Source organism: Marisediminitalea oceani (assembly GCF_003731635.1).
Lineage (GTDB): Bacteria > Pseudomonadota > Gammaproteobacteria > Enterobacterales > Alteromonadaceae > Alteromonas > Alteromonas oceani.
Genome location: NZ_RCUA01000057.1, coordinates 1 through 54,930, shown reverse-complemented (window position 1 = coordinate 54,930; position 54,930 = coordinate 1). Strand labels below are relative to the sequence as shown.

Here is a 54,930-nt window from a genome sequence, read left to right as displayed (position 1 = left end):
CAAATTAATGTTCAACATGACTTTATTGATGTGATATTTCTGACTGTGAGTGCAGTCCTTTCTGGAGCAGAGGGTTGGAGCGATATAGAAGTGTTTGGTCGAGATAAACTTGATTGGTTGCGCCAATACCGTCCCTTTGAAAACGGCATTCCTGTTGACGATACCATTGCCCGAATTGTTCGAGTAATATGCCCTGAACAATTAAATAAAGCCTTTATGAATTGGGTGAATGAAGTGCGTGTTGAAACGGGTAAGCCTCAAATTGCCATCGACGGTAAGACACTTCGTCATTCCTACGATGGCGATAAGCAAACGGCATTACATAGCATTACCGCCTGGAGCAAAGATGCAGGTTTAGTGCTTGCGCAACTGAAGTCATCGGGCAAGAAAAATGAGAATGCTTCGGTATTGGACCTACTCGACACGCTTAATATTAAAGGCGCTCTTATCAGTGCAGATGCCATGAACTCTCAGAAAAAGATAGTCGAGAAAATCAGCTCGGAGAACGCAGATTATGTGCTCTGCATCAAAAACAACCACAAACAACTACGCGATGAAATTGCCGCCTATTTCCATAAGGTAGAGAGGGATAATCCCGCTTGGATTGCCTGTAATGAACAGACTGATTCTGGCCATGGACGAATTGAAGTACGCCGGTGCCAGCAACTAAGAGTCAGTGAGTGGATAAGTGAAGCACAGCACTGGAAAGGTATACGCAGTGTTATCAAAATAGAGCGAGAGCGCCACCTTAAAGACAAAGAGGTGAGCACTGAAACGCAATATTACATCAGTTCACTGGATATTGACCCCGTTGCGGTCAACCAGGCTATCCGAGCACACTGGGAAGTCGAAAATAAAGTCCACTGGGTGTTAGACGTGACGTTCAAAGAAGATGATAGCCGAATACGCAAAGAGGACGGAGCGGAAAATGTCGGAGTGATTAGGCGGTTTTGTTTGAATATGGCTCGTTTACACCCCAAGAAAGCCAGCATGAGAAGCAAACTCAAAATGGCTGGCTGGGCCGATGAATTCAGAGCAGAGCTTATTTTTGGGTAAAAGTATGCGGTTGCCCTGCTTACTCAGGCATAATATGCCCATTATTCAACAGCAGATTGTGAGCATGCAGGTTTATCTGGTTGGTGGCGCAGTACGCGACAAATTACTTCATCGCAAAGTCACCGAGCGTGACTGGGTAGTAGTGGGCGCAACGCCAGCGCAGTTACTGGCCGAAGGTTATACGCAGGTGGGCAAAGACTTCCCGGTGTTTCTGCACCCGCAAACTCAGGAAGAGTATGCCCTCGCCCGCACCGAAAGAAAAACCGGCGGTGGCTATACCGGTTTCAGTTGCCATGCCACGCCCGATGTGACCCTCGAAGAAGACCTGCTGCGTCGGGATCTCACCATCAATGCCATGGCAGAATCCGCCAGCGGCGAACTCATTGACCCATACAATGGTCAGGCGGATTTGCAGCAGCGGCTACTGCGCCATGTATCTTCGGCATTCAGCGAGGATCCACTGCGGATATTCCGGGTTGCCCGGTTTGCAGCCCGCTACGCTTACCTCGGATTTTCCGTAGCAGAAGAAACCATGATGCTTATGCAAACCATGGCCGCATCCGACGATATCCGCCATTTAAGTGCTGAGCGCGTATGGCAGGAGACACGACGGGCACTAATGGAAGACAACCCCGAAGTGTACCTTAGAGTATTACAGCAATGCGGCGCACTTAAAGCCTGGATGCCGGAACTTGAGTCTGTAATATCTGATGAGTCAATAACAACTTCACTACAGCAGGCAGCAGCATCTGAACAGCCCTTAACTGTTCGCTGGGCGACAGTCTGCTGGCCCCTTGAGCACCAGGCACTAGGCACGCTGCAAAAAAGACTCAAGGTGCCAAATCAGCAAGCCGACTGTGCGCAACTGGCGGCAACAATACTGCCTTCACTGGCCAAACACATTCACCAGAGCGAATGGCTACTGGACGCGCTCAATACCTGCGACGCCTGGCGCCGCCCCGAACGACTGGAGCGCCTGATACCGCTGTTTACTGTTGTCTATCCTGAGCAAGGGCTGCATTTTAAAGCGGTATTCACCGAAGCGCTTGCAGCGGCTAATCAGGTAGACGTGAAAGCCATTATTGCTGCCGGACATAAAGGCCCCGACATCAAACAGCAACTTAGCCAGCAACGGCTAAAACAGATTGAACAGAGCATCACAAATCACGGCGTTTAGCAGATTTAATGCTACAATAGCGCCATTCATGCGACAGACGTATTTTTATGACATTCGAACAACTAGAATTAGACGATGACCTGTGCCGGGCACTCGCGGATATGGGCTTGAGCCGCCCTACTACCATCCAGTCCATGGTGGTACCCCAAGCCATGGAAGGTAAAGATATTCTGGCTTCTGCCCCAACCGGGACAGGTAAAACCCTGGGCTTCTTATTACCGGCCTGCCAGTTTCTGCTGGATTTTCCGCGCAAACAGCCGGGCGCTACCCGTATTCTGGTTCTGACACCGACCCGTGAACTGGCATTACAGGTTTACGAACAAGCGGTTGCCGTTACCCGCTACACCGATCTGATTTGCGGTGTGATCACTGGCGGTATTAACTACGGCACCGACCGGGAAACCCTGTCACAAAATCTTGATATTCTGGTTGCAACGCCAGGTCGCCTGTTTGAACACATCGAACAGGAATCGGCAGATTGCCGTGACATTGAATGTTTAATTCTTGATGAAGCTGACCGCATGCTGGATATGGGCTTTTCTGGCATCGTCAATCAAATTGCTTCTGAAGCCCGCTGGCGTAAACAGAATATGTTGTTCTCGGCCACGCTGGAAGGCGCTGGTGTACGTCATTTTGCCAATGATCTGCTCAATGAACCGGCAATCATCGAAGCCGATCCACCACGTCGTGAGAAAGCCAAAATTCACCAGTGGTATCACCTGGCCGATAACCTTGAGCATAAGCTTGCCTTACTGGAAAAAATCCTCAAGGAACAGATCACCAGCGCCGTGGTGTTTGTGAAAACCCGTGAACGTCTGCAATGGCTGCGTGAAAACCTCCAGCGACTGGGCGTCAACGTCTGTTACCTGCAGGGGGAAATGCCCCAGGACAAACGTAATGCTGCCCTGGCCAGTTTTAAATCAGGAAAACTAAACATTCTGCTGGCCACCGATGTGGCCGCCCGCGGCATCGATGTACCCAACGTCAGCCATGTGATTAACTTTGATATGCCTCGCAAAGCCGATGTTTACGTACACCGGATAGGGCGTACCGGACGAGCAGGCGCTAAAGGCACTGCCATTTCGTTAATCGAAGCCCATGATTTTGAGATGGTCGGCAAAGTCTCTCGCTATATGGATGAGCCGTTTAAAGCCCGTTTTGTTGAAGGCCTGCGCCCTAAACACAAAGCGCCGGAAAATAAGGCTAAGAAAAAGAAAGCTAAAACGTCCAAAACTGCCAAAAAGAAAAAGAGATAAGTATTATGTCACTGCCTGCTAAAGTGGTTCTGGCTACCGGTAACGCCGGGAAAGTCAAAGAATTTGCCAGCCTGTTTACTCCACTCAATATTGAAGTGCTGCCGCAAAGTGAATTTAACGTCAGCAGTGTGCCCGAGACCGGTACCACCTTTGTGGAAAATGCCATTATTAAAGCCCGCCATGCGGCGCAGGAAACCGGTTTACCCGCTATCGCCGATGACTCAGGCCTGGTGGTTGATGCCCTGCAGGGTGCACCGGGTATTTACTCGGCGCGCTACGCCGGTGAGGATGCCTCAGACAGCGACAACATTGCCCGATTACTTAGCGCTTTAGGCGAAGACAACGCAAACCGTGCCGCGCACTTTCAGTGTGTACTGGTCTTGATGCGCCACGCTGGCGACCCCATCCCGTTCATCAGTGAAGGGCAGTGGCATGGCAGCATTACCCGCCATCCTCATGGTGAAGGCGGTTTTGGCTACGATCCGGTGTTTTACGTGGATGAGTTTAAGTGTACTGCTGCAGAACTTGAAAAAGCCCAGAAGAACGCAGTGAGTCATCGTGGCCAGGCCATGCAGCAATTACTGGCACGTATCAAAGGTCTGTAATGCGCTTACCCCCTCTGGGCCTGTACATTCACATTCCCTGGTGTGTGCAAAAATGCCCCTACTGTGACTTTAATTCCCACGCGCTGAAAAGCGGGCTGCCAGAACAGGAATATATCGCCCATTTACTGGCCGATTTAGAGCAGGACGCCCGTATGACCGGTGAGCGGCCGGTAGAGACCATTTTCATCGGCGGCGGTACGCCAAGTTTATTTAGTCCCGAGAGCATAGGACACTTGCTTACTGAAGCGCAAAAACGCGTGCCTTTTGCGCAGGACATAGAAATTACTCTGGAGGCCAATCCCGGCACCATAGAGGCGGCCCGGTTTGAAGGATACGTAGCGGCAGGGGTAAACCGATTTTCTATTGGTATTCAAAGCTTTCAGGCCCGGCATTTAACCGCGCTGGGGCGTATTCACGACCCGGCCCAGGCCTTATTCGCTATTACCCAGGCCGAGCAAAGTGGTGTTAAAAGCTTTAACGTGGATCTGATGCACGGCTTGCCGGATCAAACCCTGCAGAACGCACTCGATGACTTAAAACAGGCAATAAACCAACAGCCAAAGCATTTATCCTGGTATCAGCTCACTATTGAACCTAATACGCCGTTTTACTCCAGGCCGCCGGAATTACCTGACGATGATATTCTGTGGGATATCCAGGCTGAAGGTCACAAATTACTGGCTGCGGCTGGCTATGAGCAATACGAAATATCCGGTTACAGTAAACCCGGTTATCAATGCAGGCATAACCTCAACTACTGGCGATTTGGCGACTACATTGGCATTGGCTGCGGCGCCCATGGCAAATTAACCAACATCGAGAATCGCTCTATTATCCGCACGGTAAAAGTAAAGCATCCTCGTGGTTACATGACACTTAACCGGCCTTACCTTGATCATCAGAACCAGGTTGAGGAAGACGATCTGGCCTTTGAGTTTTTTATGAATCGTTTTCGACTGGTGGAGCCCTGCCCACAGGCCGATTTTGCGGCACTCACTGGTACATCTCTCACTACACCACAGCAAGACGCTATAGAGCAGGCCATCAGTAATGGATTGCTGGCTGAAACAGCACACAACTGGCAGGTCACCCCAATGGGCCGTCGATACCTTAATACCTTACTTAGCGCTTTTGTTTAAAAACAACGACAGCATTTAGATTCATTGCAAAAAATTAGCTGAATCGAAAATTTACTCTACTATTAACTAGTAATAACAAAGCAGCCTATTTAGTTGCTGTATTTTTTGCTGTACAGGGACGCCAGCAAAACCCGTTAGTTGCCGGAGTAAGTATGTCCATTCAGCGTAAATTTCTTATTGCTATCACTGTGGTCATTGCCGCTTTTGCGGTAGTGATTGCGATTATTACTTCTATTTCAGCCTCCTCAGAGGCTGAAGATAAAATCAGCCAACAAAAAGAGCAGTTGTCTGCCAGACTGACAAACATTCTCACCGTTACAGACTCGTTGATGCACGAACGCGTAGTTAGCAGCATGAAGCTGCTAAAAGAACGAGGGGATGCAATGGGTATTCCCTCTCAGGGCGGCGAGGTAATGGTGAAACAAACCCCGGCCACCCAACTGCTTATTGGCGGCGAAGCACAAGCCAATAACTTCGCATTGGTTGATGGCCTCACCGCCGTAATGGGCGGCACCGCCACACTGTTTAGCAAAACCGGCGATGATTTTATCCGGGTCAGCACCAATGTTATCAAAGACGGTGAACGGGCCATTGGTACCAAGCTGGCACCGCAGGGTAAGGCCATGGCGCAGATCAAGCAGCGTAAAGCCTATTATGGCGCCGTGGATATTCTCGGCAGCCCTTACCTCACTGCTTACGAGCCCATGTTTAACGCGACTCAACAAGTCATAGGTATCTGGTACGTGGGCTATTCTGCTGACCTCAATGTTCTCGAAGAAGCCATTACCAAAAGCAAATTGCTTGAAGAGGGGTTTGTGGCGCTGAAAGACAGCAAGGGTAACCTGCGCATGTTCTCTTCCCACGTTAATGAAGCGACGGTGAATAACGCACTGGCTAACGGCGATGACAACTGGGATATCAGCATTATTCCCTTTGAAAAATGGGGCTATGAACTCATCCTGGCCGCGTCCAGTGACGAAAAGTCATCATTGGTAGCTGGTGCAGTATTCTCAGTGCTACTGAAAATCATTGTTGCCAGTGTGGCGATTCTGGCCACCATATTCTTCTTAATCAATTATTTGGTGGGTAAGCCTCTGGATGAGTTTATCGGTGTTGTGAACGATCTGGCCTCTGGTGAAGGCGACCTCACATTCCGTTTTAATGCCAATTCCAGCGACGAATTCGGCCAGATGGCCCAAGGGTTTAATAAACTGCTTTCGCAACTACAGACCACTCTGAGGAGCGTAAATCAGGCCACAGACACCATGCTTTCCCAGTCCCGGCAACTTAATGACACTGCGGTGAAGTCCAGCTCGACGGTAACGGAACTAACCAGTGAAACCAGTGCCATCGGCGACGCATTATCAACACTGCAGGAAAATGCGGTCGCGGTCTCCACTAACATTAACCATTCTAATGAAGCCGCAGGCGCTGCCGACAGTGACACCCGAAACAGTGTCAGCGTGTTGTCAGCAACCATTAAAGACATTGAGGCCCAGGCACAGAATATCGATACGTCGGTTCAGGTTATCAATGAACTGGCTGCCGCCAGTGAACAAATCAGTGGCGTGATGGATGTTATCCGTAATATCGCTGAGCAAACAAATTTACTGGCACTCAACGCAGCGATTGAGGCCGCGCGGGCCGGAGAGCAAGGCCGCGGGTTCGCCGTGGTCGCAGACGAAGTCCGCTCACTGGCCAGTCGCACCCAGTCATCCACTGAAGAGATCCGCGTGATGATTGAGCGCTTACAGCAGGGCAGTCGTGAGGCGGCAGATAAAATGCAGCAAAACAAAGACAATGCATTCGCTACCGTACAGGTGACACAAAATGCCGGCGAGTCTCTGGAGAAATCTTTGCATGCCGTTGCCACCATTACTGAGTTAAATCAGGAAGCGGCGACCATGGCCTCACGGCAGGCCAGCATCACCGAAGATGTGGCTAAGCGCCTGAGCAGTATTCAGAATGTGGGCAATCAGAACAGCGATTACGCCCGCCAGGTTGCGCAAAACTGTGCGCAGCTGGTAGACGAAATCAGCAGCATGCAGCAACAGCTCAAACGCTACCGGTTTTAACCTATCGTTTCACTTGTCGTGCCATCAAAGCATCAATGATTTCCCGGTTAGCTGCCGGGAAGTCATCATAATTCAGATTATCCAGTGCCAGCCATTTTCCTGGTTGGCCTTCGGCACCGGTGGGTTCGCCGTCAAAGCCTGTTACTGTATACACATGCAAACGCACGCACTTATCACCGTAATCGTGCTCAATCATTATCAGTGGCTCACAGAAGGTGGTAACAATAGCCACTTCTTCCTGTAACTCTCTGCCCAGCGCAGCTTCATGCGCCTCACCCTCTTCCACTTTGCCACCGGGAAATTCCCACTTACCACCCTGATGTTTATCGCTGGCGCGCAAACAAACGTAGGTTTGGTTATCGCGTAGAATGACCCCTACCGCCACATCGATGTATTTCATCATTCGTTTCCTGTTCTCTATCCGCATAAAAAAAGCCGGTAACCTGCACACCACAGATAACCAGCTTTTGTTGTTCAGCGCTTTTGGCTTATTTTAATTTACCGTGGCACTGCTTGTATTTTTTGCCTGAGCCACAAGGGCATGGATCGTTACGGCCGACTTTGGGCCCCTGACGCATGGCTGCCTGAGGGCCGCTTACATCTTCAGAAGGCTCACCATCGGCTTCGGCGTGCTGGAAGTTCTTAGGAACATCGTCGGCCTGACGACGCTGTTCTTCCACTTTCTCAACATCCGATTCAGCGCGCACCTGTACCCGGCTTAAAATCGTAATGACTTCAAGTTTGAGGCCTTCCAGCATATTCGAGAATAACTCAAAGGCTTCACGCTTATATTCCTGCTTAGGGTTCTTCTGTGCATAGCCGCGCAGATGGATACCCTGACGCAGATGATCCATGGCGGCCAGGTGTTCTTTCCAGTTACTGTCGAGGTTCTGCAGCATCACCGCTTTTTCAAACTGACGCAGTACCTGCTCACCGACCATTTCTTCTTTGGCTTTGTAAGCTGCGTTTAACTCATCCAGGATCTTCTCACGCAGTTTTTCTTCATACAGTTTGTCGTCCGCATCCAGCCATTGCTGAATTGGCGCGTCCAGCGCAAAGTCTGCCTTAAGACGCTGCTCCAGTCCGGACACATCCCACATTTCTTCCAGCGACTGCGGTGGAATGTACTCATCTACCACACCACTGATAACGTCTTCACGGATTGCCTGCACAGTTTCGCTGATGTCCGACTCATCAAGCAGTTCATTACGCTGCTCGTAAATTACCTTACGCTGATCGTTGGCAACATCATCGTATTCCAGCAATTGCTTACGAATATCAAAGTTGCGCCCTTCTACCTTACGCTGGGCGTTTTCAATCGCACGAGTTACCCACGGGTGCTCGATAGCTTCGCCTTTCTCCATGCCCAGACGTTTCATCATGCTGGCCATTTTTTCTGAGGCGAAAATACGCATCAGGGCATCATCCAGTGACAGATAAAAACGTGATGAACCCGGGTCACCCTGACGACCAGCACGACCACGTAACTGGTTATCGATACGACGTGACTCATGGCGCTCAGTACCAATAATATGCAGGCCGCCGGCAGCCAGTACGGTTTCGTGGTCTTTTTCCCACTGCTCTTTAATCTTTTGAATCTGCGCTTCAGTGGGGTTTTCCAGCTTATCGACTTCCGCCTGCCAGTTACCACCCAGTACAATGTCAGTACCACGGCCCGCCATGTTGGTAGCAATCGTTACCGCTCCGGGACGACCGGCCTGCGCAACAATATCGGCTTCCTGAGCATGGAACTTGGCGTTCAGTACTTTATGAGGGATCTTTTCTTTTTTCAGAATACGTGACAACAACTCTGAGTTTTCGATAGACACCGTACCTACCAGCGTAGGCTGACCGCGCTTCACGCAGCGGCGAATATCTTCGACGATGGCGTCGTACTTTTCCTGAGCCGTCAGGTAGATTAAATCTGCCTTATCATCACGCACCATGGCGCGGTTGGTAGGAATAACTACCGTTTCGAGGCTGTAGATATGATTAAACTCGAAGGCTTCGGTATCTGCCGTCCCTGTCATACCCGACAGTTTTTCGTATAAACGGAAATAGTTCTGGAAAGTAATGGAAGCCAGAGTCTGGTTTTCGTTTTGAATTTTCACACCTTCTTTGGCTTCAACAGCCTGGTGCAGGCCTTCCGACCAACGACGGCCTTCCATTGTACGGCCGGTATGCTCATCAACAATAACGATGTTATCGTCTTTAACAATGTAGTCGACGTCTTTGGTAAACAGCTTGTGGGCGCGCAAGGCCGCATTTACGTGGTGCAGTAAAGAAATATTACCGGCATCAAATAACGATTCTTCTTCCTTAAGCAGACCTTCACGTTTCATGATTTCTTCAACGTGAATCTGACCGTGCTCTGTCAGGTGGATTTGCTTGGCCTTTTCATCAATGGTGAAGTCACCATCGCCATGCTTACCTTCTTCGTCTTCTTTATCCTGCCTGGTCAGTTCAGGAATAATCTGGTTGATCCGTAAGTACAGCTCTGAGCTGTCTTCGGCGGCACCAGAGATAATCAACGGTGTACGGGCTTCATCAATCAGGATGGAGTCCACTTCATCGATTACCGCATAATAGAGTTCTCGCTGCACCCGATCCTGAGGGCTGAACGCCATGTTATCGCGCAGGTAATCAAAACCAAATTCGTTGTTGGTACCGTAAGTAATATCTGCCTGATAAGCCTCGCGCTTCTGCTCCGGCGCTAGTCCTGGCACATTACATCCCACGGTTAAGCCCAGATATTCAAATAAACTGCGGCTCCAGTTTGCATCCCGTTTGGCCAGGTAATCGTTCACGGTAATCACGTGAACACCACGGCCGGTGAGTGCATTTAAGTAAGTGGGTAAGGTAGAGGTCAGCGTTTTACCTTCACCGGTACGCATCTCGGCAATTTTACCGGAGTGCAATACCTGGCCACCAAGCATCTGTACATCGAAGTGGCGCATGCCATACACACGTTTACTAGCCTCGCGAACGGTTGCAAATGCTTCGATTAGAATGTCATCGAGGCTCGCGCCGTCTTTCAGGCGTTGCTGAAACTCCACCGTCTTCTGCTTTAGCGCAGCATCATCAAGGGCTTCGTATTCTGCTTCCAGCGCATTAATGGCATTGACGTGCTTTTGTAATTTTTTTAATAGTCGATCGTTACGACTGCCAAATACTTTCCTGAGCATGCTTGCAAACATTGTGTTGGTATTTCCACTTCTGTGATTTATCAAAAACAAAAAAATCTGACCGGCAGATTAATCTGTCGCGTTACAATAAATTGATTGGCGTGTAATAGAGGCTTACGCTACTTTTTGTAAACGTAAGGGAGTGGATCGACTTTTTGACCTGCTTTAATGACTTCGTAATGGACATGAGCGCCGGTAGAACGTCCGGTACTCCCCATTAGCGCGATAACCTGGCCTTTCGTAACCAAATCACCCTTATTAACCAGCAGAGTCTGATTGTGACCATAGCGCGTTACTAACCCATCGCCGTGTTCTATTTCCACGAGATGTCCGTAACCGTACCGATCGCCTGACCAGGTCACTATGCCTGCCGCGGTGGCGACAACACCGTCACCTACTTCACCGGCAAAGTCTAATCCGTTGTGCATGGCCGGTTGTCCGGTAAAGGGATCCGTGCGCATGCCATAGTAGGATGATAACCATCCTGTCTCTATCGGGCGTCCCGACAAACTAATCTGTTCATCTATATGGTGCCCGGTAACCAATCTTTCAAGTGCGGCCAGTTGCTGCTGCTTGTGCTTTAACTGACTGCTTAATTCTTTTATCGGCGATAACAACCGCCGTTCTTCGTCTTCCAGCTGATTATTTATGGTGGCTGATGCCAGTCCGAAATCGCCTACCGACTGCTCGTCCACACCCATTGCTTTAGCCAGCACCTGGGTTTTCGCGTCTATTTTATCCAGCGAGTTTTGCATTGCCATCAGTTGCGCCGCCAATGCCTTAACCTGTTCGTCGGTCGCGGCAGCAAGGGAATCTACCTGCTGCTGTTCGGCTTCAAGAATATTCTGGGCAACTTTTACGCGGGCAAGGTTTTCAAAGGAAGAGTCGGTAGAACGGCTGGATACAAGAACAAACAGTGACGATAACACGGTAAGGCTCACGATCGAGCGCACACTGATGCTGCGCCTGATGCGTTTATGCTTACCAATAAATGTCACTGTTAGTTTCATTTTGAAGTCTTTTTTATCGTTCTGCTCTGAGCCAGCGATGCAATAACAGCCAGCTTAATAATCATGGTTCGCTATTCTAGCGACATTCGCCCCTATTAAACAACAAAAAAGCCGCCACGAGGGCGGCTTTTTCAGCATAAAGTATTAGGCCAGAGCGGGTTGCGCGTAGCGAATTGGCGCTTCGTCCTGCGACTCATAGGTGATGTATTCCCAACAATCACGCTGCGCGAGTACCGCATTCAGCAACTTGTTGTTAAGACCATGGCCGGTTTTATACGCCGCCAGTTCACCAATGATACTGTGACCACCTAAATACAGGTCACCGATGGCGTCGAGAATTTTATGCTTCAGGAATTCATCATCATAACGCAGACCTTCCGGGTTCAGTACCCGGTAGTCATCCAGCGCGACGGCATTTTCCATGCTGCCACCGAGGGCCAGATTGTTAGCGTTCATGTATTCCAGATCACGCATAAAACCAAAGGTACGGGCACGGCTTACTTCGCTCACATAAGAGCAGGAATCGAAATCCATAACCATGTGCTGGCGAGTCTGGCTGATAACCGGATGCTCAAAGTCAATCTGGAAATCAACCCGGAAGCCATCGTACGGGCGTAATTCTGCCCACTTGTCGCCGTCTTCCACACGAACTGGCTTAGTGATACGAATAAAGCGCTTAGGCGCGTTTAATTCTTCAATGCCAGCCGATTGGAGCAGGAACACAAATGGACTCGCACTGCCATCCATAATCGGCAGTTCATTGCTGTTAACTTCAACAATGATGTTATCAATACCCAGTCCGGCTAATGCTGACGCTAAATGTTCCACGGTATGAATACTCACGCCGTCGTCATTATTCAGACAGGTACACAACATGGTATTCCCTACCGCGTTGGCGCGGGAGTGAATGTCCACATGCGGCTCAAGGTCAATACGCCGAAACACGATTCCCGTGTTCGCAGGCGCAGGCCGGAGAGTCATCGTGACCTTGTCCCCTTTGTGCAAACCTATGCCAGTTTCCTGGACTGCATGTTTAATTGTACGTTGTCTAATCATGGCTTTAAAAAACACCTAACCTAAAGCGGCCGAACATTATAGTTAGCCATCACTTACTTGTCAAAAGTATCGGTCACTTTATGAACAATTTTAACCCTTTGACCAAGTACCCTGTAAATTTTTGTTTACCGTTCTAGTCCGCTTGCTTACGCAGGAAAGCCGGAATATCCAGGTATTCAAGGTCATTGCCAGGCTGCGCATTTTCATCCGCTTTTAGCGCCTGGTTGCCTTCAGTGCCACCTACCGCACGGGATTCACCGCTGGACTGGAACTCACGGGCTGAAGCACTCAGGCGTGAACCCTCAGAGCTCACCAGCGAGATGTCGGGCTTGCGCTCGGCACCAATCCCGGTTGCTACTACAGTTACCCGCAGTTCTTCGGTCATTTCCATGTCGATAACGGTACCCACTACTACCGTAGCGTTTTCGGAGGCAAATGCTTTAACCGCATTACCTACCGTTTCGAACTCGTCGATGGCGAAATCAGGACCCGCGGTGATATTCACCAGGATACCGCGCGCACCAGACAGATCGATGTCTTCCAGAAGCGGGCTGGCAATCGCTGCTTCTGCTGCTTCTTCAGCACGGTCCGGACCTGAGGCTGAACCGCTGCCCATCATGGCTTTACCCATTTCAGACATTACAGTACGTACGTCAGCGAAATCCACGTTGATCAAACCAGGGCGGGTAATCAGTTCAGCAATCCCCTGCACTGCACCACGTAATACGTCATTAGCAGCACTAAACGCTTGTAACAGCGGCGTACCCGGGCCCATCACTTTCAGCAACTTCTCATTGGGAATAGTAATCAGCGAGTCAACGTTGCGAGCCAGTTCATCAGTGCCCTGGTTAGCAAAATCAGTCCGCTTTTTACCTTCAAATGGAAACGGCTTGGTAACCACAGCAACCGTCAGGATGCCCATTTCACGGGCAATCTTGGCCACTTCCGGCGCGGCACCAGTACCAGTACCACCACCCATACCTGCGGTGATAAATACCATATCAGCACCATCCAGCGCCTGGCGGATAGTTTCGCGATCTTCCTGTGCGGCTTCACGACCCTTGTTAGCATCAGCACCTGCACCCAGACCTTTAGTCACATTTGAGCCAATCTGCAGAGTGACATCTGCAGAAGAGCTACGTAACACCTGTGCATCAGTGTTTACTGCAATAAATTCTACGCCTTCAATGCTCTGAGACACCATGTGCTCAACCGCATTGCCACCGCCGCCACCGACACCGATGACTTTGATTACGGCTTCTTCGCCGTGGCTATCCATTAATTCAAACATACTTACTCTCCGGTTCTGTACGTCTTTCTAACACTTGAGTTCATCTGCATATTGAGCATTCCATGACTCTCGCTGATAAACCTAAGCGCCCCCTAAAATTTAAAATTCACCTTTAAACCAACTTTGCACGCGCTTGAATAAACCATCCGCTACGCGTTGCTTGCTCGTTTTTTTATTATCTGCTTGCATCTTTCCATAGTGGAGTAACCCCACTGCCGTTGCGAAACTGGCATCGTCAGTATATTCCGACAAGCCAACCATATTCAGCGGACTACCCACCCGCACCGGCATTTGGAAAATTTCTTCAGCGATTTCAACAGCCCCTTCCATCTTTGCGGTACCACCGGTTAACACCAGGCCCGCAGCGATCTGCTCTTCAAAACCACTGTTTTTAATTTCTTTATGTATCAGTTCAAACAATTCCTGATACCGAGGTTCTATGACCTCTGCAAGAGTATGACGAGACATTACCCGCGCCGGACGACCGCCAACACTGGGTACCTCAATACTCTCTTCCATGCTAACCATGTCTTTTAGCGCGCAGGCATAGTTAACTTTAATTTCTTCAGCGTTGCTAATTGGCGTTCTGAAGATTTTTGCAATATCACTGGTAATCTGATTACCGGCTAACGGCACCACCGCGGTATAACGAATTGCACCATCAGTGTAGATCACAATATCCATCGTGCCGGCACCGATATCCACTACACAGACACCAAGCTCACGCTCATCATCTGTCAGCACGGCATAACTGGATGCCAGCGCCGAGAAAATGATTTGATCGGCCTGTAACTCGCAGCGCTCAATACATTTCACCAGGTTTTTCGCCATATCGTCCGCACAGGTAATGATATGGGCCTCGGCTTCCATTCTTACCCCTGACATGCCAATCGGGTTCTTAATGCCCTCCTGCACATCAATGGTAAACTCCTGTGGCAATACATGCAGTAACCGACGTTCTGCCGCAATGGGTACCGAGCGTGCCGCATGGACCACGTTATCCACGTCTTCCTGGGTCACTTCCTGATTGTTAATCGGTACCATGCCACTTTCGTTCTGGCATTTCACGTGCCGTCCGGAAATCGACATAAACACAGAAGAGACCTGACAATCGGCCATCAGTTCCATTTCGTTTACTGCACTTTGAACAGACTTCACCACCAGGTTCAAATCGTTCACACCACCCTTATCCATACCACGGGCAGGATGGGTACCGACACCTACGATACTGATTTGCTCATCGTCGAGTAACTCGCCGAGGACCGCCTTCACACGGCTGGTGCCGATATCCAGTCCTACAATCAAATTACGTTCTGCCGGTTTAGACATATGCCGCTTATCTCTTATTAACTTTTAGTCTGATTAGTATCAGTTTCATTTTGCCAGCCTACGGCCAGCCCTGTGTCGTAACGTAAATCCACGTAACTGACACCCTTAGGTTGCTCACTCAGTAACGGGTAAACATCCACAAATCGTTGTAAACGGTCAATAAACTCCTGTCGACCAAGGTTTATCTCTATCCCGTTTACCAGTTGTACCTGCCAGGCAAAGCGCTCTGATAACGACAACTCTTCAATATCCAGTTGCCGGCTACGCAGTAACCGCTGCATGGCGTTAAATCCTTCTAATGCCGTTTTCTCGCTGCCGCCCGGGCCAAACAGGCGCGGTAAGCCTAAATTTTTACCCTCAGCGTTAAAGCTTTCGCCATAAGGGTTGAGCATTAAATCTTCATTCCATCTGGCTACCGGTGTTTGCTCCACCAGGTAAACCTTTAGCCGGTTAGGCCACTGTTTGCGTACCGACGCCCGGTACACCCAGGCCTGTTCTTCCAGCAGCCGGTGAATGTCGTTCACATCCAGCGCAAAAAAGCTGCCAGGCTGAGACTGCCGGATAAGCCGCTCCAGTTTCAGTACGTCCAGTTGTTCAAACTGCCCGGAGAAGTCAATGACCTGCACCGGTGCCTGTTGCTCGTCCTGCATCCAGTTATAGGTATGAATGCCACCGCTTATCAGCAACACCACCAACACGGCTAAAAAAGCAATGCCGCCCCAAGGCGCCTGGCGTTGTTCTGCTGACATTCTCGGGTTACTCCATACTGGTTGCCAGGATAGCTAAAACTAAGTCTGTAAAACTAATCCCGGCTGCAGCCGCGGCCTTGGGAACCAGACTTTTCTCAGTCATACCCGGCACCGTATTGGCCTCAAGCAAATAAAACTCACCAGATTGTTTGTCCTGCATCACATCTACCCGCCCCCAGCCAGTGGCCGATAGCGCTTCAAATGCAGATGCACACAGCGTTGCCAGATATTGTTCGTCTTCATCAGACAAACCACTCGGGCAAAAATATTCGGTCGTATTATCCTGATACTTAGCCGAATAATCGTAAAATATATGCGGGGTTGACATGCGGATCGAAGGTAAAGCCTGACCTTGCACAACGGCAACGGTATATTCAGGTCCTTCAATATACTGCTCCAACAAGACTGTATTATCGTATTTGAATGCGTCTTGTATGGCAGTCGCGAGTTGTTTAGCGCTAGTCACTTTGGCCATCCCGATGCTCGAACCTTCCCGAGCCGGTTTAACCATGACTTTTCCCCCTAATTTATTCATTATAGCGCCGCATGATCCAGCTTCAAAGCGACTTTTTACAGCAATTTCATATTTCGCGGTGGGAATATTCAGGCATTGCCAGATTTGCTTGCTATGGATCTTATCCATCGCCAGTGCTGAACCCAGCACAGAGCTACCTGTATAAGGTATTTTGAGCTGTTGTAAAGCCCCTTGCATGCTGCCATCTTCACCGCCTCGACCATGTAACATTATCAGTACACGATCCACTTTTTCATCTATTAATTCAACCAGTTGACGCTCAGCCGTATCGAAAGCAATAGCCTCTACGCCAGCCCCTGTAAGGGCTTTTAAAACAGCCTCGCCGGAGCGCAAAGACACTTCCCGCTCAGCCGAGTCTCCGCCATACATAACAGCAACACGCCCGAAGGCTTGCGGGGCATAAGTTTTAAAGGCCATTACTGCTCCTCCTGCTGCATGACTTGCGGGTTTAACTGCATTGCCGCCAGCTTCCTGGCCAGTTGGCCTACGTTACCGGCGCCCTGCGTCATCACAATATCACCATCCAGCAACTGATTAGCAAGAATCGCAGGCAATTCACTGTGCTCGCTGACATAAACCGGCTCTAACTGGCCGCGGGCACGAATAGAGCGCGCCAGTGAGCGGCTGTCTGCGCCATCAATAGGCTGTTCGCTGGCCGCATAAACATCCAGCAGTAATAAACAATCCACCTGCGACAGTACTTCCACGAAGTCTTCGTACAAATCACGGGTTCGGGTGTAACGGTGTGGTTGATAAATCATTACCAGCCGTTGATCCGGCCAGTTATTGCGGGCCGCTTCAATGGTCGCTGCCACTTCCGTTGGGTGGTGGCCGTAATCATCTACCAGGGTTACTTCTCCCACGCTGGTATCAAACTGTCCGAGCACCTCAAAACGACGACCGATGCCACCAAAACCTGTCAGCGCGGCCTGTACAGACTCGTCGTCTATCCCTTCTTCCGTAGCCACGGTAATAGCAGCCAGGGCGTTTAAAACATTGTGCTTACCGGTCTGATTCAACTTTACCGGCAGCGGCTCGCGGTCCGGGCGATGAACGGTAAAATGCGCCGAGCCGAAACTGTAGTGAATATCGGTGGCGTATACATCGTTGTCTTCATCCAGACCGTAGGTGATCACGCTGCGACCGATTTGTGGCAACAGCGAACGGATAACCTGGTCATCGCCACACACTACGGCCTGCCCGTAAAACGGCAGGTTATGTAAAAACTCAATGTAGGTGTCGGTCATTTTACTGAAATCACCGCCATAGGTTTCCATATGGTCTGCTTCGATATTGGTCACCACACTCATCATCGGCTGGAGGTGCAGGAACGAAGCATCACTCTCATCCGCTTCGGCGATTAAATAACGACTGCTGCCGAGTCGTGCATTAGTGCCGGCGCTGTTAAGCAAACCGCCAATCACAAAAGTAGGATCGCGCCCGGCTTCGGCAAAAATGGTCGCAATAAGACTGGTAGTGGTGGTTTTACCATGGGTACCAGCCACCGCGATGCCATGACGGAAACGCATTAACTCAGCCAGCATTTCCGCGCGGCGGATAATCGGGATACGTTTTTCCCGGGCATACTGAATCTCGGGATTAGCCTCGTTGATTGCACTGGATACCACCACCACGTTGGCATCCACCACATTTTCAGCGCGATGGCCAATGGCAATATCCGCGCCCAGCGCGGTCAGGCGCTCGGTCATTGCACCGGTCTGGATGTCAGAACCGGCAATATCGTAGCCTTCATTCAACAGCACTTCGGCGATCCCGCCCATGCCGGCACCGCCAATCCCGACAAAAAATATGCGCGTGATCTTTCGCATCTGGGGACTTTGAAAAGGCGTTTCCAATACCATCTACCGCTATCTCTCTCTGGTTAAAGCTTCACAGGCATCAGCCACATGCTGAGCTGCATTGTAAGGTGCAAACTGTTTTGCGTTGGCCGCCATCCTGACACAGTCATCAGGATTTTCCAGCCAGTCACGCAGAATCACCGGTAATTCCTGGCTAAGTGCCGATTGTGCCACCACTTTGGCGGCATTCTGGTCGGCCAGATAGCGCGCATTCAGGGTTTGATGGTCGTCTACGGCATGAGGCAGCGGCACAAAAATGGCCGGTTTACCGGCTCCAGCAACCTCTGCCACGGTTAATGCCCCGGCCCGACAGACAACAAAATCAGCCCACTGATAAGCCTCGGCCATATCAGTAATAAATTCATTCACGGTCACCGGCTTGTCGCCATATGCACTGCGTACGGTTTGTTCGTTGCCTTTACCACACTGATGGCGGATCTCCAGTTCAGGAAAAGACTGGCAGATCACCGGCAGCTGTTCGTTCAGTGGCCGCGCTCCTAAACTGCCGCCCACCACCAGCATACGCATGGGGTGTGAGGTTTGACGTTTAGGCTCAATGGCGAGAATTTCATCCCGCACCGGGTTGCCCACGGCCTGGCATTTTGTTTTAGCTCCGGCGAAGTACGGAGCCGCCGAAGCAAACCCAAGCATGACTTTTTTAGCAATGCGGGCAAGTAACTTGTTAGTCATGCCAGGCACCGCATTTTGTTCGTGGATGACAATCGGGATGCCGAGGCTTTTCGCCGCAACGCCGCCTGGCCCGCTGGCATAACCGCCCATCCCGATAACCACATCCGGTTTCAGTTTTTGCAGCATTTTGCGGGCGTTAAACAAGGATTTAATCAGCGCCAGTAAGCCCGATACCCGGGCAGCAAGACCTTTACCACGCAAGCCTTTAACCGGGATAAAATGAATCGGGAAGCCATGATCCGGTACCACCTGGGCTTCCATACGTTCTGCCGTACCCAGCCAGTCGATGTGCCAGCCGCGGCGCTGTAATTCATTGGCCACCGCAATGCCGGGAAATACATGCCCGCCAGTACCACCAGCCATCACCAGACAACGTTTACTCATCATCCGGCTCCTGTGATAAATCCTGGTCGTTAGCCTGAAGCGGTTTCATAGTCGCCTTCACTTTAGCTTTACCTTCCCGCTTGCGGCCTTTATCCAGCGCCTGAACGCCTGCTACCCGTAATTCAAAATCAATCCGTAACAACACAGCCACGGTAACCGACATGATAATTAAACTTGAACCGCCATAACTCACCAGTGGCAGCGTTAACCCTTTAGTGGGCAAAATGCCGGCACTGGCACCAATGTTTACCGCGGTCTGGAAGCTGAACCAAATGCCAATGGCATAGGCCAGAAAGCCTTCAAATGCCCGTTCACTGGCCAGCGCCTGATTACCAATTTGCAGCGCCCGGATAACCAACCACAGCATCAGTAACAGCACTACCATCACCCCGGTGAATCCAAGCTCTTCGGCTAGAATGGCCATAACAAAGTCAGTATGCGCCTCGGGCAGGAACTCGAGCTTTTGTAAACTATTGCCCAGTCCCTGACCGAACCAGTTCCCCCGACCGTAAGCCATTAAAGACTGGGTCAGCTGATAACCGCTGCCGAATGGATCGGCCCAGGGATCCCAGAACGAGGTAACCCTTGCCAACCGGTACTCAGAATCAACAATCAGGGCAACCACGGCTAACACCCCGGCAAACAGCAAAGCAAAAAACTGCCACAGCTTGGCACCGGCTAAAAATAACAGCCCCATGGTGGTGGCCAGCATTACCACTACTGTACCCAGATCGGGCTGCGCCAGTAGTAACAACGCCAGAATAAAGAACACGACCAGCGGTTTAATAAAGCCTTTCAGGTTCTCGGTGACTTCATCGTAACGCCGGACCATATAGCCCGCCAGGTAGCAGAAGAAAAACAGCTTTGCCGGCTCTGCCGCCTGCACCGTTATGGGCCCGAGAACCAGCCAGCGGGTAGAACCATTAACGTTTCGACCGATCAGTAGCACGGCAATTAGAAGGCCAATCGCCGCCAGCAGCATATACGGGTTGGTCACCCGCCAGAAATGCATGGGTAACTGCACGGTGACCATCGCGGCAATGATGGCCCCTATCAGGTAGATACCGTGACGAATTGAGAAATAAAACGGATTGTCATGGAGCCGATCTGCAACCGGCATGGAAGCGGAAGTCACGATAATCAGACCAATCGCCATCAGCGCAAACGCCACTAACACAATGCCACCGTCAAACGCCGGAGCACTGGTGTTTGGCTTATCGTGGCGTGCAGCGAAAAGACCGGCCAGCTGGGAAGTTACGGCATTCATACAGATAACTCCTCTACCGCTTGCTGGAAGACCTCAGCCCGGTGCTGGTAATTATCAAACATATCCAGGCTGGCACAGGCCGGCGACAATAGTACTGTATCGCCTGGCTCCGCCAGTGAAAACGCTTGCTGAACAGCCTGCTCAAGACTTTCAACATAAAAGCCATGCGAAGCTATATCACTGAGCACCTGTCCATCTTTGCCAAGGGCAATAACTACATCTACATGAGCTGAAAATACTGGTGCCAGCTCACTTAAATCTGCGCCTTTCGCATCGCCGCCGGCAATGAGAATCAATTTACCTTTTAGGCTGCCGGCCAGCCCTTGCAGGGCGGCTTCGGTGGCGCCAATGTTGGTTGCTTTTGAATCGTCGATAAAACTCACGCCCGCGACTTCGGCAATTTTAGTGCAGCGGTGCGGCGCACTCTTAAAAGACTTCACGGCCTCGGCGGCAGCTGTCATATCCTCGGTAAAAACACTGACCAGCGCCAGTGCCGATTGAATATTAAGTGCATTGTGCAAACCTACCAGCGCGGTATCAGCCAGCGCCAGTAAGGACTTGCCGTTATAAGTAATGGTTTGCCTGGGTGCATCCCAGCCAAAGTCTTCGCTGGCCGGGTTGAGGCCGGTGGCTATTTTGGTTTCGACGGTGGTCATCGGCATGGTATTGCTGTCATTGCGGTTGACCACGGCTACCCGGCAATGGTCAAAAATACGTTGCTTCGCTTCACTGTAGGCCGCCAGTGTATGATGGCGGTCGAGATGGTCAGCCGAAACATTAAGTATCACTCCTGCTGCGAGCGCTAAACTGCGGGTGGTTTCCAACTGGAAACTGGATAATTCAAGCACTGTGATATCGGCTTTTTGCTGCAATGTGTCCAGTGCAGGCAACCCCACATTGCCAGCAGCAATAGGGTTAAAGCCAAGTTCTTTAAGAATGTGCGTGGTTAACAGGGTAACGGTGGTCTTGCCGTTGGAGCCGGTAATTCCGATCACCGGCTGATTCACTGCATGGGCAAATAATTCGATATCGCCAATCACGCTCACACCGGCTTGTCTGGCTCGTGTAACTTCCGGTAAATCGGTGGCGATGCCTGGGCTAAGTACCAGATGGGTTACGCCTTGCCAGTAATTTTGCGGTAATTCGCCACAGGTGATATCAGCGTTTACCTGTGCAGCGAGTTCCTCGCTCACATTGAAGCCAGCGCGGGTGTCCCACACTTTAAACGCTACCGATTGTTGTTGCAGATGGCGCACACAGGAGAGGCCGGTCTGTCCCAGACCGGCGATAACATACTGTGGTAAACGCGCTGTTTCAGTCATAACCTAGCGTAATTTCAACGTTGCCAAACCAATCAACACCAGAATCAATGAGATGATCCAGAATCGCACAATCACCCGGGGTTCCGGCCAGCCTTTTAATTCGTAATGATGATGAATAGGTGCCATGCGGAAAATGCGTTGTCCGCGCAGCTTGTAGGAGCCTACCTGCATAATCACCGAGACGGTTTCCATTACGAACACTCCGCCCATAATAATCAGCACGATTTCCTGACGCACCAGCACCGCCAGTACACCCAGCGTACCGCCAAGTGCCAGTGAGCCCACATCGCCCATAAAGACCATTGCCGGATAGGTGTTAAACCATAAGAAGCCCAGCCCGGCGCCCACAATGGCAGTACACACAATAACCAGTTCACTGGTGAGCGGAATATGCGGGATATTCAGATAACCGGAAAAGTTGGCGTTACCGGTGACGTAAGCAAAAATAGCAAAGGCCCCGGCAACCAGAATTGTCGGCACAATGGCCAGGCCATCTAGCCCGTCGGTCAGGTTAACCGCGTTACTTGTGCCTACCAGTGCAAAGTACACAATGGCTATATACAAAATGCCCAGTTGCGGCAGCACCTCTTTAAAAAACGGTACCAGCAAGGCCGTTTCTTCCATAGTTTGCGCAGAGGAATAAAGATAAAACGCAACACAAAGAGCGATTACCGATTGCCAGAAGTACTTCCAGCGGGCAATCAAGCCTTTTGAGTCCTTACGCACCACTTTCCGGTAATCATCGACAAACCCGATAATGCCAAAGGTAACCACCACGAATAAGGTTACCAACACATAGGTATTGGTTAAATCTGCCCATAGCAGCACACTGATGACAATGGCCGCCAGAATGAGTAAACCGCCCATGGTAGGCGTACCAGATTTGGATAAGTGCGACTCAGGGCCATCGGTGCGCACAGTCTGGCCAATCTGCATCCGTTGTAACCAGCGGATCATCTTCGGCCCAATAATAATGGCAATCAACAGCGCCGTCAGCGTACTCAGGATCGCTCTTAGCGTGAGGTACGAGAAGACGTTAAAGCCAGATTCAAATTGTGTCAGCCAGTCGGCGAGCCATATTAACATGCTATTTTCTCCCGCCGACGACTAAGCTTTCCCAGCGGCGATTTCTCCAACGCCGCTATGACATTTTCCATCCTCGCGCTGCGCGAGCCCTTCACCAGAATCGTTAAGTCTCTTTGCTCATGACCTAAATCCTGTTCCAGTGCCTCAATCAGAGCGCTTTGCTCGCTGAAATGGTAGCCATTATCGCCAAAGGCTGTTGAGGCACTCTGACTCAACACCCCGGAGGTATATAAACAGTCGATAAATTTCTCTTTGGCATATTCACCAACCTGTTCATGGTAGTAACGGGCCTTTTCGCCCAGTTCCGCCATATCACCCAGGACCAGTACCCGCCGGCCAGAGAAGCTGGCCAGGGTGTCGATAGCCGCTTTAACAGATCCCACGTTGGCGTTATAGGTGTCGTCAAGAATTCGTACCTGCTCAGTGAGCGGCACTACTTTTAACCGTCCACCAACTGCCTGCATATCCTGCAAGCCATACTTAACGTCTTCCAGCGTAGCCCCAACGGCCATGGTCAGTGCCGCAGCAACCAGTGCATTGCCTACGTTGTGCATGCCTGGCACAGCCAGGCGAATATCAGTATTGCCCTGCACCGAGTGCATCTCAAATGCTGCGCAGCCATTTAAATCAATGGTGATGTCGGTAGCGTAAAAGTCGGCCTGCGCATTATGATTATCCGGCGAAAAGGTTTGCACAGGCTGATATTTCAGTTTACCCAGCCAGAATTCAGCAAACTGACTGTCCTGGTTAACAATAGCCAGGCCTTTTTCGCCCAGCCCCTTAAAGATTTCGCTTTTGGCCCGGGCCACACCGAGTAAGCTGCCAAAGCCTTCGAGATGGGCTGCGGCTGCATTGACAATGGTTGCTACATCCGGTTTTACCAGATCAGTGGTATAGGCAATCTCACCGAGATGGTTAGCGCCCATTTCCACTACCGCGTACTCATGTTCCGGAGTCAGGCGCAGTAAGGTGAGTGGCACCCCGATTTCGTTGTTAAAGTTACCAGCGGTAGCCAGCACGTTGCCGCGCCGCGATAAGATAGCCGCGCACATTTCCTTAACAGTGGTTTTGCCACTGCTGCCGGTAATTCCAATGGTTTTAGGGTTTACTTCTGCTTTAACTGCTGCGCCAAGCTGGCCAAGTGCCAGTTTGCTATCTTCAACATAAATCACCGGCAGTTCGGTAGTCACCGGCTGACTGGCAATAACGGCCACTGCGCCGGCGTTTTCTGCGGCCTCAACAAATTGGTGACCGTCGAAGTTTTCGCCTTTTAGCGCAAGATATACGGCCCCCTGCGAGAGGGTTCGGGTATCAGTGCTCACGGCAGATACAGTGCAGTCTTCGCCACTCAGACGACCTTTTATTTGCTCTGCTATCCACATCAAAGACCTGGTAATCATTTGCTGCACTCCTGCTGCAAACGGGTAATGGCTTCCCGTTCGTTATAGTTTATTTTTTGTTCGCCAATAATTTGATAACTCTCGTGCCCTTTGCCCGCCGCCAGAATAAGATCATCGCTGTCCGCTTTGGCCAGGCAATAACGAATGGCCTGCTCACGGTCGGGAATATCCTGCGCTTTTTCAGGGTGATTAAGACCCGCGCGAATATCCTCAGCAATGGCCGAAGGTGATTCTGAGCGACTGTTATCAGTGGTGATCACCAGCGCATCGGCACCTTGTTCTGCGGCTTGCGCCATCAATGGCCGTTTGCCTTTATCACGGTCACCACCACAGCCAAACACACACCAGAGCTTGCCTTTGGTATGCAGGCGCAGGGCTTTAAGTGCCTGACTCAATGCATCCGGAGTGTGGGCATAATCCACTACCACATTGGCATGGTCAGGAAATTCGAATACTTCCAGGCGACCGGCGACTGCCTGCACCTGCTCAATGGTTTTCACCACATTGTCAAAACGCTCGCCCTGACAAAGCAGAGCTGCAGTGGCGCTCATCAGGTTGGCAATATTAAAGTGCCCCAGTAAATCGGTTTGTACCACGGTCGTCCCCCAGGATGTTGCGAGCCTGAACTGGCATCCATCGGGATGGTATTGCACATTTGTGGCAAAACAATAGCGACCTTCTGGCATATCCCGGGCAGGTTCTGGCAACACGGCGGTCCAGACCTTCTGAATCGACTTTTTGGCCTTCTTCGCCCAGGCAAGACTTGCCTCGTCATTATAATTAAGCACCACCGAATGCAGGCCGGGTAAATCCAGCAGGCCTAGCTTTGCCTGTGCATAAGCCTCCATGGTGCCGTGATAATCAAGGTGATCCCGGGTCAGATTGGTAAACACCGCAATGTCGGTTTTCACCTGCTTGAGGCGATTTTGCACCAGCGCATGAGATGATGCTTCATAAGCCACCTGATGGACTTCCTGCTGCACAAATTCGGCCAGTAAATACTGCATAGAAATGGCATCAGGTGTGGTATTACCGTTGGCTGGTGGCTTAAAGTCGGCATCGTCCCGGTAAATACCACTGCCCAGCGTACCAATTGACGCGGCGCGGTGACCCAGCAGATGTTTCATCTGGGTAATTAGCTGCACCACAGAAGTTTTGCCGTTGGTGCCAGTTACTGCGATGGTGGCCAGTTTATTAGCCGGATAGTCATAAAAAGCGGCTGCCAGTGAGGAAAGCAAGTCAGCCAGCCCCCACACCTTCACAATAACCGTATGTTCACGCATCATGACCTGACCGTGTTCACCGGCTTCTTCTGCTTCAGCGAGAATAGCCCGGGCACCAAGACTGATGGCTTGTGGAATAAAGTCACGTCCATCACGGCTGTGCCCTTTAACTGCAACAAATGCCAGCTTCGGGGTCACCTCACGGCTATCCAGCGTGAGTCCGTGAACACGGATATCCGGTGCATTAATACCAAATTTAATCAACAGTGCATGCAGACTTTGCATAAACGCGTTAACCACCATTGGTCGACCTCTCTACCACTTGTGTGGCACTTACCTGACGATCATCCGGTGCAATATTCAGCAGCTGTAACGCACCACCCATAATTTCAGAGAACACCGGCGCAGCGGTATCGCCGGCATGATAGAGGTCACCACCAGGTTCGTTGATCAGCACAACGGTGACCAGTTGCGGGTCGTTAAGCGGGGCTATACCGGCAAAGATATTAACGTACTCTTCACCGTAACCACCGGCCACAGCTTTGCGGCTGGTGCCGGTTTTACCCGCTACCCGGTAACCCGGGATCCGGGCTTTAACCCCGGAACCATCTTCCTGCGTAACAGTTTCCATCATGGCCATAATGGCTTTGGCATTTTGCTCGCTGATCACCCGTTCGGCACCGGGCTTGTAAGCCTGATTATCGGTGTTCTTAACAATGTTAAGCGGCCGCTTAATACCACCCGACGCTATGGTTGAGTACATTCTGGCTAACTGGGCGGTAGTAACGGAAATGCCGTAGCCAAAAGATAAGGTAGCCAATTCAAACTCAGACCAACGACTACGTTCGTGAAAGATCCCGCTGCTTTCGCCAGGCATATTGATGCCGGTGTCCGACATCAGGCCCATGTTGTAATAAGTGTCCAGCAGGAATGGTTTGGGTACCGACAAAGCCAGTTTCGAGGTACCCATATTACTGGAATGCTGAATGATTTCTGCCAGGCTAAGTTTGCCGTAATTGCGAAAATCCTTTACCAGACTGCCACCAAGGCGCATCCAGCCTGGTGAAGTATCCACGATATCGCCCACTTTTACCGCGCCAAACTCCAGCGCGCTGAGTACCGCCAGTGGCTTTAATGAACTACCGGGTTCAAAGGCATCCGTGATCACCCGGTTGCGCATCCGCCGCGGCGAGATATCACTGCGGTCATTAGGATTAAAAGATGGTGCGTTAACCATCGCCAGAATGTCACCGGTATGCACATCAATCACGATGGCTGAGGCTGAGCTGGCCTGGTAATAGAGCATCGCTTCTTTGATTTCACGATAGGCCAGCGCCTGAATGCGCTGATCAATAGTCAGTGTCAGATTGCCTGCGGCTTCGCCATCTTTGCTCTCCAACACTTCCACCTGACGCCCCTTGGCATCGCGGCGAATTTTTCGGGTGCCCGGCGAACCGGTAAGCCAGTCGTCGTATAACCGCTCGAGCCCTTCGATGCCTTTGTCGTCCACGTTAGTAATACCGATTAACTGCGCGGCGACTTCGCCGGTTGGGTAATAACGGCGTGATTCCTTACGCAAATAAACGCCCGGGATTTCCAGTTTTTCGACATAATCAGCCATCGCCGGCGACACCTGACGCTGCAAATACACAAAGCGGCGTTTCGGGTTGCCGACCTTGCCCACCAGCTCATCAACGTCCTGCCCCAGCACTTCGGCCAGCGCCAGCCAGCGGCGGGTTTGATTGAGTCCATTTTGCTCATTAATAATTTTTGGATCGGCCCAGATAGCTCTCACCGGCACACTTACGGCCAGTTCTACGCCGTTACGATCGGTGATGAGTCCGCGGTATGTCGGGGTATTACGGGTTCGCAGGGTGCGACTGTCCCCCTGTTCAATCAGTGCATCCGGGGCGATAACCTGAATAAAAGCGGTACGTACCGCCAGGATCAGGAAGACCAGAACAATAATGCCCACTACCAGCACGAAGCGCCACTGCATAGGACCCGGACGGGTATTAATTTTTGCCCCGCCAGCCCTGGCTTTGGAATTCTTTAATGTGATCGCCGTCATTTTATCCGCACCACAACCTCGTCATCCACATCAGGACGATGCATGTCGAGTTCCTTCTGAACCATGGCTTCGATTCGGTTGTGCTCGGTTAGGGCACGTTGTTCCAGCACCAGGTTTCGCCATTCTACGTCAAGCTGATCTTTCTCTCGCATCAGCTCCTCCAGGGCAATATTTTGCTGGCGATTGTGGTGCGTGCTGAGGATCACCGCCAGGGCGCTGGCGATAACCGCTATAAACAACAAAACCCGCAGCTTATGGCGGGTCAATTCGGTAACCAGGATGAGGAGGAAATTAAAGTTGGTCGTCGAACCGGTCATCGTTTTTCCGCCACCCTGAGTACCGCGCTGCGGGATCGCACATTATGTTTGAGTTCTTCCTCGCCAGGCTTAATGGCTTTGCCAATGAGGGTTAACACTTTGTCGGCGTCGATTTCTGCCTGTGTTACCGGTAGCCCCGGTGGCAATGCTTTGCCCTTGCTCTGCTCCTTCATAAAGCGTTTTACCAGGCGGTCTTCCAGTGAGTGGAAAGAAATCACTGCCATACGCCCGCCCGGACGTAAAATACCGGTTGCGGCTTTAAGCCCCACCCTCAGTTGCTCCAGCTCCGCGTTGATGTAAATTCGAATGCCCTGAAAAGTGCGGGTAGCCGGGTGCTTGAACTTGTCTTTGACCGGCATAGCCTGGTCGATAATAGTCACTAACTCACTGGTGCGGGCCAGCGGTTGCTGCTGACGGTAATTGACGATCGCATGAGCGATTCGCTTGCCGAATTTTTCTTCGCCAAACTCTTTAATTACCTGGGTAATATCCTGCTCATCAGCACTGTTCAGCCAGTCTGCGGCACTCAGGCCCCGTGACGTATCCATGCGCATATCCAGTGGTCCGTCGCGCAGGAAGCTAAAACCACGCTCGGCGTCGTCTAACTGCGGTGAAGACACCCCCAGATCCATTAATACGCCATCGATTTGCTGCGTCAGACCCATTTGCTCAATCACTTCAGCCATGTCGCCAAACGCCGAATGCACAATCTCAAATCGCTTGTCGTCAGCAAACCGGGCGGCGGCTTCAATAGCCTGGGGATCGCGATCAAACGCAATTAAGCGACCGTTGCTGCCCAGTTGTTTGAGGATCTCACCTGAATGACCACCACGGCCAAAGGTAGCATCGATATAAATACCGTCTGGTTTGATGGCCAGGCCGTCCAGGCATTCCTGCAGGAGCACAGAGGTATGCGAAAACGATGCGGTCATAGTGAGAAGTCCTGTAAACGCTCAGTGAGCTCAAAGTTACCAGAACGCTCAACTTCCATATCTTCTTCGATACGTTTAGCCCAGATTTCTGAATTCCAGATTTCGAATTTATTTAATTGGCCAACAAGCAGAATTTCTTTGTCTAATTTGGCATGATTACGCAGGGGTACAGGAATGAGCACACGACCGCTCTTATCCATTTCGCAGTCGATGGCGTAGCCGAGTAATAAACGAATCTTTCGTCTTTCCTGCTCAATGTTGCTGGAAAACTTACTCAGCTTGAGTTCGATTTCTTCCCATTCGGGAAGCGGGTAAAGCAGCAAACAGCTTTGTTGTGTGTCAATGGTGCAGATCAGTTGTCCGGCACAATCATCCAGAAGGGGCTGCCGATGCTTTGTCGGTATAGCCAGTCTCCCTTTGGAATCCAGATTGATTGCGTTAGCGCCGCGGAACATTCCCCTAGCCTTTTGTGTATTGATCTTATTATTCGTGTTTTATGAGATCTAATCTGCAAAACGTTGATTATATGATCCACTATTTGCCACTTTTACCCACTTTTGACAGTTTAGGTATCATTCCTCCCCACTGTCAAGCAAAAACGCGCCGTACAGGACGAGTAACAAAATGGGAGAAAATCCCTTATTTTCGGGCTTTGCGCTGAAGTGGCTGATTAGAAAGAAGGAAAAAGGGGGAAAAGTGGGAAAAACAGTCCCTCTTAGAAGAAAAGCTAAGGGGAAGTGGGTATTTAATTCTAAAAAGGTCTGAGATCAGCGGCGAAAAAAAATTTATTGCGGCTGGTAATCACGCATATTCAGCGTGTTTTTGATCGCCGGGATCTTATCTTCGCTGTGATGATTAACATACAGCAGCGTGGTATTGCCTTCCCGAGCCAGTAAATCGAGCATGGCCAGCACCTTGCTGCGGTTGATCTCATCCAGGCCATTGCACGGCTCATCAAGAATCAACAGGCTTGGATGTTTCACCATCGCCCGCACGATGAGCAGTAAACGCTGATCGCCAAATGATAATGACTGAAACGGCGTTTTCGCTTCTTGTTCCAGGCCAACCGCAACCAGCCATTCCCGGCACAGCAGACGCTGCCTGTCGGTGGGGGTTTTATACAAGCCAATACTGTCGTAAAAACCAGAGCATACCACGTCTGCAACCGAGCAGTTAACCCGGTACTGCAGGTGCAAACTGTTGGAAATAATGCCGAGGTGTTGTTTTATGTCCCAGATGCTCTCGCCACTGCCGCGTTGATAACCAAACACATTCAAATCGTTGCTGTAACAAAGTGGGTTGTCACCGGTGATTAGCGTCAGTAAGCAGGTTTTCCCCGAGCCATTCGGGCCAATTACCTGCCAGTGCTCACCCGGCAAGATAGTCCAGTTAAGCTGCTCAAACACCACATTGTCACCCCAGGCAACCCGGCCGTTATTCAGTCTGACCAGCGGCGCATTAGGGTCGCTGCGCCGGGGCGCATGGCAATCACTGTCGCGTTCCGGCAGCTTTTCGACATTTTGCTGGATATGCATAATTTGTCTGAGCGGCTGCAGTGTAGTGTCATCAAGCGTGTCGCCTTCAATTTGCCAAGCGATGCGACCATTTTGTAAGAACAACAAGCGCTGTGCCCAAACAGGTATTTCACTTACCCGATTGACCACCATAATCAGCGTACAACGGGTGCTGAGCTTATCAAGGTATTGGGCAAATCTGCTTACCGTTTCAACATCAAGGCCATCAAAGGGCTCATCCAGCACCAGCCAGTCCGGCTCCCTCAGCAGCTCTCTGGTCAATAATACTTTGCGCGTCTCACCGGTGGACAAGGCAAGAAACTCCCGCTCAAGCAGGCTGCTAATACCCAGTAACCCGGCTAATTCGTTCAGCGCTTCTGTTACGCTTTGTTCGTCGGTAAGGCCGTCCAGGATAACTTCTTTAGCCGTGCTGGGGACTGGCACCACATCAAGGATATCAGCGTCGTCTTTGCGGCGCTCCGCTTCAATCACTGCCTGTTGTTGTCCTACACTCACCCAGCCGCAACGGCCACCTGATTGCCGTTCGCCACTAAGTACTTTCCCTTCTCCGGCCAGCACCGCTGCCAGTACCGATTTACCACTGCCATTAAGACCACTGATAATAGTGTGCTGCCCCTTTTCGATAGTCAGTGTCGGAATTTCAACGGTTAAGGTCGCCGATAATTTTACGCTGGGATTTACTAGAGTGAGTGACATGAAAGGTGTTCCACAGGATGGTTCTGGTTAACTGAGTATCAATAAAAAAGGTGGGCTCTCGCCCACCCTTTTTGGTTTTCTTTGCCGTGCAGTAGCTTACTGCTGTGGTGCAGCCTCGGCTTGTTCTGCCGGCGCTGGCTCCATTTGCATGGCTTTGATTGGACTTTCAGCATTGGTAGAAAGCTCGATCAGGCGGTTCAGCTGACCTAAAGACAGCATCATGGCGTACAGTGCGCCCATGAACCCAGCTCTGTGCAGTTCTACCACTTGCTCGTCTGCCAGCTCTACCAGTTTCTTCTCGTCGATGGTAAGGATGCCACCAACGTTGCGGCCCTGGCCGTTGCTGTACTGAACGCGCAGTTGCATTGGGTTTAATAAGTCCAGTTCAACCACTTTTGACACGAACTGCTGGGTCAGCATTTCGCTGTTTGCCAGGTCGCCGAGCAATTGCTGACGGTTGTTCAGGAAGTCAGATGGGTTGCCATCTTCTTTAAACAATGGCTGACCTTCTTCTTTGATCAGGTCACTGTTTTCATCAATGTAAACGCCCAGCTTGTCGCCGTCAGGACGCACGTCGAACGGGTAACGAATGATGTTCATTGGAATATGCGGCGCATTCCATTTGCCATCCTGTAAAAACAGGTTCTGGCCTGGCTCGATGCCCAGCATTGCTACAACGTGGTGTTTATTAGTTTTAGGATCCTGGATGAACACCAGTGGCATAGCGCCGGCTAATTGTGCAAATTCACGAATTGATGCCGCGGCCAGGTGGGTGTTTTTCGCGTATGGAAAAGCAGGATCTACCGCTACTTTCAGATCTTTATGTGTATTTTTATCCAGCGGTACAAAATTCATTGCCATAAGTACTATCTCGATTCAATTGTAATATGTGGTCTGGTATCCGTATCAGACACCAACACCTGTTATTTTTTAGTTAATGAGGGTCTGGCGACATTATTCAAGGGGCACATACCAACAAGTTGGTGTTTTATTTACGATACCCGCTATGGTGCCGGTTTTATGCGTGGACCATCACAGGTAGTCCATCCTGTGCAGGCCACACTTCCCGCCACCTGTTGCTTCTCAGATGCCAGACAACCGCCGGGCAGTATGGCGTATTTGAACTTGCGCGTCCAGCCACCCTACGGTAAGACCGATAAGAGGGTAACCATACAAGATGAATAATACCAATCCGCATAAAAGTTTGCCCACTCAGCAAGACTGTCAGGCTTTCTGGCTAGGCTTGGTTGCACAGGTTTGGTGGTTCCAAATCAAGCAAGCGTAACAACGCCAGAAAGCCTGATAGCTCGCCCTCAGGGAATTGCCCAAAGGGAGTGGCCAAAACGACTTACATCTGTGTTGCGCCCTCTGGACATAGAATGACTATGCCACAGAGAACGCGTCGTGATCTAAGTCGTTTTCGACTAGCCCTCAGGGATCACTCTGAGAGGGTAAACTTCTATGCGGATTGATATAAAATATTAAAGCAAACAAACACCTTTCTGAATAAACCACCAGGTGAGTAAATCAAAAAATCATGGTAGCTTTATAAAAAAACACAATCTAACGTCACTTACAGGGATTTACACAATGAAGCACGCTTTCTTGCTGGGTAGTGTTACTGCACTCGCACTATTAACCGGCTGCCAGTCGACGTCTGCACCCGGTCAGCCGCCTAAGGGCTTATCCACGGCGCAGGACATTGCTCAACGTTATATTATTGTGGATGGACACATTGATGTACCTTACCGTGTGCATAATAAATGGGTGGATGTCACCAAGGCCACCGAGGGCGGCGATTTCGATTATCCCCGCGCTGTCAGCGGCGGCCTGAATGCTCCATTTATGTCGATTTACGTGCCTGCCAGTCTCGATGACTCAGATGAGTCGACGCAGCTTGCTCATATGCTCATCGACAACGTGGAAGCCATCACAGCGCGTGCCCCGGATAAGTTTGCTATAGCCATGAGCCCGCAGGACGTCCGTGAGCAATTTGCGAAAGGATTGATTTCCCTGCCTATGGGGATGGAAAATGGCTCGCCAATCCAGGGCGACCTGAAAAACCTGGAAATTTTTCATCAGCGCGGCATTCGCTATATCACGCTGGCGCATTCCAGGGCTAACCATATCAGCGACTCATCCTACGACATACGCCGCAAGTGGAATGGTCTGAGTCCTTTTGGTAAAGAGCTGGTAACTGCAATGAACAACATCGGCGTGATGGTGGATATCTCCCACGTATCAGATGACGCCTTTTACCAGGCTATCGAAATCAGCAAGGCCCCCGTGATTGCCTCCCACTCTTCATTACGTACCTTCACTCCGGGCTTTGAACGCAATATGACCGACGATATGCTGGTGAAGCTGGGCGAGAACGGCGGTGTGGTAATGATTAACTTTGGCTCCGGTTTTGTCACCAAAGAAGCGCGCATGTGGAGTGATAATCGCACTAAACAACGCAATGCCCTGATCAAAGAGTTTGGCGCAGACAGTGAAGAAGTAGCGAATTTTGCTGATAATTACAGTAAGGAAAACCCTTACCCTTACTCCACATTAGCCGATGTACTCGACCACATTGACCACGTAGTGGGCCTTATTGGCATTGACCATGTGGGTATTGGCTCTGACTACGATGGCGTTGGCGATTCACTCCCGATTGGCCTGAAGGATGTGTCGTCTTACCCGTCACTGGTGCAGGGCTTACTGGATCGCGGTTACTCGGAAACTGACATTGCCAAGCTGTTAGGTGAAAACCTGCTACGCGTATGGACTGAGGTGGAAGCCTACGCTAGCGCGCATTAACCCGGCACATTACGCTATTTCACCGGGTTAAATCAGCAGTAAATGGGTTTACCCGGTGAAAGCAAAATCAATATTTCCCTGTCTGATATGAATATCGTATACTCAAGTTAGTACAGTTACCGGATTATTCAGTGCAACGACTACTTTGTTACTTTCTGCTAAGCATGCTGATCATGCTGCCGACTTCTGGTCAGGCAGACAGTTTGCGTATGGCAGAAACACAGGTAGCGCATACTATGCAGGCAGAAAATACTGATTGCATGATGCATCAATCGGGCGATGAAACGGTTCACACTGTGCACACTGAACAGACAGACCCCACTGCAACAGCAGATTGCTGCCAGAACGATACCCAGCATAACTGCGGTCAGCAAGCTTCACCCTGCGCTAAAAGTGGCTGCCAGTGCGAGCATGCCAGTTCCCATTTAGTCAGTTATCTGGCCGGCATATCTGCCCCCTTAATTGTCAAAACCGCTGCAAGCCAAATCGTCGGTAAACCGCTAGTGGCGTTTTCCGGCTTCCCAACCTCGCTGTTTCGTCCCCCAATACGCCTGAGTTAACTAAACCTCTTATCAGTGCAATGCCTGAGGCATTGTGACCGGGTAACTGTACCCGTTTTTTTAAAGTTAACCATTGAGGCAAGTATGAAACTTCCTTCTTTATAGGTCGTGTCAGCAGGCATTTTACTTAGTTGCTGGCAGTTAGTAGCCACAGCGCAGCAAGCCCAACAGCCACAGTTACCACAATTACTGTCGCAAGCATTAAGTGAAGATTATGCCCTGGCCAGAAGCCGACAGAGCGAGCATGCGCTGACAACTCAGGGTAATGCGGTGCAATCCATGCCCGACCCACGTATATCAGTGGGAATGCTCAATGTCCCTACAGATGGATTTGCGCTTAACGAACAGGCCATGACCCAGCTCAAAATGGGCGTTAGCCAAATGTTGCCCCGTGGCGACTCTGTCGCCCTGCAACGGGATGCGCTCGCGGCCAAAGCAGCCGAGCATCCCGCCCGACGTGACCTGCGCAAAGCAGAAGTTACCCGGGCTATTACCCTAACGTGGATTGATATTATTATTCTGCACAACAGTAAGGAACTGGTTACCGAGCAGTTACAACTACTGGACCAACTGACCACTGCCGTTGAAAATAACTACGCCAGTTCTTCAGGTGCCAGTCAGTATGATGTGCTGAGCATGGAAGTCCTGCATACGGCACTCGAAGACCGTATGGAATCGCTGACTTCTGCACAGCAAACCGCTATTGCCGGTTTATCTAACTGGCTGACCCCAATGCAGCAGGCCACGCTATCCAACATCACCCCGAATCAGGCCGATCAGCGTTGGTTAACCAGCCTGATCGGGCAATCACTGTTGCCTGCCAACACGTCGGCGCTATTAGAACGTTTACAGCAACACCCGCTGGTTATCAGTCGCAATGCCATGATTAATGTGCAGAAGATAAAACAGCAGCAGGTAGCATCCAGTTTCGACCCGCAGTGGGAATTTAATGCCAGCTATGCCTATCGCCAGGATGCGATGAATAACTCGTCCCGGGCTGACTTTGTGTCGGTCGGAATGAGTGTTGATGTACCGCTATTTTCCCGCAAGGTAAAGCAAGCCGCTCTGGCAGCCACCGTGGCCGAAACAGAGAGCCTGGAAACCGAAAAACGTCTGGTGATCCAACAACAGCTCAGTGAGGTGAATCAGCTCTATGCCCGTTACCCTGCTCTGCACTCGCGGATTAACCGTTATGAACAAACGTTATTACCGCTGCGTCAACAGCATTACGACGCCGCGCTTAACGCTTACACCACTGCCAGCGGCAACTTTTCCGATGTGATGCAAAGCCACCTGGCGCTGATTGATGACCAGATGAAATTACTTAATCTGCAGGGTGACATGGCCGCGCTGATGACCCGGCTTGACTATTATCTTAATCCCATCTCACCGCTTTGAGGGAGTTTTCTATGAACCGTTTTATTGTTCCTGTTATTGCCCTGATAGCCGGGGTGGGTATTGGCTATGCGTTATTACCAGCTAACGTCCCACAGGGTAATGGTAATACTACCGCCCCAAACGAAGGGGAAAAGGACATTCTTTACTGGGTAGCGCCGATGGACAGCAGCTATCGCCGGGATAAGCCCGGTAAATCGCCCATGGGCATGGATTTGGTCCCGGTATATGCAGGTGAAGAAAGTGCCAGTCCTGGTACCGTGAGTATTTACCCACAAATTGTCCAGAGCCTGGGGGTCACCACCGCGAAAGCCCGCACTCGCTCTTTATCTGAAACGATTTCCGCCAGCGGCATTGTAGAAGTCGCCGAAGACCGGATCATTCACGTCCATCCACGGGTGAGTGGTTGGGTAGAACGCCTTACCGTCACCACTGATGGTCAGCCTGTTAACCAGGGCGACACCTTATACACCCTGTATTCACCTGAGCTGGTGAATGCTCAGGAGGAATATTTGCTGGCCCGCAGTCGCAATAATCGCTCGCTGATCAACGCTGCCAGAGACAGACTGACTGCCCTGCAATTACCGCCAAAAGTAATTCAGAATCTGGATAAAACCGGAAACGTACAACAGCAAATCGCCTTTGAGGTGCCACAGGACGGCTACGTCACTAACCTTAATATCCGACCTGGTTTTTATGTTACGCCGGGCACCACCATGCTGGCCATTGCCAGTCTGAAGACAGTGTGGATCACCGCCAGCATTCCCCAGCGCTATGCCGACATGCTCAGTACGGAGCAGGATCTGAACCTAACGCTACCGGCATTGCCGGGGGAGACGTTTACAGCCCGGGTAGACTTTATTTACCCGGAGCTCGACAGCCAGACCCGCACACTGAAAGTGCGCCTGGTGCTGGATAACCCGGACGGCCGGTTAAAACCCAATATGTTTGCCACCGTTTCATTTGATACACCGCGCAACGAAAGCCTGAGTATTCCCCGCTCAGCACTGATAAGAACGGCCGCCAACGACCGTGTGGTGCTGGCTTTGGGTAACGGTGAATTCCGCTCAACGGCCGTAGCGGTGGGTCGCATCACAGCAGACTATGCCGAAATCACAGCAGGCCTAGAAGAAGGAGATGAAGTGGTAATGAACGGTTTATTCCTGATTGATTCAGAAAGTGCCGTAGACGCCGACCTATCGAGGATATCAGGTCAGGACGATAGCCTGGGTAACGACACCCAGTGGGTAACGTTAACTATCGATGCTATTGATGGCGAGGCAGGCACCGTGACCGCCAGCCACGGGCCGGTAGCAGCCTGGGACTGGCCAGCCATGACCATGGACTTCGCCATTGGTGAACAGGTCAGCCAGGCAGAGCTCAACAGCGGGATTCGCCTTGATGCCGAGCTGAATCGTAATACCGATGGCATGGTAGAGATTATTGCCATTGATACCGGCAGCATTGAATCGAGTGTTCCCTCGGCAACCGTTGATGGCACCATTAACAGTATTGATGAACAAAACCACACCATGAATATCTCCCGTGGCGCCATCGAAAAATGGGGGCGCGGGCCTGCCACCATGGACTTTACCCTCAGCAGCCATATTATCGCGGCTGACTGGCAGCCAGAGCAGGCTATCCGTTTTACCTTTGAGATCAGAGACGGCGAGTTTGTTATCACCCATATTGAACCCGCCATGGCCATGTCGCATGACATGGACCATACCGGTCACTAGCAGGAGCCAGTCATGATAGCAGTCATAATTAACTGGTCGCTCAACAATCGCGTACTGGTATTGCTTGCAGCACTGATGCTCACCGCGGCAGGCATCTGGTCGGTTAAACAAACCCCGGTGGATGCGATTCCGGATTTATCCGATGTGCAGGTGATCATTCAAACCAACTACCCGGGGCAAGCCCCCTCTGTGGTAGAGCAACAGGTCACCTATCCGCTCACCTCAGCCATGCTGTCGGTACCGGGGGCGCATACGGTTCGCGGATTCTCTTTCTTTGGCGACTCCTATGTGTACATCCTGTTTGATGATAACACCGACATGTACTGGGCCCGCTCCCGGGTACTGGAGTACCTTTCCCAGGTAGCACCTACCCTACCGGCCTCGGCAAAACCCAGACTCGGCCCGGATGCCACCGGTGTAGGCTGGGTGTATATGTACGCGTTAAGCGATCCGAGCGGTCAGCATGATATCGATGAGCTCACCAGCCTGCAGGACTGGTACCTGAAATTTGCCCTGCAATCGGTGCCCGGGGTATCTGAAGTCGCCACAGTGGGCGGCATGAAAAAACAGTATCAGATTGTGGCCGATCCCTACAAACTGGACGCTTACAATTTAACCATGGCTCAGCTGGAAATGGCGGTGAGTCAGAACAACCAGGAAGTAGGCGCTTCGGTGATTGAGATGGCCGAAGCGGAATATATGGTCACGGTCAGTGGCTATATTGAAAGCCTGCGCGATATCAGGCAGATCACCCTGGCCGTATCAGCATCCGGCACACCGGTAACACTGACGGATGTGGCCGAAGTCAGAGAAGGGCCGGCACCGCGCCGTGGCATCGCCGAACTTAATGGCGAGGGCGAAACCGTGGGTGGCATTATTGTCATGCGCTATAACGAAAACGCCCAGCAAACTATTGATGGTGTTAAGGCAAAACTGCAGGACCTGCAGGCCGGCCTGCCAGAAGGCGTAGAGATCACCACGGTCTATGACCGTTCTAACCTGATTGCCAGTGCCATCGATAACCTGTGGGATAAGCTGCTGGAAGAGCTGCTCATTGTCGCGCTTATCTGCGGCCTGTTTTTACTTCATTTACGCAGCGCGCTGGTTGCGCTGGTAACACTACCACTGGGTATTCTGGGTGCCTTTTTACTGATGCACTGGCAGGGCATTAATGCCAACATTATGTCGCTGGGTGGCATTGCCATTGCCATTGGCGCCATGACCGATGGTGCTATTGTGATGATTGAAAACTTTCACAAACATCTGGAAAAAGCACCAGCAGACGCCAACCGCTGGGAGCTGGTAAGTAAAGCCGCAACCGAAGTGGGCCCGGCACTGTTTTTCAGTTTGCTGATCATCACGGTGAGCTTTTTGCCGGTATTTATTCTGGAAGCTCAGGAAGGACGGATGTTTGCGCCCCTGGCTTACACCAAGACCTTTGCCATGGCCGCGGCGGCGGGCCTGGCCATTACCCTGATCCCGGTACTTATGGGCTACCTGATCCGCGGCAACATTGCGCCAGAGGAGCGAAACCCGATTAATCGCATAGCTCAGGCAGCCTACAAGCCAGCACTAAGAGTCGTGCTGCGTTTCCCTAAATCTACGTTATTAGTGGCGATTCTGATTACGCTTGCCGGTTACTACCCGTTATCAAAGTTGGGCAGCGAATTTATGCCGCCGCTCGACGAAGGCGACCTGATGTATATGCCCACCACCTATGCTGGCGTATCCATTGCTGAGGCCCGGGAAATTTTGCAACAAACCGACAAACTGATCCGCACCCTGCCGGAGGTTAAAACTGTATTTGGTAAAGTAGGCCGGGCGGAGACCGCAACCGACCCTGCTCCGCTGACCATGATTGAAACCTTTATTCAGCTTAAACCCAAATCGCAGTGGCGTGAGGGGCTGACAAGCCAGGATTTACGCGATGAACTCAACAGCATTGTTGCTTTCCCCGGCCTGACTAACGCCTGGGTGATGCCCATCCAAACCCGCATCGACATGCTGGCCACCGGTATTAAAACGCCACTGGGCATTAAAATCTCAGGCCCGGATGTTAAGCAAATCGAGACCATCGGCACCGATATTGAAAAGTTGCTGGGCGACCTTGAGGGCACTGAATCGGTTTATGCTGAGCGGGTTGCCGGCGCCCGGTATATCGATATTGATATCGACCGCCTTGCTATAAGCCGATATGGCCTGACGATAGCCCAGGTGCAGCAGCTCGTCAGTACTGCCGTAGGCGGCAAGACCATTACCACAACGGTGGAGAATATTGCCCGGTATTCGGTTAATTTGCGTTATCCCCAGCAATACCGGAACAGCCCGGAAGCGCTTGCAGGCTTACCCATAGTGACACCTCGAGGAGAGCGCATAACACTAGGGGATATTACGCATATTCGAATTGCCGAAGGCCCGCCAGCGCTTAAGAGCGAAAATGCCCGGCTCACCGGTTATGTTTTTATTGATGTAGCCGGTATTGATATTGAGAGTTACGTTAAACAGGCCAAAGGCGTGCTGGATAAAGACCTCAACCTTCCTGCTGGCTACACGTTACAGTGGGCCGGACAGTATGAATATCTTGAACGGGCCATGCAAAAGCTAACCTTTGTTGTGCCGATGACACTGGCAGTGATAGTGATTTTACTGTTTATGAGCTTTCGCCGTCTGAGTGATGTGGTACTGGTACTCGGTACCCTACCCATGGCACTTATCGGCGGGATCTGGTTACTCTATGCACTGGATTACCATCTTTCCGTTGCAGTTGGGGTTGGTTTTATTGCCCTGGCCGGTGTGGCTGTTGAAATCGGCGTCATCATGGTGATTTACCTTAACAGCACCTGCGAGCATATTCGCCCTGTCGCTAACGTGGATATCAGCGCGAGTCTGCGTGAGGCTGTTGAGGAAGGAGCACTTAAACGCGTGCGCCCGGTATTGATGACAGTACTAACGGTAATGATAGGTTTATTGCCGGTGATTAGTGGTACCGGCACCGGCTCAGAGGTAATGAGTCGGATTGCAGCGCCAATGGTGGGCGGCATGGCCAGTGCGCTGGTGCTGTCTTTACTGGTTGTTCCAGCGGGCTTTTTCCTGAACCAGCGGGCTAAACTCCGCTAGCCCTGCCAGGGTAAACAACTTAGTGTGGACTAAGCCCTGTCATTTCGGCAGGGCAAACTCTACGAATCCGCGCAGGGCTCTCGCCATAGGAAAAAACTGCGGGTTAACCTGAGGGATAGCGCAGGTTTCGCTTAAATCGGCGCGACTTTTATCAAAGTCCATTTTCTCCAGCAGCAGACGGTTAACAACCAGATCCGCGTGGCACAGCTGATACTGTTCATCGATGACATAAAAGGTGTTATCCGCATCCACATAGGTCAGCAGGTTTTGTACGCCCTCGATAGGCGTGGTCTGATCGGCCTGAGAATGGGCCACGAAAACCGGTACCGCCACCCGAGCGCCTTCCTCCAGACGTTCGCGGATACTGCGAATGAGCTCCATTAACTCAAGCCCTGCGAAGCTGGCGACTTTGGGATATTTTTGTGGGTTGGGTCCGTTAGTCAGATAGTCACCGTCGAGCAACTTCGCCAGCGTCTTTATCCCCCACAGCTTCGAAAGTGACTCCACGTTACCATTGAGCGCCAGCGCGCCAGAAAATAACAGAATGCCCTGCACATTATCGGGATTAGACAGGTAGTAATCCACCGATAATGCACCGCCGGTAGAAAAGCCGCCTAACACCACTTTCTCGGTAGATTGCAACGCCAGCTCCACCACTTTCGCCAGATGCGCCTGCCAGCGTTCGGCCAGTTGATCATCTTCCATCGCAGCATCAGCGTCTTTCAGACCATGTCCTGGCAACAGCGGTGCGATAACAGTATAACCGGAATGATAAAGCTCATCGGCAATCGCTGAGACGAAAAAGGGAGAGTCACTGAGCCCGTGGGTGAGCACAACGATGGGGCTGTCTGTTTGCTGAAACAAAATAAATGGTGCATTACCATCGCCTCGCAGCGCCGGTGAACACACCGCATAACGATTCGCCGACGAACTCAGACACTTTTGCGTACTACCGAGCTCCTGCTCGTACAGGGCGGCAAAAGACTGATTCAGTGCAAACTGAGATTGCCCTGTCGCCAGCGCAGAAAAACACAATGTAGTGGTCAGACAGACCAGATGTAACAACGACTTCACTGGTTGACTCCATTAAAATCAGCAAGGGCGCCTACTATGGCGGCCTTGCCTGAGAATTGCAATCATTGGCAGGAAAACAATAGCGGGTTACCGTTCACTCAAACGTAACATCAAAATAGCTGCGCGTTTGGCCTGGGCAGGCAAGGCCCCCACCAGCGCCGTTTCATTTACCGTGTGACCTCCTGAGCCACTCATACCCAAACCATCCAGGGCCATTTCCACATACTCTGAAGTAAAGGAGACATCGGCGGCGCCAGCATTAAGCGGATTCACTGCGGTGACACTGCCCTGGCCGAGATCCTGACTGACTTTGCTGTAAATCCCCAGCAACTCATGATTCCCCGGCTTTGGCGATAAAGGCGGATAGCCCTCACCAAACTCGATGACCGCACTGGTTTTAGGCAGACTCTGTTTTACGATGGCCTGCATTTTATGCTGAACCCGAATTAACTGCTCCTGCGAAACCGCACGGATATCACCGGTAACAGTAGCATGTTCAGCAACCACATTGTTTTTACCAAATGTGCTGCCGCTATTGTTCAGTTTATCGTGTGAAACTTCGGTGCCACCCATAATTCTGCCGGGGTTAAAGGTAAGTAATTGTTCACTTCTTAGCTTATCGTAAAAGCTGGTTAAGATACGCGAGGCTTCATAAATCGCGCCAGCGCCCACGGTAGGTTTAAATACCTGGGAAGAATGCGCCGGCGTGCCTTTAACCGTTAACACCCAATCTACCGAGCCGCGACGCGAGACATTAGCAGTGGCCGGATTACCGTCGCCATTTTCAAAGCCCAGTGAAATATCGGCCCATTTGGCACCGTCGATTAAGGCTTTTTTAGACAAGGCTAACGGCCGGCCACTGAGCTCTTCATCGCCGGTCATTACCACCATAATATTCATCGATGATAACTTACCTGCCGCGTGCAGTGCTCGCAGTGCTTCGAGCATAATAATGTTGCCGCCTTTCATATCGGCAACGCCCGGCCCTTTAATATGCTTATCGTCCACCCGGGTAAAGGTTTGAAACGGACTGCCAGGCTCAAACACCGTATCGAGGTGGCCAATCAGTAGCATTTTGGGGCCCTTGCCGCCTTCAATTCTGGCAATCAGATGGCCAGCCCGGTTGAATGCGGCTCCATCCTCAAACCAAACGTCAAAGCCCAACGCCTCAAATTCCGGCATCAATTGGTCTGCCACCTTTCTGACGCCGGAAAAGTTCATGGTGCCGCTATTTATGTTGACGCTTTTTTCCAGCAAGCTCATCGCTGCCTCTTTACGGCCATCAATATAATCGGCCATCTGCAGCTCATCGCCGGATAGCGCCGCACTGGTTGCCAGCGAGAACAACAGACTGGTGGCGCAGGTAAATGTTGTCAGAAAAGAAGGTTTCAAAGTGTTTGCCCCTGATTTGTTGTGTTTTTTCTACTATGGCAAAAACCATTGACGATAACGAGGGCAATAACGATAAAAGGTCAGTAAAAACAGATTGCAGGTAAGCTTTTGACTTCAGGACCAGAATCGCCATACTGAGACTATAAAAAAACAAAGTCCACGCCTGTTAAGGATTACTCATGTCAAAGAAAGTGTATTGTAGCGCCCAGTTTTTACCCAAACCCGGCAAAGAAAAAGCGCTGTTTAAAGTGCTCCAGAGCCTCGAGCCCAACACGCTAAGAGAAGATGGCTGTATTCAGTATATCGTTACCCGCCATATCACCAGTCCGTTCGCCGAAGGCAACAGCTTTCCCATTGCGTTTAATGAAATCTGGGCCGATATGGCCAGCTTCGAAGCTCACTGTCAGCGTCAGGAAATCAGTGATTTCTTTGCTACTTATTGTCAGGCCGAGGACGGCCTGGCTGAAGACTGGAACGTGTGTATTTATACCGATGAGCCTGAGGACTTCGACGCCCCGCAGCTGTAACTAAGTCTTTAAACCAAAAAAACTCGCCGATTGGCGAGTTTTTTATCAGTTTACTATAACGCTATTCGGCGAAATAAGCTTCCAGATCGTCGCTGCCGCCAATATGCTTACCACCAATAAATACCTGGGGTACTGTGTCACGGCCGCTGATAGCTTTTAATGTCGTCAGCGTAGCGCCCTGCCCCATGACGATTTCTTCGTATTTAAAGCCTTTATGCTGCAACAGCGCTTTGGCTTTCGCACAATACGGACAGCCTGGTTTGGTAATAATGGAAACCGGCTCCAGTTTCACTGCATTAGGCGCAATGTAGGATAGCATGGTATCAGCGTCTGAGACCTCAAACGGGTCGCCCGGTTTGTTCGGCTCAATAAACATTTTTTCCACTACGCCGTCTTTTACCAGCATCGAGTAGCGCCAGCTGCGCTTACCAAAGCCTAAATCAGCTTTGTCCACCAGCATTCCCATGCCATCGGTAAATTCACCGTTACCATCAGGTACCAGCGACACATTGTCTGATTCCTGGTCCGCTGCCCAGGCATTCATAACAAAGGTGTCATTCACTGAAATACAAACAATTTCATCTACACCGTGATCTTTGAATGTGTCGGCCAACTCGTTATAACGTGGCAGGTGAGTCGACGAACAAGTCGGCGTAAAAGCACCTGGCAGGGAGAAAACCACTACGGTTTTGCCGGCGAAAATATCGTCGGTAGTACGATTAATCCACTGCTCACCTTCCCGAATGGCAAAGGTCACATCAGGTACTTTCTTTCCTTCATAAGAAGGTTTATCAATGGGGTGTGTCATTACATTCTCCTTAACAGTTTCGATAAGTATAACCCTAACAGTGCAGAGAACCAGCGGTAAATACCAATCATGCTAATCACAATTAACGATTGAAAATAAAATATTTAAACGCAAATAAGAATTACCCTTACCAGCTAGGGTATACGCATTAATCCCTTAATATAAATTTCAATGCCCGCTGTGAATGGATGCCAGCAACCCGATACTCTATTATTTGAACAGGAATCAACGGGTGCTATATGAGCATCCCGCAGTACATGAAAAAGGCAAAACACGCCGAAAGGGTGTGACGCAAAACCTCCGGTCTACGTCGAAAGATAGGATAGCGGGGTTACCGAACACTGTGAGGTGACGTCGGCTTGCTTCCCCCGGCAAGCCAGCGACACCGACAGTCAGTTCACTTTTTTATTACGTAATTGCGATTACTTAATGAGGATTGAACAATGATGATTTTAGTTGGTGGCGAAAAAGGTGGTAGCGGCAAAAGCTGTCTTGCACAGAACATCGCCGTATATTTACGCTGTGAGAAGAAAGCCAGTGTACTGATGGTGGATTGTGACCCCCAGCGAACCACGTCAGACTGGGCCCAGGAGCGAAGCAGCAACGAAGAGCTGCCTTCCATCAACTGTATCCAGCTTTACGGCAAGATCCGCAATGAGCTGTTAAGCCTTAAAGAGCACTACGACTATGTGGTTATCGACTGTGGTGGTCAGGATAACCTGGCGCTGCGATCGTCTATGGCGGTTGCCGACCATATCTTAATTCCATTGCGTCCCAAGCGCCGCGACCTGAAAACGGTACCGCACATGGAAGACATTTTGTCGACCTGTAAGATGGTCAACCCGCGCATGAACGCTGCTTTTGTTATTACTCAGTGTCCTTCACTGCCTTCGTTGGCGTCAAGGATTCTGGAAGCCAAAGAGGTGTGTCGCTCCTTTGAAGTACCAGTATTAAATTCCGTTACCTTTAGCCGCAACATGTATGACGACTCAGAGGAGTCCGGACGTTCGGTGCTGGAAAGTGAAGCCGATGGTAAAGCTGCCGTGGAAATTCGCAGTATCATTGAAGAGTTACTGGCCCGACGTAAAGGGGAACAACATGAGTCTGATAAACCTGTCTCGCTCTACGCCGCGAGCTAGTCGAACTGCAACTAAAAATGTCAGTGCAGAGGAATTTATTCAGGACGCACTGCATTATGCCAGTGGTGTGGTAGTGCCCCTTGCCGCTGTTACAGAGCGGCAGGCTAACGACTCCCACCACGAGCCAATGCGCAGAGCAACTTTTACGCTGACGCCGGAATGTATAGACCAGCTTCAGCAACTGTCAGAGCATAGCGGTATAGCAAAATCAAAACTGATCAGGCTTTGGATCCAGCGCTACGCCAGTCTCAATTTTGATTAAGCGGCAGAAAACTGGCTCGCGCTATTGATTATTTTTTAAACGAACCTCAAAATAACACCATAATAAAAGAGTAAACTTTAGTATCAATACGACATGACAGCGCAGTAATGGAGTCACGCGTCTTACGTCACAGGGCGGTGTAGAAAGTAATGATGTTAAACCGTGTAGGCCTGTTGCTGTCTTTGCTGTGCTGCTCTGTACCCGGATTCGCGCACTCTGTGCGCCACGTTTCAATGGATGGACACGCGTTTTATGCCAGCGGCTTCAATGTAGAGAAACTGGTAAATCAGGGCGATACCCAGGAAGCCGAACGCCAAATCCGCGAACAATTAGCACTGTCCGAGTCAGAACAAAATCAACGAGCCTCTGCTACGGGCGCGCACGCCTTAGGGCACATCTCACTGATTAAGAATAATTACCCGCTGGCATTGCGGCAGTTTCAGCGTGCCCTGGACTTTTTTAAAGGCGCCAGAGAGCCCCTTGGTATGGCCGATTTGTATACAGATATTGGCAGAACCTATCGGGTGATGGGGCTCTATCAGTCTGCTCTGGGTTACTTTAACCTCGCCAAAGACATCTATCATCAGCAGGGCCGCTACGACGGCATTGCCTTGCAACAGCTGGAAGTCGGTATTTCCCTGCGGCAGTTAGGCCAGTTTGAGAGTGCTTTAAGTCAGTTAGAGCGAGCATTACCGTTACTCCGGCAGGAAAACAACAACCAGGCTACAGCGTCTACTCTGATGCAAATCGCCCGGGTATACAGTGAAATCGATAAAAACGATGAAGCCATGCTGTACCTGCAGGATGCCGCTGTACTGATTGATACCCTGCAAATAAAAACCCTGCAAGCAGAGCTCGATTATCACCTTGGCCAGGTAAATATCCAGATGGGGCATTTTGATAATGCCCGGCGCCATCTGGAACAGAGCAAAGAACAGTTTAACCAGTTAGAAGCACAATGCGATGTGGCCAAAATAGACTCCAGTCTGGGTAATATTCTGCTCAGCCAGAATCAGCCGGAAGCCGGCATTCAACTGCTTGAGTCAAAACTTCAACAAGCGACTGAATATAACTGCACTACCCTGCTTACCGAGCTGCACTTAAACCTGGCACAGGCCTATCTTGGCAAAGACCAACAGGCTCTCACTAACCACATCGACCAGGGTTTGCAACAAGCTATAGAGAGAGGTGAGTTACTTACTCAGGCACGGTTTGAAACGGTAAAAATGCAAATGCATGAACAAAGCGAAAATTATGCCGCAGCACTTAATGCTCTTAAGCGCCAGCAACAGCTCGAGAAGCAAAGTCTTGAGCAACGCCGCTCGCTGGCACTGTTGTACCTCCAATCACAGCTGGATGTTGAGCGTCAGGCTCAATCGCTGGAGCTACTGAATAAAAATCAGGCCATTCAGCTGGCCAAAGCAGAACAGCAGGAACTGGAAGTACGGATGCTCTATGCGTCGCTGTTTGCTGTCACCTTACTGGTGTTCTTAATCTGGAGCCGGTTTAACCACAGTCAGCGTTCGCGCTTTTTAAAGCGTGAAGTGCGCAGGCGCACCCAGGAACTGGAATCTAAAAATGCCGAGCTGGAAAATGCCTACATTGCGCTGGAGCGGGCCAGCCTGATGGATCCGCTCACCGGTTTGTACAACCGTCAGTACCTGAATAACCAGTTACCACAGGAAATCAATCGCGCCCAGCAGGCGTATCTGTTATCCCGTGAGTGCACACTGACCAACAGCCCCTCAGACATGCTTTGTTTTCTGCTCGACATTGATAATTTTAAACACATTAATGACACCTACGGTCATATGGCGGGCGACCGTATTTTAACCGATTTGGCGAAAGTGATGCGCTCAGTATTCAGGCCATCAGACATGCTTATCCGCTGGGGAGGTGAAGAATTTCTGGCCGTGTGCCGCAATACCAATCGACTTGAAGCCGTAGCCCTCGCAGACAGACTACACCAGGGGATCCACGATCACGACTTTCATGTTAGCCAACAGCATAGCCTTCACATTACCTGTTCCATTGGTTTTTGTGTTCTGCCACTATACCCCAGCGAACCTGCACGCCTCGACTGGGACAGTTACTTTGGTTTACTGGATGAATGCCTGTATGCGGCAAAGCGGTCCGGAAAAGACTGCTGGATAGGTTTAACCGGCGAGAAATCAGAGGCCGCTGACCGGCCGACATCCCGGTTGGAAGAAAAATTTGATTTACCGCCGACCCGGGTACAAACCTCTCTTAACCATTTATCAGCCATTAGCTGGGCTGAACAAAGCAGTTAATCAGCGCCGCAAATCAACCGCCGCTACAGGTATTACACACCGGTTTTCAAATCTTCCAGGTGGTACTTATCGATTAATGAATATAGCGTTGGTCTGGTAACACCCAGTAACTCCGCCGTTTTAGACATGTTCTTGTCGGCTCGCTGATAAGCCTTACGGATCGCTTTACTTTCAGCCTGTTCACGCACTTCGCGCAGGTTAAGGATTTCACTTGCAAAATCTTCCGAAGGCTCGAGCAGACCCAGATCGTCGGCCTGAATAACCGTGCCTTCTGCCATGATGACAGCAGATTTGAGTTTGTTCTGCAGTTCGCGAATGTTGCCCGGCCAGCGATGGGCCAGCATGGCTCTTATCGCGCCGTCACTGAAGCTCTTGGCTTTGGCATTAAATTCTTCGCGGTATTGATTCAGAAAAGTGCGCGCCAGTAATACAATATCCTGCTCACGTTCCCGCAGCGGCGGAATATTAATCGGGATTTCGCCGATACGATAGAATAAATCCTCACGGAAGGTTTCTTCCCCCACCATGGTCTGAATATCTCTGTGGGTAGCACAAATCACCCGAATATCCACCGGAATTTCATTTCTGCCGCCAACCCGCTCAATCACCCGTTCCTGCAGGAAACGCAACATCTTAGCCTGTAAACCAATGGGCATATCACCAATTTCATCGAGAAACAGTGTGCCCCCTTGTGCCGTTTCGATTTTACCTACGGTGGTTTTATTCGCGCCGGTGAAGGCCCCTTTTTCGTAACCGAATAACTCACTCTCAAGCAGGTTTTCCGGGATTGAGGCACAGTTGATGGCCACAAAAGGCTGGTCTTTGCGGGGGCTGTGCTCGTGAATGGTGCGGGCAAAGACTTCTTTACCGGTGCCACTTTCGCCCAGTAATAAGGTGCTGATATCGGTACCGGCAATTTTTTCCGCTTTGCGCATTACGGTCTGGATAGCGTCACTGTTGCCGATAATCCGCCCCATGGCCGGTCTTGTTTTAGCCAGGATCCGGTTTTCATCTTCCAGCTTGGCCAGGTTCAGGGCGCGATTGATGAGCAGCTTTATCGTGTCGGAATCGATGGGTTTCTGATAAAAGTCATAGGCGCCAAAGTCGATGGCTTTCAACGCGTTTTCTTTATCGTTATTGCCGGTTACCACAATGACCTTGGTATTGGGCGCCAGAGCCAGAATTTCTTCCAGGGTTTTCAGGCCTTCTGAGGCGTTGGCCGGATCAGGCGGTAAGCCTAAATCGAGAGTCACCACTTTGGGTTCAAACCGACGTAACTGCGCAATTGCAGAGGAACGATCATCGGCGAAAACCACATTAAAGTCGGTTAAACTCCATTTTAACTGCTTTTGAATACCTAAATCGTCATCAACTACCAGGATGGTGTCACTCATACACTGTTTCCGTTTTTATTCTGCTCGATATTGACGTTTTACTGAATGGGAAAGCCCAGGGTAAAGCAAGTGCCAATGTTTGGCTGGCTTTGTACCTGTAAATATCCGCCTATCGATTCCATATAGGTTTTTGCATCATATGCGCCGATGCCCATTCCCGCGTTACCTTTAGTGGTATCGAAGGGCTTGAACAGGCGATGCTTTAAAAATTCTTCATCCATCCCCGTGCCATTATCCTCAATAAACACGAGTTGGTGTTGCCGCTCGGCGTCCAGTACCAGCATGACTTCAATTTCACCGTCATCGGCACAGGCCTGCTGAGCATTGCTAATAAGATGATACATCACATTGGCAAACTTATCCTGATCTACCACAACGTCGGTTTCTTCTCTAATCACTACCTGCGGCAGCGGTAATAAAGACTGACATCGCTTATCAATCACCTGCTTAATTAACAGTGACAAGGTATGCGTGGCGTCGGCGCCCCGTTCTTCTACCTGTTTCTCTGTAAGCTGGCGCAGCATCCTGTCCATCCGTGCTTTGGTATGATGCAGGGTTTCGAAGGTATCTTCAATAAATTCAGGGTTACCTTTGTGCTGCTCTGCATTACACAGGATTAAGTCTATCTGTGCCAGTACATTCTTGAGATCGTGCAAAACAAAGGCTGCCATACGATTAAAGGCCGCGAATTGTGCATTCTCTGCCAGTGATTGTGCCGCTTCATGAAGATAAATAACATTAGCAATTTGGTTAGTTACGGCATTTAGGTAGTCACGCACTTCCCAGTTGAGCGACACTTTTGGCCGATCCACGGCGCACAGCAAGGCCAGCCCCCACATATTGCCTTCGCGAATAAACGGAATAACCAGTTGCAATCGGGTCGTTTCGACCGTTTCATTAGACAGGTTCAGCCCCTCATAAACATAAGGCTTGGTGCGATACTCATCGAGGTCGATTAGCCAGCCGGTTTTTTCACAATAATCCCATAAGGGCTTAAGCGTCCACTCCACCTCGGATAACGGCATAAAGTGATGGCTGCTCACTACATGAAAGCCTGGCCCCTGCTTTTTGACGAGTGCGCCACTGTCGTAGTTGATCGCCCCCATCACGCCTTCCAGTGCCACCTGGTACACACTGGGTAACGACTGATCGTTTTGCGACAGTACATTAGTCAGTTTTACCCACTCTTCACGATAATCAAACTGATTCGCAAAGAAATGCTTGGTGATAAATACTTTAATGCGGGTACGAAATGTATTGGATAAAAACAGCGTAGCGAGCATAACCAGCGACAGCGCAATCAGTATAATTTGCACTGTGTAACCCCAGCTCCAGCCCAGGTAGCTGATAATGTAGCCCATGGCTGCCATGATAAAGAGATACACCCCGGCTACCAGCAGCAATGAACTATGCAGTACTACATCCCGGGAGATAAAAATATTCACGCCCCAGTGCTTTATCCGCCGTGTCGCAATTACCAGAAACGGTAACATTAACAGGTAGATATACCCTCGGGCGGCAATAAATCCAGGCTCCACACTGGCGATCATGGTGGAGTTAGCATAAAAAACAAACTCAAACAGATTGGTCGCGCCTAAATACAACGCCAGTGGCTTATACGCCCATTGATCCTGCCCAACCTGACGGTAAAGCACTTCGAGCAGAATAAGCACTTCCAGTGCTATCAGGGTTTGCATCAGGAAATGCCAGGTAATGTCCACCTGTATAAACCAAGGGCTTAACAGTGCTATGGCCGGAACCAACAACGCAAATAAGGTGGCCGGCTGGCGCAGCACCTGCCAGATATTAGCAAAATCATTTTTCAGACAGCTGGCAATAAACAGCAGCCAGATGCCCTGCTTAATCGTATCAGCCTGGAGCAGATGAAGGACACTTAACGGACCGCTTAACAGCGACACAAAGCTCAGAGACCAAACCAGCGTAACCAGTGTGGCGAGGCTAAGCATGTATTTCGCCAGCCCCGGTTTACGCACCGTAAACAGCAGTAACAACAATACCAGGTAACCAAAACTATTCAGGCCGTAGCCAATATCTGCAATCATTTGTTGTCCTACTGTTGCCCCGGGGCAGTTGTGGTGGGCCGCAGTATTTATTGATACTGCCAAAGAGGGGGAAGTTTAACCCCCTCTATTTATTGGTTATTTTCTATCACAATCTGCCTGTAGCTTCCAGCTACCTTTTGCGGACAACCAGACTACCAATGGAATAACCGGCGCCGAAGGAACAAATAACGCCCACGTCCTGACTGGCAAGATCCTGATGATGCAGGGCGAAAGCGATAATCGAGCCCGCCGAAGCGGTGTTGGCATACTCATCCAGAACAATTGGGGCTTCCTCACTGTTGGCATCCCGGCCCAGCAGCTTTTTGCAAATCAGCGTATTCATATTGATGTTGGCCTGGTGTAACCACCAGCGATTAACTTTGTTTGGCGTTAGCTCATGTTGGCCAAGATGGCTGGCAATGTGTTCAGCCGCCATGGGGCAGACTTCTTTAAATACCCGGCGGCCAGCCTGATGAAATAGCTTATCCGGACCAAAGGGATCCGCATCATTGGCCCGGCTCATATAGCCAAAATTCGAGCGGATATTATTGGAGTACATGGTTTTTGCTTTGGTACTGAGGATATCAAAAGCAGTATCAGTGTTAACCGTTTCGGCAGTTTCCAGAATGGTTGCCGTTGCTACATCTCCAAAAATAAAATGACTGTCGCGATCGGTATAGTTAACCTGAGGTGAAACCAGCTCCGGGTTAATCACCAATACACATTTGGCATTGCCCGATGCGATCATTTCCCAGGCCCGGTGCATGCCAAAGGTAGCCGCTGAACAGGCCACCAGCATATCAAAACCAAAACCATCAATACCCAGTTCGTTTTGCACTTCGATGGCAATCGCCGGGTAAGAACGTTGTGTGTATGCACAGGAAACAATGACGGCATCAATCTCGGCAGCAGTTTTGTTGGCATCGGCCATGGCCAGTTTAGCCGCCTCAATGGCAATCTCCGCCTGATTCGACAACTCGCCTTCGCCGCGTTCCGGGATCTTCGGGCGCATCCGTTCAATATCCAGCGCGCCTTCCTTACGATAGATATAGCGGCTTTTAATACCGGAAGCCTTTTCAATAAATTCGGCACTGGAAAACGGTTTGGCAGTCAGTTCGCCAGCTTCAATTTGCGCCTGATGTTTCTGATTGTAGGCCTCAGCCCAAGCGTTATAGCTTTCAACCAATTCCTGATTAGTAATTTTATAGGGCGGCGTCCACAGACCCACACCACTTAATACGACTTTTGCATTCATGTTATCGGTTCTCTTTAGCAAATGGCCTGTCAGCCACGGCAACGGGCAATCAAACAGGTCCAATGAGTTTTGCTAAGCTTACCCTTTTGTCACGAAAATGTCATTGACCTGCCGTGCCGCCTGACTGCTGGCTAACGCTCCTAAAACTATATCTGGCCAAAGCAAAAGCAGTTTATGAGTTTAATCGCAAACAGAAGCTGACTTAAAACAACTCCACGTCCACAATACTCTCTGCCTCTTCGTCCTGGGACTGACTCAGTTCACGCAAAGCTTTTAATCGCTGCATGATTAAACGCAGATTCTCAGTTGTCATTGCATTATCAATCGTATCGTAGGCTTTATCGGTGCTCTTACGGAACAACTGCAACAGCTCGCTTTCCTGCTCTTCGGTCAAGCCGTATTCAAAAATTTTACTTTCGACAGAATCAACCAACTCAGTCAGTGTATCGAGGACCTGACGATTTTTCGTCTGATTCTCTAAGTCTGCTCTTTTTTGTACGACTTCAAGCTCCTGTATCATTAAATTCACTTCATCAGTTTTTACAATATCCCGATACTGACTTGCAGCGGCTTCCAGAATTATTGCCAAATGGTCTCTGAAGCGCCCGGCCTGGGCGGGATCATCCGGCATATTCTTAATGATTTGTGTAAAAGGTGGATAATTAAGGAACAACCGTTTACCTCTGGTCATGATTCGCTCTGAGTATTCAAGGCGGTCGAGTAACTCTCGTTCAAGCGCTGAAATAGTGACTTCATTTGACACTGCCTGACGGTACTCAATATCATTCATAACATACTTTGCCTGAACAGAACTGTTGATACCGAAATTAGAAGCGGTTTTCACAATAAGATTTAGCAGCGAGGAAATGCTGCTGGTTTTCGACGCAGCCCGGAAGTAGTGAATTAAAATTCCCTGTTCCGTGAGGTCCGATATCACCGCCTGTATCAGTTGCGAATTCGACTCTGTACTGGCCTGTTCTGCACGGCGTTTTTTGCCGCGTTTGATGATGGTTTTGGCTTTTTTACGCAACTCCTGAATTTCTATTGGTTTTATCAGAAAGTCACTGGCGCCTATTTCATACCCTTTTAAGCGCTCTTCCATCTCACTGCTAGCGGTATGGAAGATAATATCTGACTGTTCTTCACTAACAAACTCGCGTAGTTTGACACACAATTCAAAACCACTCATTTGCGGCATTGTTACGTCGAGTATGATGAGTAATGGTGGGATTTCCATTTCTCTGACAGCCTCCAGCGCGTCAACCGGTGAGGCCATAACCAGGACGTTAAATTCCTTTAACGCTTCCTCCAGTAACGCTAAGGTGATGATGTCATCATCAACAATAACTATCTCGTATTCTTTCACTATTTATCCAGCAATCATTTTGTCTCAAGTCTGAATAAAAGGTAGTCGAAATACCGGTAACTTTCGAATGAACAGGCATAAAACGTATGGCTATGTTCTGCTAAATTGTTGCTATACTGTATATGAATACAGTTATTGAGGGTTGATCATGATCCCAGCACAATTTACAAAGCTTATAGCCGAGTTAGAACACTTAACAGATAGTCAAACCCGTTATGTTGAGAAGCTGCTGAAAGGCACTGATAGCGTCTCACAGTTGATAACAGAGCTTGAGGAGCGGATGGTTGAAAACCCTGAATGCCCGCACTGCCATAGCTCACTGATCAATCGGCACGGCAAGGTAAACAAGATGCAGCGTTATCGCTGCAAGAACTGCGGCAAAACCTTTGTAGCGACAACGGCGACACCGCTAGCTCGACTGAGGTACAAAGAGCTTTGGTTAGAATATATTCGCTGTATGCTGGACAGTAAGCCATTGCGTAAATGTGCCGAAGAATGTGG

The 54,930-nt window shown here is 50.4% G+C and carries 44 protein-coding genes and 1 riboswitch; of the genes, 16 read left to right on the top strand and 28 right to left on the bottom strand.

Going from position 1 to position 54,930, the window contains the following annotated elements:
• The first annotated feature begins 3 nt into the window (after nt 1–3).
• The 6 genes from D9T21_RS15940 to D9T21_RS15915 all read left to right on the top strand — a co-directional run bounded on the left by D9T21_RS15940 (nt 4) and on the right by D9T21_RS15915 (nt 7,308).
• Entirely contained in the window at nt 4–1,056 is a 1,053-nt protein-coding gene (locus tag D9T21_RS15940) for an ISAs1 family transposase (protein ID WP_105933364.1), read from the top strand.
• A 64-nt stretch (nt 1,057–1,120) separates the two neighbouring features.
• Entirely contained in the window at nt 1,121–2,233 is a 1,113-nt protein-coding gene (locus D9T21_RS15935; RefSeq protein ID WP_123325934.1) for a tRNA nucleotidyltransferase/poly(A) polymerase-related protein, read from the top strand.
• Between the two features lie 47 nt (nt 2,234–2,280).
• Nucleotides 2,281–3,489, top strand: coding sequence for an ATP-dependent RNA helicase SrmB (srmB, locus tag D9T21_RS15930; protein ID WP_123325928.1), 1,209 nt, complete (start codon nt 2,281–2,283; stop codon nt 3,487–3,489).
• Between the two features lie 5 nt (nt 3,490–3,494).
• Nucleotides 3,495–4,094 carry an XTP/dITP diphosphatase gene (locus D9T21_RS15925; RefSeq protein WP_377908341.1) on the top strand — a complete coding sequence of 200 codons (600 nt, stop codon included), beginning with the start codon at nt 3,495–3,497 and terminating at the stop codon, nt 4,092–4,094.
• Nucleotides 4,094–5,233: a radical SAM family heme chaperone HemW gene (hemW, locus tag D9T21_RS15920; RefSeq protein WP_123325926.1), complete on the top strand. Its 1,140-nt coding sequence runs from the start codon at nt 4,094–4,096 to the stop codon at nt 5,231–5,233. Before D9T21_RS15925 ends, hemW begins: the two co-directional genes overlap by 1 nt.
• A 152-nt stretch (nt 5,234–5,385) precedes the next feature.
• Complete coding sequence (locus tag D9T21_RS15915; RefSeq protein ID WP_123325924.1) at nt 5,386–7,308, top strand: methyl-accepting chemotaxis protein; 1,923 nt, start codon at nt 5,386–5,388, stop codon at nt 7,306–7,308.
• A gap of 1 nt (nt 7,309) precedes the next feature.
• On the opposite strand, the gene mutT is transcribed toward D9T21_RS15915, so the two are convergent.
• The 21 genes from mutT to D9T21_RS15810 all read right to left on the bottom strand — a co-directional run bounded on the left by mutT (nt 7,310) and on the right by D9T21_RS15810 (nt 32,106).
• A complete protein-coding gene (gene mutT, locus D9T21_RS15910) occupies nt 7,310–7,708 on the bottom strand; it encodes an 8-oxo-dGTP diphosphatase MutT (protein WP_377908346.1) in 399 nt (132 codons plus the stop codon).
• Nucleotides 7,709–7,796: 88 nt separating this feature from the next.
• On the bottom strand, nt 7,797–10,505 hold the full coding sequence (secA, locus tag D9T21_RS15905; protein WP_123325920.1) for a preprotein translocase subunit SecA: 2,709 nt from the start codon (nt 10,503–10,505) through the stop codon (nt 7,797–7,799).
• A gap of 107 nt (nt 10,506–10,612) precedes the next feature.
• Entirely contained in the window at nt 10,613–11,503 is an 891-nt protein-coding gene (locus D9T21_RS15900; protein ID WP_123325918.1) for a M23 family metallopeptidase, read from the bottom strand.
• A gap of 144 nt (nt 11,504–11,647) precedes the next feature.
• Nucleotides 11,648–12,559, bottom strand: coding sequence for a UDP-3-O-acyl-N-acetylglucosamine deacetylase (lpxC, locus tag D9T21_RS15895; protein ID WP_105934392.1), 912 nt, complete (start codon nt 12,557–12,559; stop codon nt 11,648–11,650).
• A 133-nt stretch (nt 12,560–12,692) separates the two neighbouring features.
• A complete protein-coding gene (gene ftsZ / locus D9T21_RS15890) occupies nt 12,693–13,850 on the bottom strand; it encodes a cell division protein FtsZ (RefSeq protein ID WP_123325916.1) in 1,158 nt (385 codons plus the stop codon).
• Nucleotides 13,851–13,949: 99 nt separating this feature from the next.
• The gene (gene ftsA / locus D9T21_RS15885) at nt 13,950–15,179 is read right to left on the bottom strand and encodes a cell division protein FtsA (protein WP_105934333.1); all 1,230 of its coding nucleotides are present in this window, start codon (nt 15,177–15,179) and stop codon (nt 13,950–13,952) included.
• A gap of 17 nt (nt 15,180–15,196) precedes the next feature.
• Nucleotides 15,197–15,928 carry a cell division protein FtsQ/DivIB gene (locus D9T21_RS15880; protein ID WP_123325914.1) on the bottom strand — a complete coding sequence of 244 codons (732 nt, stop codon included), beginning with the start codon at nt 15,926–15,928 and terminating at the stop codon, nt 15,197–15,199.
• 7 nt (nt 15,929–15,935) lie between these two features.
• On the bottom strand, nt 15,936–16,880 hold the full coding sequence (locus D9T21_RS15875; RefSeq protein WP_123325912.1) for a D-alanine--D-alanine ligase: 945 nt from the start codon (nt 16,878–16,880) through the stop codon (nt 15,936–15,938).
• Nucleotides 16,880–18,325: a UDP-N-acetylmuramate--L-alanine ligase gene (gene murC, locus D9T21_RS15870; protein ID WP_123325910.1), complete on the bottom strand. Its 1,446-nt coding sequence runs from the start codon at nt 18,323–18,325 to the stop codon at nt 16,880–16,882. Before murC ends, D9T21_RS15875 begins: the two co-directional genes overlap by 1 nt.
• 6 nt (nt 18,326–18,331) lie before the next feature.
• Nucleotides 18,332–19,396, bottom strand: coding sequence for an undecaprenyldiphospho-muramoylpentapeptide beta-N-acetylglucosaminyltransferase (gene murG, locus D9T21_RS15865; protein WP_123325908.1), 1,065 nt, complete (start codon nt 19,394–19,396; stop codon nt 18,332–18,334).
• Nucleotides 19,389–20,663, bottom strand: coding sequence for a cell division protein FtsW (gene ftsW, locus D9T21_RS15860; RefSeq protein ID WP_123325906.1), 1,275 nt, complete (start codon nt 20,661–20,663; stop codon nt 19,389–19,391). The genes murG and ftsW overlap by 8 nt, the downstream gene beginning before the upstream one ends.
• Nucleotides 20,660–21,985 (bottom strand): UDP-N-acetylmuramoyl-L-alanine--D-glutamate ligase, encoded by a 1,326-nt coding sequence (gene murD / locus D9T21_RS15855; protein WP_123325904.1) that lies wholly within the window; start codon nt 21,983–21,985, stop codon nt 20,660–20,662. Before murD ends, ftsW begins: the two co-directional genes overlap by 4 nt.
• Nucleotides 21,986–21,988: 3 nt before the next feature.
• Nucleotides 21,989–23,071, bottom strand: a complete 1,083-nt coding sequence (gene mraY / locus D9T21_RS15850; RefSeq protein WP_105934326.1) for a phospho-N-acetylmuramoyl-pentapeptide-transferase — start codon at nt 23,069–23,071, stop codon at nt 21,989–21,991.
• The gene (gene murF, locus D9T21_RS15845; RefSeq protein ID WP_123325902.1) at nt 23,065–24,471 is read right to left on the bottom strand and encodes a UDP-N-acetylmuramoyl-tripeptide--D-alanyl-D-alanine ligase; all 1,407 of its coding nucleotides are present in this window, start codon (nt 24,469–24,471) and stop codon (nt 23,065–23,067) included. Before murF ends, mraY begins: the two co-directional genes overlap by 7 nt.
• Nucleotides 24,468–25,997 carry a UDP-N-acetylmuramoyl-L-alanyl-D-glutamate--2,6-diaminopimelate ligase gene (locus D9T21_RS15840; RefSeq protein WP_123325900.1) on the bottom strand — a complete coding sequence of 510 codons (1,530 nt, stop codon included), beginning with the start codon at nt 25,995–25,997 and terminating at the stop codon, nt 24,468–24,470. Before D9T21_RS15840 ends, murF begins: the two co-directional genes overlap by 4 nt.
• Nucleotides 25,987–27,765, bottom strand: a complete 1,779-nt coding sequence (locus D9T21_RS15835) for a penicillin-binding transpeptidase domain-containing protein (RefSeq protein WP_123325899.1) — start codon at nt 27,763–27,765, stop codon at nt 25,987–25,989. The genes D9T21_RS15840 and D9T21_RS15835 overlap by 11 nt, the downstream gene beginning before the upstream one ends.
• Complete coding sequence (ftsL, locus tag D9T21_RS15830) at nt 27,762–28,082, bottom strand: cell division protein FtsL (RefSeq protein ID WP_123325895.1); 321 nt, start codon at nt 28,080–28,082, stop codon at nt 27,762–27,764. Before ftsL ends, D9T21_RS15835 begins: the two co-directional genes overlap by 4 nt.
• The gene (gene rsmH, locus D9T21_RS15825) at nt 28,079–29,014 is read right to left on the bottom strand and encodes a 16S rRNA (cytosine(1402)-N(4))-methyltransferase RsmH (protein ID WP_123325892.1); all 936 of its coding nucleotides are present in this window, start codon (nt 29,012–29,014) and stop codon (nt 28,079–28,081) included. The genes ftsL and rsmH overlap by 4 nt, the downstream gene beginning before the upstream one ends.
• The gene (mraZ, locus tag D9T21_RS15820; RefSeq protein ID WP_105934320.1) at nt 29,011–29,469 is read right to left on the bottom strand and encodes a division/cell wall cluster transcriptional repressor MraZ; all 459 of its coding nucleotides are present in this window, start codon (nt 29,467–29,469) and stop codon (nt 29,011–29,013) included. Before mraZ ends, rsmH begins: the two co-directional genes overlap by 4 nt.
• A 330-nt stretch (nt 29,470–29,799) precedes the next feature.
• Complete coding sequence (gene modF, locus D9T21_RS15815; protein WP_123325890.1) at nt 29,800–31,245, bottom strand: molybdate ABC transporter ATP-binding protein ModF; 1,446 nt, start codon at nt 31,243–31,245, stop codon at nt 29,800–29,802.
• 96 nt (nt 31,246–31,341) lie between these two features.
• On the bottom strand, nt 31,342–32,106 hold the full coding sequence (locus D9T21_RS15810; RefSeq protein WP_105934318.1) for a SapC family protein: 765 nt from the start codon (nt 32,104–32,106) through the stop codon (nt 31,342–31,344).
• A 729-nt stretch (nt 32,107–32,835) separates the two neighbouring features.
• Between D9T21_RS15810 and D9T21_RS15805 the strand changes: the two genes are divergently transcribed.
• From D9T21_RS15805 to D9T21_RS15785, 5 genes are all read left to right on the top strand, one after another.
• Entirely contained in the window at nt 32,836–34,047 is a 1,212-nt protein-coding gene (locus D9T21_RS15805; protein ID WP_123325889.1) for a dipeptidase, read from the top strand.
• A gap of 131 nt (nt 34,048–34,178) precedes the next feature.
• Entirely contained in the window at nt 34,179–34,607 is a 429-nt protein-coding gene (locus D9T21_RS15800) for a hypothetical protein (RefSeq protein WP_164464714.1), read from the top strand.
• Nucleotides 34,608–34,715: 108 nt separating this feature from the next.
• Nucleotides 34,716–36,005, top strand: a complete 1,290-nt coding sequence (locus D9T21_RS15795) for a TolC family protein (RefSeq protein ID WP_123325885.1) — start codon at nt 34,716–34,718, stop codon at nt 36,003–36,005.
• Between the two features lie 11 nt (nt 36,006–36,016).
• Nucleotides 36,017–37,741 carry an efflux RND transporter periplasmic adaptor subunit gene (locus D9T21_RS15790; RefSeq protein WP_123325883.1) on the top strand — a complete coding sequence of 575 codons (1,725 nt, stop codon included), beginning with the start codon at nt 36,017–36,019 and terminating at the stop codon, nt 37,739–37,741.
• Between the two features lie 12 nt (nt 37,742–37,753).
• Complete coding sequence (locus D9T21_RS15785) at nt 37,754–40,858, top strand: efflux RND transporter permease subunit (RefSeq protein ID WP_123325882.1); 3,105 nt, start codon at nt 37,754–37,756, stop codon at nt 40,856–40,858.
• 39 nt (nt 40,859–40,897) lie between these two features.
• On the opposite strand, the gene D9T21_RS15780 is transcribed toward D9T21_RS15785, so the two are convergent.
• Together D9T21_RS15780 and D9T21_RS15775 are read right to left on the bottom strand one after the other, a co-directional pair.
• Nucleotides 40,898–41,932 (bottom strand): alpha/beta hydrolase, encoded by a 1,035-nt coding sequence (locus D9T21_RS15780; protein ID WP_123325880.1) that lies wholly within the window; start codon nt 41,930–41,932, stop codon nt 40,898–40,900.
• Nucleotides 41,933–42,019: 87 nt separating this feature from the next.
• Nucleotides 42,020–43,324 (bottom strand): M20/M25/M40 family metallo-hydrolase, encoded by a 1,305-nt coding sequence (locus D9T21_RS15775; protein WP_241155729.1) that lies wholly within the window; start codon nt 43,322–43,324, stop codon nt 42,020–42,022.
• A gap of 179 nt (nt 43,325–43,503) precedes the next feature.
• Between D9T21_RS15775 and D9T21_RS15770 the strand changes: the two genes are divergently transcribed.
• Nucleotides 43,504–43,851 (top strand): putative quinol monooxygenase, encoded by a 348-nt coding sequence (locus D9T21_RS15770; RefSeq protein ID WP_105933356.1) that lies wholly within the window; start codon nt 43,504–43,506, stop codon nt 43,849–43,851.
• A 61-nt stretch (nt 43,852–43,912) separates the two neighbouring features.
• Here the strand turns inward: D9T21_RS15770 and D9T21_RS15765 are convergent, their stop codons facing one another.
• On the bottom strand, nt 43,913–44,659 hold the full coding sequence (locus tag D9T21_RS15765; protein ID WP_105933355.1) for a glutathione peroxidase: 747 nt from the start codon (nt 44,657–44,659) through the stop codon (nt 43,913–43,915).
• A 255-nt stretch (nt 44,660–44,914) separates the two neighbouring features.
• Nucleotides 44,915–44,998: riboswitch (cyclic di-GMP riboswitch) on the top strand.
• A gap of 104 nt (nt 44,999–45,102) precedes the next feature.
• Here D9T21_RS15765 and D9T21_RS15760 point away from each other — a divergent pair.
• The 3 genes from D9T21_RS15760 to D9T21_RS15750 all read left to right on the top strand — a co-directional run bounded on the left by D9T21_RS15760 (nt 45,103) and on the right by D9T21_RS15750 (nt 48,351).
• On the top strand, nt 45,103–45,798 hold the full coding sequence (locus D9T21_RS15760; RefSeq protein ID WP_105933354.1) for an AAA family ATPase: 696 nt from the start codon (nt 45,103–45,105) through the stop codon (nt 45,796–45,798).
• Complete coding sequence (locus D9T21_RS15755; protein WP_105933353.1) at nt 45,758–46,060, top strand: ribbon-helix-helix domain-containing protein; 303 nt, start codon at nt 45,758–45,760, stop codon at nt 46,058–46,060. The genes D9T21_RS15760 and D9T21_RS15755 overlap by 41 nt, the downstream gene beginning before the upstream one ends.
• A 149-nt stretch (nt 46,061–46,209) precedes the next feature.
• The gene (locus D9T21_RS15750) at nt 46,210–48,351 is read left to right on the top strand and encodes a tetratricopeptide repeat-containing diguanylate cyclase (protein WP_123325876.1); all 2,142 of its coding nucleotides are present in this window, start codon (nt 46,210–46,212) and stop codon (nt 48,349–48,351) included.
• Nucleotides 48,352–48,383: 32 nt separating this feature from the next.
• Here D9T21_RS15750 and prsR read toward each other — a convergent pair whose 3' ends face one another.
• The 4 genes from prsR to D9T21_RS15730 all read right to left on the bottom strand — a co-directional run bounded on the left by prsR (nt 48,384) and on the right by D9T21_RS15730 (nt 54,429).
• Complete coding sequence (gene prsR, locus D9T21_RS15745; RefSeq protein ID WP_105933351.1) at nt 48,384–49,745, bottom strand: PEP-CTERM-box response regulator transcription factor; 1,362 nt, start codon at nt 49,743–49,745, stop codon at nt 48,384–48,386.
• 38 nt (nt 49,746–49,783) lie between these two features.
• Nucleotides 49,784–51,808: an XrtA/PEP-CTERM system histidine kinase PrsK gene (gene prsK, locus D9T21_RS15740; protein WP_105933350.1), complete on the bottom strand. Its 2,025-nt coding sequence runs from the start codon at nt 51,806–51,808 to the stop codon at nt 49,784–49,786.
• A gap of 130 nt (nt 51,809–51,938) precedes the next feature.
• Nucleotides 51,939–53,063, bottom strand: coding sequence for a beta-ketoacyl-ACP synthase III (locus tag D9T21_RS15735; RefSeq protein ID WP_105933349.1), 1,125 nt, complete (start codon nt 53,061–53,063; stop codon nt 51,939–51,941).
• A 202-nt stretch (nt 53,064–53,265) separates the two neighbouring features.
• Nucleotides 53,266–54,429 carry a response regulator gene (locus D9T21_RS15730; protein ID WP_164464713.1) on the bottom strand — a complete coding sequence of 388 codons (1,164 nt, stop codon included), beginning with the start codon at nt 54,427–54,429 and terminating at the stop codon, nt 53,266–53,268.
• Between the two features lie 148 nt (nt 54,430–54,577).
• Between D9T21_RS15730 and D9T21_RS15725 the strand changes: the two genes are divergently transcribed.
• Nucleotides 54,578–54,930, top strand: a 353-nt coding sequence (locus D9T21_RS15725) for an IS1/IS1595 family N-terminal zinc-binding domain-containing protein (RefSeq protein ID WP_206427287.1), incomplete at its 3' end; no start/stop codon positions are given.

Excerpts from the sequence above, each read along its gene's own strand:
- D9T21_RS15935 (WP_123325934.1), top strand. The coding sequence starts at position 1,121 with ATGCAGGTTTATCTGGTTGGTGGCGCAGTACGCGACAAATTACTTCAT.
- srmB (WP_123325928.1), top strand. The coding sequence starts at position 2,281 with ATGACATTCGAACAACTAGAATTAGACGATGACCTGTGCCGGGCACTC.
- D9T21_RS15925 (WP_377908341.1), top strand. The coding sequence starts at position 3,495 with ATGTCACTGCCTGCTAAAGTGGTTCTGGCTACCGGTAACGCCGGGAAA.
- hemW (WP_123325926.1), top strand. The coding sequence starts at position 4,094 with ATGCGCTTACCCCCTCTGGGCCTGTACATTCACATTCCCTGGTGTGTG.
- D9T21_RS15915 (WP_123325924.1), top strand. The coding sequence starts at position 5,386 with ATGTCCATTCAGCGTAAATTTCTTATTGCTATCACTGTGGTCATTGCC.
- mutT (WP_377908346.1), bottom strand. The coding sequence starts at position 7,708 with ATGAAATACATCGATGTGGCGGTAGGGGTCATTCTACGCGATAACCAA.
- secA (WP_123325920.1), bottom strand. The coding sequence starts at position 10,505 with ATGTTTGCAAGCATGCTCAGGAAAGTATTTGGCAGTCGTAACGATCGA.
- D9T21_RS15900 (WP_123325918.1), bottom strand. The coding sequence starts at position 11,503 with ATGAAACTAACAGTGACATTTATTGGTAAGCATAAACGCATCAGGCGC.
- lpxC (WP_105934392.1), bottom strand. The coding sequence starts at position 12,559 with ATGATTAGACAACGTACAATTAAACATGCAGTCCAGGAAACTGGCATA.
- ftsZ (WP_123325916.1), bottom strand. The coding sequence starts at position 13,850 with ATGTTTGAATTAATGGATAGCCACGGCGAAGAAGCCGTAATCAAAGTC.
- ftsA (WP_105934333.1), bottom strand. The coding sequence starts at position 15,179 with ATGTCTAAACCGGCAGAACGTAATTTGATTGTAGGACTGGATATCGGC.
- D9T21_RS15880 (WP_123325914.1), bottom strand. The coding sequence starts at position 15,928 with ATGTCAGCAGAACAACGCCAGGCGCCTTGGGGCGGCATTGCTTTTTTA.
- D9T21_RS15875 (WP_123325912.1), bottom strand. The coding sequence starts at position 16,880 with ATGGCCTTTAAAACTTATGCCCCGCAAGCCTTCGGGCGTGTTGCTGTT.
- murC (WP_123325910.1), bottom strand. The coding sequence starts at position 18,325 with ATGGTATTGGAAACGCCTTTTCAAAGTCCCCAGATGCGAAAGATCACG.
- murG (WP_123325908.1), bottom strand. The coding sequence starts at position 19,396 with ATGAGTAAACGTTGTCTGGTGATGGCTGGTGGTACTGGCGGGCATGTA.
- ftsW (WP_123325906.1), bottom strand. The coding sequence starts at position 20,663 with ATGAATGCCGTAACTTCCCAGCTGGCCGGTCTTTTCGCTGCACGCCAC.
- murD (WP_123325904.1), bottom strand. The coding sequence starts at position 21,985 with ATGACTGAAACAGCGCGTTTACCACAGTATGTTATCGCCGGTCTGGGA.
- mraY (WP_105934326.1), bottom strand. The coding sequence starts at position 23,071 with ATGTTAATATGGCTCGCCGACTGGCTGACACAATTTGAATCTGGCTTT.
- murF (WP_123325902.1), bottom strand. The coding sequence starts at position 24,471 with ATGATTACCAGGTCTTTGATGTGGATAGCAGAGCAAATAAAAGGTCGT.
- D9T21_RS15840 (WP_123325900.1), bottom strand. The coding sequence starts at position 25,997 with ATGGTGGTTAACGCGTTTATGCAAAGTCTGCATGCACTGTTGATTAAA.
- D9T21_RS15835 (WP_123325899.1), bottom strand. The coding sequence starts at position 27,765 with ATGACGGCGATCACATTAAAGAATTCCAAAGCCAGGGCTGGCGGGGCA.
- ftsL (WP_123325895.1), bottom strand. The coding sequence starts at position 28,082 with ATGACCGGTTCGACGACCAACTTTAATTTCCTCCTCATCCTGGTTACC.
- rsmH (WP_123325892.1), bottom strand. The coding sequence starts at position 29,014 with ATGACCGCATCGTTTTCGCATACCTCTGTGCTCCTGCAGGAATGCCTG.
- mraZ (WP_105934320.1), bottom strand. The coding sequence starts at position 29,469 with ATGTTCCGCGGCGCTAACGCAATCAATCTGGATTCCAAAGGGAGACTG.
- modF (WP_123325890.1), bottom strand. The coding sequence starts at position 31,245 with ATGTCACTCACTCTAGTAAATCCCAGCGTAAAATTATCGGCGACCTTA.
- D9T21_RS15810 (WP_105934318.1), bottom strand. The coding sequence starts at position 32,106 with ATGGCAATGAATTTTGTACCGCTGGATAAAAATACACATAAAGATCTG.
- D9T21_RS15805 (WP_123325889.1), top strand. The coding sequence starts at position 32,836 with ATGAAGCACGCTTTCTTGCTGGGTAGTGTTACTGCACTCGCACTATTA.
- D9T21_RS15790 (WP_123325883.1), top strand. The coding sequence starts at position 36,017 with ATGAACCGTTTTATTGTTCCTGTTATTGCCCTGATAGCCGGGGTGGGT.
- D9T21_RS15785 (WP_123325882.1), top strand. The coding sequence starts at position 37,754 with ATGATAGCAGTCATAATTAACTGGTCGCTCAACAATCGCGTACTGGTA.
- D9T21_RS15770 (WP_105933356.1), top strand. The coding sequence starts at position 43,504 with ATGTCAAAGAAAGTGTATTGTAGCGCCCAGTTTTTACCCAAACCCGGC.
- D9T21_RS15765 (WP_105933355.1), bottom strand. The coding sequence starts at position 44,659 with ATGACACACCCCATTGATAAACCTTCTTATGAAGGAAAGAAAGTACCT.
- D9T21_RS15760 (WP_105933354.1), top strand. The coding sequence starts at position 45,103 with ATGATGATTTTAGTTGGTGGCGAAAAAGGTGGTAGCGGCAAAAGCTGT.
- D9T21_RS15755 (WP_105933353.1), top strand. The coding sequence starts at position 45,758 with ATGAGTCTGATAAACCTGTCTCGCTCTACGCCGCGAGCTAGTCGAACT.
- D9T21_RS15750 (WP_123325876.1), top strand. The coding sequence starts at position 46,210 with ATGATGTTAAACCGTGTAGGCCTGTTGCTGTCTTTGCTGTGCTGCTCT.
- prsR (WP_105933351.1), bottom strand. The coding sequence starts at position 49,745 with ATGAGTGACACCATCCTGGTAGTTGATGACGATTTAGGTATTCAAAAG.
- prsK (WP_105933350.1), bottom strand. The coding sequence starts at position 51,808 with ATGATTGCAGATATTGGCTACGGCCTGAATAGTTTTGGTTACCTGGTA.
- D9T21_RS15735 (WP_105933349.1), bottom strand. The coding sequence starts at position 53,063 with ATGAATGCAAAAGTCGTATTAAGTGGTGTGGGTCTGTGGACGCCGCCC.